We start from the raw sequence: 50,487 nt of genomic DNA on the forward strand, positions 1-50,487 counted from the left end.
AGATGTGTATAAGAGACAGCCACTAACCCACCCAGAGGAAGCCCCACCACCCATCGGTTCGTTATGCTGGAACTCGGTGTCAACTATCCCGAGGAAGCAAGCCCTTGAGCGTTTTCAGTACCCTACAACCAGAACCCAAACGGCATTTAATGGTGTTATTTGGGGTGGGTCTGTTGTTCTGGTCCAGTATGGCAACCCTACTGCCCACCCTCTCCCTATATTTAGAAACGATTGGTGCGACCAAACACCAGATTGGCATCGTCATGGGCGGCTTTGCGATCGGACTGTTGATCTTCCGACCCCAACTCGGACGCATGGCGGATCACCGGGGACGCAAGCTGGTTTTAGTGATTGGGGTATTAGCTGCCACGATCGCCCCGCTTGGTTATTTAATGACAGACTCCATTCCTTTGCTGTTTGGGGTACGGATTTTTCATGGCATTAGTATTGCGGCATTTGCCACCGCCTATAGTGCGCTGGTGGTAGACCTGACTCCCCCGCAACATCGCGGCGAAATTATTGGCATCATGACATTGGTGAATCCGATCGGGGTGGCGATCGGTCCGGCTTTGGGCGGCTTTCTACAGGAATATGCGGGTAATGTGCCCCTGTTTCTAGCCGCTAGTGGGTTAGGAGTGACAGCGCTGATGGGGACATCTCAGATCCAAGCACCGCCACTGAGCGAGTTGCCATCCGATCCCAACGAGGTCGAACCAGCGATCGCAGCGTTACCATTTTGGCGGCTACTGAGCAGTCCTCCCTTCCGCATCCCGACCCTGCTCTTGCTGCTGGTTGGATTAGCCTTTGGCACTCTCAGCACCTTTGTGCCCCTATTTATTAAAGAGAGCCAGGTTCCCCTAAATGTGGGGCTATTCTATACGGCGGCAGCACTCTCTAGCTTTATTGTTCGGATGCCCACGGGCAAAGCCTCCGATCGCTATGGACGGGGACGGTTTATTACTGTAGGTCTGGGATTCTATGCCTTAGCGATGTTACTGTTGTGGTTCGCTAATAGTGCCCCTGCCTTTTTGATTGCTGGATTCGCCGAAGGAGCCGGAGCCGGAATCTTTCTCCCAACGATGATCACCTTAATTGCCGATCGCTCTCCTAGCCATGATCGGGGGCGGATCTTCGGGCTTTGTATGGCAGGCTTTGATTTGGGAATGGCGATCGCGGGTCCGAGTCTTGGCTTTGTCGCCGATGCGATCGGCTATCGGAGCTTGTTTGGGATTGCCAGTGGTCTGGTGTTCGTTGCGATCGGTGTCTTCCTGACGCTTTCTAGCAAAACCCTATCGCATTCTCTGCGATTCGCGCTCACCAATGGTCATGATGTTTATGCATCCAGTGGACTTTGTACTCCATGCCCCCCTCGATTCAAGACATGAGTGTAAATCATTGTTGTCTTAACATCTTTATGCCCAAGCAGTTCCTGAATCGTGCGGATGTCATATCCACGCTCTAACAAATGGGTTGCAAAGCTGTGCCGGAAAGTGTGACAACCAACCCGCTTGGTGAGCCTGACAGCCCTCACGGCTTGTTTAACTGCTTTTTGGACTCCACTTTCATGTAAGTGATGTCGGCACATGAGTCCACTGCGGGGATCTTTGGTAATTGAACCGGATGGAAACACATACTGCCAAATCCATTCCCGATTGGCATTTGGATATTTACGCTCAAGTGCGAAGGGCAAATTCACCATGCCAAACCCCCGGCTCAAGTCCCGTTGGTGTTGCCGTTGTACTCCGACTAAATGATCTTGCAATTCTGCTGCAACACTGGATGGCAACATGGTCACACGGCTCTTGCTTCCTTTACCATCTCTGACCACGATTTGCTGGTGAGCAAAGTCAACATCCTTCACTCGCAATCGCAACCCTTCAATCAAGCGAAGCCCACTCCCATAAAGTAGTTTCACAACCAGTTGATAAATACCATCACACTGTTGAATAACCGCAATTGCTTCCTGTTTGGTCAACACCGTTGGCACATACTGAGGTCGTTTCGCTCGAACGGCATCAATGCCCAACATTTCCAGCTTGAGCACGTCCCGATAAAGAAACAGCAGGGCGCTAAGAGCTTGATTTTGAGTTGAAGCGGAAACCTGCCCCTCGACGGCTAGATGGGTGAGGAATGCTTCAATTTCAGCGTTACCCATCTCCCTGGGATGGCGCTTATTGTGAAACAGGATATAGCGGCGAATCCATTGCACATAGGTTTCTTCAGTGCGGTAAGCATAGTGCTTGAGACGAATGGTATCACGCACCTGATCCAGCAATTTCTTAGGAGGTGGCTGCATAAAAGTAAGCAGATGTACTGTGTATTCAATAGTACATCCGTTCACATCCGTAAGTAATCTGAAATTATGCGGAAAAATTCTTGCTATGCAGCTGGAGCAGCGTATTATACGGAAATAATCGGCATAAGTAGTAGATTTCGGATGTTATGCTGAATTATTCTGCCTATCCACCCCAAATTGGGATCTTAGGCAGAAAAATTCCGTCTATTAATAGTTAGGTGTCCGTAGCTTACTACCCATCTGTCCAAGCCCTCTTCCTGTAAACTTGTACTACAACCTGTGGAGTAGTCGAGAGAACTTCAATGGCTCAAGTGACATGCTTAGAAATCTGTGCTGGTGCTGGTGGTCAAGCTTTAGGCCTGGAGCAGAGCGGGTTTGAGCCTCAAGCACTAGTTGAGATTGACAGCGCTTGTTGTAATACTCTCAGGTTTAATCGACCTCAATGGAATGTTATAGAAGGTGACCTGAGAGGTTTTCAGGGTAAATCTTTTGTAGATATTGATTTGCTAGCAGGTGGCGTACCTTGTCCACCATTTTCAAAAGCAGGTAAGCAGTTAGGCCAAGAGGATGATCGAGATCTTTTTCCCGAAGCACTCCGGTTAGTGGATGAATGCAGACCTCGTGCTGTCATGCTGGAAAATGTTCGAGGATTTTTGGATGCTGTTTTTGAAGACTATCGAGGTAACTTAAAGCGGCAGCTTGAGAAGTTGGGATATATAACTGATTGGAGGTTGTTGAATGCCTCCGATTTTGGTGTGTCGCAACTAAGACCTCGTGTTGTGATAGTAGCTATACAACAAGATTTAGCGGGAAGTTTCTCATGGCCTAAATCTTATAGCCAAAATCCACCAACAGTTGGGGAGCTTTTATACGAGCAAATGGCATCAAGAGGATGGAAAGGCGTTGATAGGTGGAAACAGCAAGCTGATGATATTGCTCCTACCATCGTTGGAGGCTCTAAGAAGCACGGTGGGCCTGATTTAGGTCCTACTCGTGCTAAGCGGGCTTGGGCAAGTTTAGGTGTGGATGGCATGGGAATAGCCAACGAACCGCCTAGCAAAGATTTCGTAGGGATGCCCAAATTGACGGTTGAAATGGTTGCTAAAATTCAGGGTTTTCCCGCTGATTGGCATTTCACTGGTAAAAAGACTCCAGCATATCGCCAAGTAGGGAATGCTTTTCCACCGCCTGTAGCCCAGGCTGTCGCACAAGAAATCTTTAATTGTTTGACCACCAAAAAGATATTTGCAATTGCTAGTTAAAAAAATGACTTATGCCAACAAAGAAAGGTGCAAGGGCAAAGCTGAGAGAACACTTCCTTAACAACATCGGAAGAGTTATGGATTCTGATGAACTTAGAGAGGTAGCCAGAGACATTACAGAATGGGCAAGACGAGTGAGAGAACTACGGTCTGAGGAAGGGTATCAAATTCAAACCCATAACGACAGGGGCGATCTCAGACCTGGACAGTATATCCTTGAGGATCCTAAACCAATACCTGCTTTTGAAAGAGCAATCTCCAAGGAGACTCGTGCCTATGTTCTTGATAGGAATGGATTTACGTGCCAGATGTGTGGGGCTGTAGCTGGAGAACCACATCCCTACGATCTCACAAGAAAAACTCGGTTACATATCGGACATATAGTGGACAAGTCCCAAGGAGGAACTGACGATCCATCCAATCTCCGTGCAATTTGCTCTGTGTGTAATGAAGGCGCTTCAAATTTAACGTTGGAAAGACCATCAAACCTGAAACTTTTAGCACAGGTTAGACGAGCTAAAGGCAGTGACCAAATTGAGCTTTTAAAGTGGCTTGCTCGGAAGTATCCAAAGCAAACCAAGGAGTTCCTGGGTGAAGATGACACCTAATCGGGTAACAGGGAGGTTTTCCCTCCCCGTCCCCACAACACCCCTCATGCGGGTCCGCAAGGGGCGTTTCCTCAAAGAGGTTTAGACAGTTCAATCCGAAGAATTCATGTCCAGGGCTGGCTATGCAGTTAAGCGCCGACTGATGGCTCCCCCATCCGGGTTCATCGCCTCGCCGAGCTTTGCGGCTCCTCCCCGCTCTTTGAAGTTCAACCCTTCGCCTTGTCTCACCCATTACGGTAAGCGTTTGACTACTATGGCCACGGCACGACTTCTGCCCAATCACGTCTAGCATTTCTACCGGACGCGCTGCCTGGATGACCGTAGGGTTCTGTGGGTTGTCCATCCCTTTCGAGATGGCCCTCAATCAGACTCCCATAGCCCTTAGACCGCCATTTGGGCAGATCTCCCCAGATAAGACCATGAACCTTCACTGCACAACTGCGCCATCAACCCTTGCCCCGTGAACCAAAGGATTTCGTTGTGTTGTGCCAACTTATCCTGGGGGTCTCGGCCTTCTATGACGTTTTTGTCCGTCAGCTTGCAGCTTTGCCGCTGGCTTCCTCCAGACATTCCCTCGCAGGTTTGCCCTTGCCTTAAGCTAGTAGTTGTCGTCGCTCGGATCGTCGAGTTGATCATTTGGACGTTGGTTCTCCTACAGGGGACTTTCACCCCATTGATTCATGCCCATGCTGTCCCTATGCTGGATTGCAGTACGCTAAACAAGAACTGGATAGGGTTGACAGTTCTAATTCTAAAAAGGAGTTTCCAAATGAAGAAAGTGATCCCTGCGATCTCCTACGTTGGAAAAGAAGTCTTTATTGGAATTGACGTACACAAGAAAACTTATGCCGTTGTAGCGCGGATGGACGGAGAAGTGGTCAAGAAATGGACAACGGCTGCTGCTCCTCAAGGACTTGCTGAGCAACTGCTGAAGTTCTTTGTTGGGGCAAACATTCATACGGCTTATGAAGCTGGGTTTTCAGGGTTTGTTCTACATCGCGTGTTGACCAGCCACGGAATTCATAACCTTGTGATTCATGCTGCTGGAATCGAAGTTGCTGTCAATGACCGGGTGAAAACCGATAAACGCGATGCCCAAAAGCTCTCGACACTTTTGGAAGCTAGGCGATTAAGAGGAATTCGAATTCCCAGTGAAGCACAAGAACAACAGCGAATGCTGACTCGAACTCGACAACAACTGGTTGAAGATCGCACCGCTGTGAAAAATAAGATTCGCATGAAATTTCACCAACTCGGTCTCATTGACAATGATGAGAACCGTCCGATGACTCACCGATTGGTTGAAAAACTACTTCCCAATGTCTCAGCCCAAGAGTTCATCCTGGCAATTGAAGCTTACTGGAGCATTTGGAAAAAGCTGGATGAGGAGATTAGCAAGCTAGTTGCGGAGTTGAAGCAGCAAGCAAAATCCGACCCAAATGAAAACACCTATCGGTCCGCTCCTGGCGTTGGTCCTCTTTCGGCTCGGATTTTGTCAAACGAATTGGGCAATATGTCTCAATTCAGGAATGAACGGCAGTTGTTTTCCTACACAGGGTTGACTCCAAGTGAGCATTCCAGTGGTGAAAACATCCGCAAAGGAGGGATTAGTCGGCAAGGGAACAGCCGATTGAGAGGCATCCTGGTTGAAATTGCTTGGCGAGCAATCGACAAAGACACGGCATTACGAGCGTGCTTTGACCGCCTCCACCCACGAATTGGGAAAAAGCGGGCGATTGTGGCAATTGCCCGAAAACTCATTGGACGAATTCGAGCCGCTTTTCAAGCAGAAGTTGAATACAAAGTAGGATATTTTGGTCTTGAAGGTGAAGCAGCTTAAAGAACATAGTCTTGATGAGCAATGACAATCTTGAAATGATTAAAAACAACATTAGGAATGGAATCAACGAAATTCCCTGCTGTGACCACGTTGAATGCCCGGTGAGCAGTCCCCTGATCACGTCATGCTGTTTGCGGCGCAGCACCTTTGATAACGGATGAGGAACGTGTAGCATCATTACGATGATGACTACGAATGACTGGTTGTTGAGAAGGTCCTAATGTTGAGTGAGTGGTTTGTTGAGGAGGTGGTGGCGGACATTAGATTTTTGACTGCTAAACAACTCAAACAAAATTACCGGAATTAGGCTCCGATTGCGAATGCCACACCTCCAAGGGCGGCTCAGTTTTATTTGCGATAGATTAATTGTTTTTACTTTCAGCTTGACAATCCACATGACTGGGCGTACACACTGCGTTGGTGCGGACGGTACAGAAGCTATTGGTGGGTGTTCAAGGTTATCTGCCGCCGCACAACTTCACCGTTAGGCTGCAATTTCTACTGAGTAAGTTCTGTTTGCAACAAGTTTTGGATGAAGTAAGATTGCGTATTTATAGCTATCTAAACTGTCATACTTGCAAGCGAACGCTCTGGTTAGGCAAAGCTGTGTGGAACATGAGTGGTCAACTATCCCATTTCCATATTGGGGATGCTAATCGTCCCCCACATTGGAAGAGGGAACAGCTTAACCAAGTGTTATGGAAATTCCTCGCAGACCATACCTCTTACCATATAGATGTTCGACTTGAGCATGAGATGGGTGAGGAGATGTGGGATTATCAAAAAGTTGGAGGCGATCGCGACGATGACATTAGTTTTGAACAGTATCTAAACGGATGGCAGGGACTGAAATAGGCATTGATAAGGGTTTAGCTATAATCTGAATATGGAGTTTGAGTGGGATCAGTCAAAAGCCGCTAGTAATCTGAAGAAACACGGTGTCAGCTTTGAAGAAGCCAAATCCGTATTCGATAATCCTTTGGCGGCAATCTTTGATGATAAGGCTCATTCCGTAAATGAACAGAGAGAAATCATCATTGGTCACTCTCGACAGAATCGTTTGCTGTTAATTGCTTTTACTGAGCGATCTGGTAACGTCCGTATCATTAGTGCACGTCTAGCTACTCGCCAGGAGCGTGAGGATTATGAGCAAAATGCCCTCTGATCACACACAAAGTTCTGAAGACGAGCTTTCACCAGAGTATCGTTTTGATTACGAGAAGGCGAAGCCCAATCGATTTGCCGTTAATGATAAGACGCAAAAGTTAACGGTTGTAGTTTTAGATGAGGATGTGGCTCAGGTTTTTACAACGCCTGAATCAGTTAACAAAGTGCTAAGAGCATTGATCGAAGCAATGCCACAATCAGCAGGCGGCGAGACAGCCTAATCGGGTCGAGGAGAGCATTTAACTCTCCCCTCCCACACCACCTGCCATGCGGATCCGCAACAGGCGGTTCATGAAGACGCGCAAACAGCGCTGATGACTTAAACGTATCCTTGAATTTTCATCCAAAGTTGTTTAATCGATCGCAATCCCTGTTGTTCTAACCACTCATTCGTCATTCCCGTAGGCGTTGCTAACGTCTTTGACAAGCGCCAATAGCCTTTACGACTAACGAACAACCGCTTGAATCGTTCTGCCATGATAAGGGCAACTCTTGCGGTGTCCCCCAATCCGTTGCTTCAATCGTGCCCTCGACCAACACTCCTGCTCTCAAGTAACGATCGATGAGGCGATGAAAACGTCCTGAGCGCCGAACCACTCTAGGGTCTGATCTTCTTCCCCGCTTCCAGCTTTTTGGTGGTGATGCGATCGTGATCGATTCTATGATGACCGTTGTCGGCGTTGAGCGCTGAGTGCATCATGCCTTAATTGTTGATATCCAATTTATGATTCTATCAACCCGTCATATAGTTGCCATGTCTCAAAAATGGAGCTGGCATTTGACAGCTTCTTGAACTTTTAGTGAGGTTTTGATGCTGCCACAAAGTTTTCACAATTGCAGGCTACATTAGCACTCATAGCCAGACATGTCAGTAGTTACAAGCCAGCATGACCTCTCTCGACGTAGCTCAAACGAATACCCTTGTCGGTAGCCATCTCGCTCCTCCATCTTTACTTTCAACCGCAAATTCTGCATCTGTGATCGCGCTGATGGAGGGACAGAATCATGTCCTAGAGCTAATTGCTCAAGGAAAACCATTACCCACAATTTTGGATACTCTGGCTCGTTTAATTGAGTCTCAAACCTTAGAACCGACCTACTGTTCATTTTTGCTCGTCGATCAAGATGGACAACGGTTACGACATGGGGCAGCTCCTAGTTTGCCGATCGAGTATAACCATTTAATTGATGGAGTTGAAATTGGTCCAGAGGTTGGTTCTTGCGGTACGGCGGCTTATCATGTGGCATCGGTAATCGTCGAAGACATCAGCCTTGATCCCTTATGGGCAGCATTTCGAGAGTTGGCTTTGAGTTACGGGTTACGTGCCTGCTGGTCAACGCCGATTCTCTCTTGCGATGGGCAAGTCCTGGCTACCTTTGCGATGTATCATCCTTTCCCCTACAAGCCTGTCCCCCACGATCGCGAATTGTTGATCAAGGCGACTTATTTGGCGCGGATTGCCATTGAACGGCATCTGAATGAAGCCGCGTTGAAACAAGCCAAGAATTCTCTAGAAATTCAAGTTGAGCAGCGCACCCAGGAATTACAAGTAGCGATCGCGCAATTGAAGGAGCAAATTCAGGAGCGGCAAGGTGTAGAAGCCCAATTGCGCCACAAAGCCCAAGAACTGGAAGATACCCTGAGAGAACTAAATCAAACGCAATCCTGGATGATTCAGAGCGAAAAAATGTCATCCCTGGGGCAGCTTGTAGCCGGTGTTGCCCATGAAATTAACAACCCAATCAGTTTTATCTATGGCAATCTCACCCCCGCCCGACAGTACATTCAGGACTTATTAGAACTGATTCACCAGTACGAAATTCATACTCCGCAGCCTATCCCGGCTGTACAAGCCACGTTGGAGGCGATCGAGTTTGATTTTTTGAAGCGAGATTTACCCAAACTGCTGAATTCAATGCAATTGGGAGCAGAGCGGATCAAGCAAATTGTGCTCTCGTTACGCACGTTTGCCCGCAAGGATGAGGCAGAACACAAGGAGGTTGATCTGCACGAGGGGCTTGAGAGTACGTTGACAATTTTGGAACATCGACTGAGATCCCAGCCTGATCGAGCTGAAATTGTCATATCCAAAGACTATGGTCAGTTGCCCCTGGTGCAATGCTATGCAGGGCAATTGAACCAGGTTTTCATGAATCTTTTGGTGAATGCCATTGATGCGATCGAGGAGCGTCTGGGGCGTGGCACTCTGTCTGCTCAGCCTGAGATTCAGATTTCCACCCGCTTCAGTCACAACCCCAAACACGTCAGCATTTCCATCACCGATAATGGCATCGGCATCTCACCCGAAGTGCGATCGCAGTTATTTGATCCATTTTTTACAACCAAAACCATTGGCAAAGGCACTGGGATGGGTTTGGCGATTAGCTACCAGATCGTAACAGAGCGCCATCATGGAACCTTGCAGTGCATTTCCCAGCCCCACCAGGGAGCAACCTTCATCATCACTATTCCCATTCGTTGAGGACAGAGCAAAACATACAGTACCGAGTGAGCTTCTTTACTGATTAACAACTTTTCAAACGCCCTCTAACATCAGTAGCAATCACTCATTTGCAATTTTTAGGATTGGGAACCTCGATTAATTGAGGTTTTACAAATTTCAAGTCTCATTCCAGTCTCAAAGTCGATTATCAGTCCTCTATGCCGTCAAATCTGCTGTGGATTCTCCGCTCCACTTGCTGCCATGCCGGATGTTGGATAGATCTATCCGTCAGCTTCAACCGGGCGTGTTTGCCAGAAGACCAAACGCAGGAAGTTGTAAGTCAAATTCTTCAACCCTAACTGCACCTTAGCCCGCTCCAGTCCAATCGAGCGTACCAGTTTGCCACCCATTTGCATCACCCAAGCCCCAAAGACATGCTCGACCTTGGCCCGGGTTTGAGAGCGCTCTCGGTTGGCGGCTTTTTGTTCCTCGCTTAAGGGGCGATTGCGATAGGCGCGTTCATGGATGTGACTGATGAAGGTTAAGACCACGAGCAACCCTTCGAGGGCGACGGAACGATAGGCACTGTCCGCCCACACCTCATCGCCTTCATTGTCAGCATCGAGCACTGCCGTGAAGGCTTGACTATCGTGCACGGCGGCATCGGTCACGGCATAGCGACGAATAAAGCCATGGTTGGCATCAATACTCAGGTGATCCTTATAGCCGAAGTAACTCTTGCCGTTTTTCTTCGTCCAGGTCGCATCGCCATCTTTTTGTGCCCCCTGATGCGGATTCTCTTGCCATTGGGGTGGCCTTTTTCCAGCCTCCAGATGGGCTTTTTCATCCTGGTCAAAGTGCTGTTTTGGCACCGGGATCAAGGTCGCATCAATAATTTGCCCCCCTTGGGCTTGATAGCCTTGCGCGCTTAAGTATTCTCCAAAGGACTCAAACAACGGCTCTACTAATTGATGCGCTTGCAACTGCTGACGAAATAACCACACTGTGGTCGCATCCGGCACCGAATCTTCAATTCCTAACCCCAAAAATCGCATGAACGAGAGTCGGTCTTTGACTTGATATTCCAACGCTTCGTCACTGATGTTGTACAACTGCTGTAACACTAACAGCTTAAACATCAAAATCACATCCATAGGCTTGCGTCCAGCGTTGCTTTTGCGCGGTTTGTCATGGATCACGGCAAGTTGTGCCCGAAACGATTCCCACGGAATTAACCGGTCTAAATCTTCTAAAGTGCTTTTCTTGGCGGCTAATTCTTGCTGGCGCTGTTCTAAATCCCAGAACCCTTGTTGTCCCATTGCTGTCCTTGGATGGCCTGACTGCTGCTATCTTATCTCTCTGATCTCAGAATGAGACATCCTTTTTTCGATTTTTCGAGGTGCCCGATTGTGTCATACAACCGATTACTAACGCGAAAATCAGCTTGTTCAATCAATTGATCTATCAGTAGTTTAACAGATTGGATTAAATTGTGCTGTTTAGCTTGTATAAGCACACCTAATAATCCAGTCACTTACAAACCATAACTTGTTGCTACGATACGCCCTCGACGTTCATCCATTAACAGTAGATCAGCTTTGAGTTCTAGTGCTAAGGAGATCGCTTCAGCTTCGCCAAAGTCAATGTTTTCCTGGCTTTTCTGAATTGTGAATACTTGTTGTTGATCTGTAACTGTTTGAGTTTCAATCCAGGGTAAAGTTTGCACCTCCATAGCCCCAGGAACAGGTTTGCCGACATTGACCATTTCATCGTAAACGGCTGCTGGAATCACGATGCAGGTGTACAATCCTTGTAGCAGATCTAACTCTCCAATAGCTGCCAGATTCGTAATCGGTGATGTATCACTAACAACGATCACAAGAGTTTCATCGACTGCAAAGTCTTAACATCTGCTTGAAAATCCTCCACATCATAGTTGATGCAAAGCCCTCGCTTAGCAAGTTCGTGCTGAAACTCAATTACCGTCAGTCCAATCCAAGCACGAGCTTTGCCACTACTGATCTTTTCTTGCTTGTAGAGCATAATAGCGATTTCTAGTTTTAGTTCATCTTCCGTCATTCTTATGGCGCGGAGAATGTCGTCAGGAATTAAAACAGTCATAGGAATTATGCTTAGGAACGTTTATTCTACAATTTTAAGATACTGGGAGCAGAAGCATGGCATAGTCGCGGTTTAACAACCCGGCTAGAGCGGACTGAGACCGGCTAGATAGCCAAAGTGTAAAGGTATGCCACTCTTTCCGGTAAAGCAATCATTTTCTTGATGGCAAGATGTCCAACAGGCTGTGTCGAGCCTTGAGCAAATTCAATGGCATCGATCGAGGGGTTGGGGATCTCAGCCTGGGGTCAGGAATTAAACTCAGGGGTGAGAATGGGATTGTTCCTATTCCGGTTCTTCTCCCAATCGATCGCTGACTTCTTCAATTTGCCACGTTTCGATCGCATCCCTATCTCCGGTATCTGTCAAAGGTTCCAGGCGGCGGAGTTGGATTTGATGTAAGCGGGGTCCTTCCATTGAAATGATCGTAAATTCATAATCCTGGAAGCAGAGGACTTCCCCCGGTTGCGGAATCCGTTGAAATTGGTATAGCAAAAATCCTGCCAATGTCTGGTAATCGTCCGTCAGGGGCAGATCCAGATTCAAAGTATCGTTCAGTTCATCTAGATTCATCTGTGCCTGCACCCGAAAGGTTTGATCCCCCAAAATCACAATCTCTGGTTCTTCTTCACTGGCTGGTTCCAGAGTATCACCCAAAATTTCGGCGACCAAATCTTCGATCGTCACCAGACCAGCCGTACCACCAAATTCATCCACCACCATCACCATCGGTTGCCGCGATCGCTGCATTAATGGCAATAGTTCACTCAGAGGCATATATTCTGGGACAAACCGCGCCGGACGAATCCAGGCGGCGATCGTCTGCTCTAGTGATACTCCCACCTGGGCTAAGGGTTCTGCCACTTCCTTAAAGTGAATAATGCCGCGCACATCATCCAGGGATTCCCCAATCACGGGATAGCGAGAATGTCCAGAACTCGCCACTTCCTCTAGCAAATCTCGCAGCGTCGCATTATTCGGTACGGCTGCAATATTCGTCCGAGGCACCATGACTTCCTCGGTGCTAACATCGCCAAATTCAAACACGTTCCGTAGCAGTTCTCGCTTGTCCGCCTCCAAACCACTCGATTCGGTCGAAGTCGAAATAATTAATTGCAGTTCTTCCGATGTCACCTGGTTATACCAACCCTGCCCAGTATATTGAATCCCCACCAGCCGCAGCAGCAACCGAGTAGATTGATTCAGAATCCAGATAAAGGGGTTGAAAATTCGGGCGATCGCTAAACTAGAGGCACCTAAAAACCGAGCTAATTGTTCGGAATACAACAATGCCACGGACTTGGGACAGAGTTCTCCCAAAACAATTTGCAGGTAGGCGATCGTAAAAAAGGTCATCGGCAATGCCAGGGAATGCGCCACCGCCTGACGATAGGACAATGGTAGCGGTAGATGAATTAACCAATTGGCCACTAAAACCGCCATCGCACTTTCACCAATCCAGCCTAATGCCAGACTGGAAAGGGTAATGCCTAATTGAGTTGTGGATAACAAGCGGTCAATGCTGCTTTGGAGATCTTGCACCGTTTTCGCTTGCACATCTCCTGCCCCTACCAACTGATTAATCCGCGATCGCCGGACGGATACGATCGAAAATTCGGCTGCCACAAAGAAGGCATTAATGGCAATCAACAGAAACACCGATAATAACCGGAGGGCGATGTCTGACCCAGTGAAAGACGTAGCAGCTTGGATCACCTGTGCCTCACTTAGCCCCAGAACGAGTCATGCCGTGACCATCGACTCCAGTCTTAGCGAACCATCGGTTGAACTGGCACACCACCACACATCCTTTATTTGACGATAGGAACATCGGGTGCTTTGAGTTTTAACTGTTGATCAGGATAGTCGGTCAGTGCCAAGGAAATTTTTTCCACTTTTTCCAGCAATTCGGAGGGAACTCGAATCGTACCAGAAAATGTCTGGCTCTTGGAGGGTAATTCTCCCGGCAATCCTTCCGTCTTCGCATTTAAGATTTGTCCCCGATCATCCGTCACTTCCAAATCGCTATAAAGAAACTGGACGGCTTGATTGCCGTTGTTGCGCAGCGTCACATTTAAGACCAAAAAGCTATCTTCCTGCTGGGTTGATTTAATTTCTAACGTCACTCCTTGATCCTGAGCCACGATTGGGAAGCGCGATCGTACCGCCGCATTATCCGCCTTGTTAGCCGCCGTTGGTGTAGAGTCTGCTGCCTTGGCTGCCCCGCCATCCACATGAGCCTTAACACTCTTGAGAATATCTTCCTCCCGCAGGATCACTAGATCACTTTGGCGGGCGGGTTTCCCTTTGCGGTTTGCCAAATTATTCGTCGGTCGGGTATCAGGTTGGGTAATGCCCTTCAAGGCCTCTCGCCCCAGGGTTAGCCCAAAGGCAGCGCTCACCAAGCCAGCAGCCAGCATTGCGGTTAAAAGCACTAACGTGAGAGCAACAGTCGAGTTCAGTTTCATAGGTCTTTTAAGTGCCAGCGATCGATCAGTGGGTTCCGATTGGTAACTACACTAGCTTGTTCCACCCAGTTTCGATCCGGATCTTGAGCAATCCGTACAGAAAAGAATTGTAAATGTGATCGGCGCAACTGGATCACCAATAGAACAGGGACATACATTACAGTATGTCCCCAGACCAGGTTAATGCATGTTCTAGAACCGATTCGATCCCCTTTAGCCGACTTGACAAATCAGGCTACAATTGGTTCAGACCAGGGTTGGCCGAGCGGTTGAGGCAGCGAACTCATAATTCGCCCCAGGCAGGTTCAACTCCTGCACCCTGGATTTTGAATTACCACAATGCCGGTACAGGGGTTTGAGGTTGGGGTCGAACAACCGGCGGTGCGACGATCGGTGGCGACACGAAGGGAGGTTGCTCCACTAACAACGGTGGGTTATTCACCAGTCTGGGTAACGTCAGCACACTTTCATTAAAGGGATTGGGTAAGTCGGGAGTCCGCACAATCGGGAAATTATTCAGTTGGCGGCTCATCGTTTCATAGTACAAATTGGAAATCCCTTGAGCATCACTGGCAATTTCGGTTTCCGGAAAGGGACCGGTCAAAAATATCAGTTGTCGGATCAGACTGCGATTGGCAAAATAATCTGGATCCCGCCGGAAATAGACTTCATCAAATCGCTCCGGAATCGTTTGCAGCCGCGTCACGGGCGAAAACCGAATGGTATCTTGAGCGTTTGCCGATGGCGTGATCGCACTGGAAACAGTCATAACGGTCAGACCAGCGATCGCGCTCCGACTGACAATCCGGCAGAAATCAGACTTGAATGACATGAACATACTCCTCAATTTTTGAGCGGTATCTGTCCGTTTTTAAGACTAAGATCAGGAGGAGAGAAGCGGTTGGCTCCTGTAAAATCAACCTCTATAAGTCTGCCCCAACGTAATACTTAGTCTGACTCAATTCTACTGAGATTCTTCCAAATCTATGACGAATATTTGTCAATCATTAACGGAGTCCTTACCCGCAATTCCGACTATGGACTTAGCAGCACTTCGTCAACAACTTTTAGATTTATTTTGCCAGGTTGCCTATCAAGAAGGTGATTTTGTCCTGTCTTCTGGTCAGAAGGCTACCTATTACATCAATGGCAAACAAGTAACATTACATCCCTGGGGCGGATTAGCCGTTGGACGGATTTTATTACCCTACATCCCACCCGAAACCCAGGCTGTGGCTGGACTGACGTTAGGAGCCGACCCGATCGTCACGGCGGTGAGTATCGCTGGGGCATTGGAAAACCGCCCTTTAACCGCCCTGATTGTCCGCAAGGAAACCAAAGGTCACGGGACTCGCGCCTATATTGAAGGTCCGAGTTTACCGGAAGGCAGTGCCGTCACGGTATTAGAAGATGTCGTCACCACCGGACAATCTGCGATGAAAGCCGTCGATCGTCTGCGAGAGGCGGGCTATCAAGTCAATGGGGTGGTTGCCCTGGTCGATCGCCAGCAAGGCGGAGCGGAATTTTATCAACAGGCTGGGGTGCCATTTCAATCCGTGTTTACTATTCCCGACCTCCAGAAACGCTGGGCAGAACTGCAACAGGGGTAAGCAAACCACACGACCCACCTCATGACCCAACCATCCCAGCTACCAGACCCCATTCGCAAACCGCTCCTCGCCCTAATCATGGTTAGCTTCGCGGGTACAGGTGGGCTAATGGCATTGATCACTCTCTTCGTTGTGGTGATCAGCCTGTGGACTTCAGTTAGTCAGCTATCTTACTGGGATTGGATCTCTGCTCCCGCCGTAGTTGTGCGCCATACCACCTCTGAGCAGCCCAGAAGCCATCGCAGCCCCAGATCGAGGATGTATTGTGCTGTCATTCGCTTTAGCGATCGCACTGGCAAGCCCTATGAGGTGAACAGCACCTGCGTTACCGTTTATGGCTCACCGCGTAGACGGGGTGGTGGGTCAAGTTTCCGCTCTCCCTACTGGAAGGGGCAAGCCGTTACGGTTTGGTACGATCCAGACCATCCTGCTCAGACTCTGATTGCGGAACAGAAGCCCTATTTTAACCCCTTAGAGGCGATTAATTGGCTATCCATATTCTTTGGCACTCTTACGATCGGGTTGTTTCTGGGAGCAAAGATGGCACGGGATGAGTTACAAGCTCCCAAGAACTAGGTCGCGGAATAGCTGGCGATTAGCCAATTTCCGGAGTAGCGATCGGTTTTAAGCGGATGCCTGTCGCGGAGGTCGGTTGTGGTTTGCCTACCCCATCTGTATACGCATAACTTTGAGCCAGGAGCCAGAACCACAGCGCTGGAAAGCGGGGTTCCAGCCAGGGGCGAATTTGCCGTACCCATCCCGGAAACCAACTGCCAATTAAGGCACTAATAAATGCCTGGAAGGTAAACGAGGCATAACTGCCCAACCACCGAACGAAGTCACCCACACCTGCCAATTCCCAGATCCAGACTAGCAACATCGGATTTTTCCAGGCGGCGACTAACGCCATACGATTGAAGGTTACCCAATCGATCCGATCTTTGATGAAGGTTTCAGCTACCTGATTCGACTCGGCGGCTAACACGCCAAAAAAGGTGTTGAGCATGGAGTTCACCCGTTCAGGAGCCAGCGATCGTCCCGTTGGCACCATCATGCCCTTCGAGAATAGCCAGGTAACCGCAATATTACTTTGATAGGCACGAATTTGATTTAAATGCTGAACCGTCAGCAGATCATGCTTCAGTGCCACATCTAATAAATGTACTAAGCGGGGCAAATTCCGCACTAAGGAACCAAAGCCAGTAAAGATCAAGGGGGATTGTAAAGAAGCGGCATCCCCGATCGCCATTAATCGATCGAACGCCACCTGACGATCGCGACCACTCGCCGTGAAGTGTCCCGGAATGTAACCGAAGGTGGCTTTTTTCCACACCAACTGATCCATGTCACAGCGCCGATATTCCGGCAGGATGGTGAAAAAGTCCTCGTACATTTCCAGCAAGGAACCGGGATTATCGGGATGCACTTGATGGTAGTGGAACAGGTAAATCGTCAGTTCATCATGTTCGGCGGGAAACAGTTCCCAAATCAGCTGGCGACCCCGCGAAATATCTCCGTGACTGTTCAACACATCCCCATACTGGGAATCCCACACCCCCGGCTCAAATCCCCTGGAAATCACTGCTCCTACCGTGGGACACACACTATCAAATGCCCGTCCCCCGTTTAACTGCCACGCGATCGGAGAAGCCGTACCCATCGCATCAACTAACAGTCGCCCAGTGGCGCTGCGATCGTCCTGGGTCGGCAAATGTTGTGCTTGCACAACCACCTGATTGGGGCTGACATCAACCCGGATAAACTCAGTTTCATCCCAAATTTCACCCCCTGCCCGCCGTAACTTTTCCCCACAGACGCGGAGCAATTTCTCGGCATCTAAGGCAATGTTTAAAACCGTTGGGGTATGCAGAACTGGTGCTTGGGCTTGGGGGGGATTGTTGGCATCAAAAAACTTGTTAAAGCCATCAATATATTCCCGAGCAATCACCTGTTCAAATTCCGCCGGAGTAAATAACCCCAGGTCAATCAAACTCTGGAACTCCATGCGGGAGATATTCCATTCCCGATTCATTCTGCCAAACGGTAAGCGTTCTAGCAGCAATACCCGATACCCTAGCTGAGCCATCGCCGCCGCATGAATCACGCCCAGTGCCCCACCCACATAGATCAAGTCATATTGCGGCGCTTCAGTTGCCGCATCTACCGCTGGTTGCTTAAACACCACCTGTTTCGGTTGTTGTGGTCGCTGCACACTTTCCCGCCAGCGTTGCTCCCACCAATACACACGGGTCAGGTCATATTCCCCGTTGGGGATATTTTGAAAGTATTTGACCGTTAAGGGATAGTGATCTGCTAGGGCGGCAAAAATGCCTTGTTGTGAGAGATCGATCGCCGGGGGTGCAGGATACCGATTGGGAAACCGTTCGCGAATCTGCCGAGTCAGGGCTTGCAAAATCGCCTGTTCTCCCGGCAAAGGCTTGTCCGCCCACCGAAACACTTTCAGGTAGGTGGTGCGCTGGAGTGACCAGACGGCGATCGCCAATTCCCCCGATCGGGGCTCAGATTCAGAAATGGTGGGAGTGAGATCGGTAGTAGCAGGGAAGCGCAACCAAATTCCAGTCGGAGCCGGAATCTTTTCTACCAAATTCAATGTCAATTCTTGCTGAAGCCAGGTTATAACAGAAGGCGTTTCTGGCGTGGGAACTTCAATATAGAGAATTTCTTTCATTGGAGTTTGTAAAATTCAATGTACCAATACTCACGATAGAGGTTAAGAAACCCTAAAAGTACGCTAGACTTCATTACACACTTTTGCCAACAAACTTTACATCGTTCTCATTATTTAACTGGGCATCGTCCCGCTATGTCATATCGCCATGAATTATCCTATTCCAGTCAGTCCCCAAGAAGTTGTTGCCCTCCGCCAAAAATCCGTGGATGAGGAACTGATCGTCTCCGCGATCGCCGGTGTGGTCTTAGTGGCGCGCTCGCAGGGGCAGTCCTTAGAAGAATTAACCGCCGAAGTGTTAGCGGACGACGCGTTACTTGAACCGCATCAACGCCGTTGGCTGAGTGAAATTGTCGCGGTAGCCTGGGAGAGGCTACCTTAACAACTCGCAACGCCATGGACAATCCGTTAATGTTAATGGTTCCAGGGCCCACACCAGTTCCGGAACCTGTTTTATTGGCAATGGCAAAACACCCGATCGCCCATCGCAGCGACGAATTTTTTCAACTCATGGCGGAGGTGACACAGAACCTGAACTGGCTACACCAAACCCAACATGATGTGTTGATTCTGGCCAGCAGTGGCACAGGCGCGATGGAAGCGGGCATGATCAACTTCCTCAGTCCCGGCGATCGCGTGTTAGTGGGGTGTAATGGCAAGTTTGGCGATCGCTGGGCGGAGTTAGCCAGCAAGTTTGGCTTACAGGTAGACACCATCACGGCAGAGTGGGGAACCCCCCTGGATCCAGAACAATTCCGCGATCGGTTAGCGGCTGATACTGACAAAACCATCAAAGCCGTGATCCTGACCCACAGCGAAACCTCCACGGGGGTGATTAATGATCTGGAAACGATTAATCACTATGTCAAAGCGCATGGTGAAGCCTTAATCATGGTTGATGCCGTGACCAGTTTGGGATCGGTGCAGATTCCGATCGATGACTGGGGATTGGATGTCGTGGTTTCCGCCTCCCAAAAAGGCTACATGATGCCACCGGGTTTGGGATTTGTTGCCGTCAGTCCTAGAGCCTGGCGGGCGTATCCCACCGCGAAATTTCCCCGCTTCTATCTGGATTTAGGCAAATATCAACAGGATGCCTTGAAGCACAGCAATCCCTTTACTCCACCCGTTAACCTATTTTTTGCGCTGCAAGCCGCTTTACAAATGATGCAGACAGAAGGGTTAGAGGGGATTTTCGATCGTCATCAACGCCTCAGCCAAGCACTCCGCAGTGGCTTACAAGCCCTGGGATTTCGCTTGTTTGCTCCCGATCATGCGGCTAGTCCCACCGTAACCGCTCTATTTCCCCCGGATGGCATCGATGCAGAAGCCATTCGATCTGTGATGAAACATCGCTTCAAAATTATGCTGGCAGGGGGACAGGATCATCTGAAGGGTAAGATCCTGCGGATTGGGCATCTTGGCTATGTCCGCGATCGGGACATTCTGACCGCTTTAAGTGCGCTGGAAGCTACTCTCCTGGAACTGGGTCACAATACCTTCACCTCTGGAGCAGGCGTGACTGCCGCTGCCAAAATCATCACCGCTCACTAACCCTTTAAAGCAGAAAGCGGACTAACTTGAGCCCGCTTTCGCTTCTGTGGAAACTGATTGAATTGAGTTGATCGATCCAAATATGACCAGGGAACACAATGATTCATAGAACTAGTACCGGAGCATAATCCCTTCATGAACTTCCTCCTGAACAAGCCATCGTCGCCAGTTAAGCCTGTTCGAGCCAATCATAAATCCGGTCAAGTTGTTCAAGAGTAACTAAACCGTATTGCCACAAAATCATGGGCAACGGTCCTGGATCTTGCTCCAAATGGCGCAGGGCGATCGAAATAGAGGAAGCCGATAGAGCTAAATCCTCCTGGAGAAATCGAATCAAGCGAGCGTAGGTTGCAGGTCCCATGTCTGTATCACCTCCTGTGATAGGACACTATTGTGAATTCCAGTTAACTATCTAGAACGTTACAGTGGTCAGTCTCGCATCTGGCTATCAGCCCATCTGATGCAGGATGAGTCAACATCCGATCGACTTATGTAGTTGAAAGAGATTAATGCCTACTTAAGCAGTGCTGCTCCACCATTGCATCTGTGGATCTACAGAGTGCAAATGGGTGAATACGGATCACTTCAGCTTTTTTACCGAAACTGTGTAAAACCAAGCCGGAAAAAGCTTTGGCAATTAAGCCTACCGCAGCTATCACAAGGTCATAGCTCACGAACAGGCAAGCACTAATGCCTATCCAACGTTCATCTAACTGGATCTACCTCACACCACTCTGAGAGATTCTTTTACGTCAGGTTTAGTAATCCTGAAGTCCAAGTCCCTGACTACTCAGAGGTTTGGCAAAGAATCTAGACACTCAGCTTAGATGAACTGGTCAACTCTCAACTCCATCTCACGACAGATTACCGTAAATTGACCGTAGATGCTTAAAAAAAACTAAGAAATTATGTGAATTTTCGGACAAGCCGTTATGGAGATAGCGGCTGTACCTCTAGTCGATCGCCGGGTTTAATTCCTAATTCGGCGGCTCGTCCCCCTCGCAGCTCAATCACCTGATCAATTTCAATGGGGGTACCGTAGGTAGGACAGGGATCCGCCTTACAGGGAGCGGCATTCCGGGCAATATGCGCCACCTGACCATTCCGCAAAAATATCATGTCTAGCGGAATCAGCGTATTCTTCATCCAGAAGGCAATGGGGCGGGGTGGATCAAACGGAAACAACATGCCGCGATCGTCCGGTAATTGAGTGCGATTCATCAAGCCAATCTGCTGTTGCTGCGGGGTTTGAGCAACTTCCAACTGGATCACCCGCTCCCCCACTTTTACCTGCGCCGAAATGGGTAACTCTTGCGTGAGGGGATCAGTCACCGGACTCACAGCAGCAGGATCTTGAGCCACAGGAACCTCGCGATCGGAGGAGACAGCCGTTCCTGGCAGGGATGAACATCCAACCAAAGCCATGACTAAGATCAGGCAACTCAATGACTGTCCAGAGACGTTAAATGGCCAACGGGCGCGATCGTGGCTTCCATTCGCAAGCAGCGGATATTGCTTCATTCTCACTCTTAAGTTTGACTGTGCGACCATCTGACTTGATCCACTAGCGTAGAACTGTCAGAACCAGGACTATGAATCAGTCAATTCAGTTCCCCAGTCCATGGCTACTATTACGCTTCACGGAGAACATAACCGACCCCACGGACGGTCTGAATTAACCGCTTCTCGCCTTCGTCCTCAATCTTAAGCCGCAAATACCGAATGTACACTTCAATCACATTCGACTCGCCCATAAAGTCATAGCCCCAGACATTCTCCAGAATTTGTTCCCGGGTCAACACTTCTCGAGGATGTTCCATCAAGTATTTCAGCAGTTCAAATTCCTTCATCGTCAGGTCGATCGTTCGCCCATTTCTGCCCGCTTGCCGAGTTGCCAAATCCAGCACCAGATCGCCAAACCGCAATTTTTCATTGCCCTGACCGTGGGGCTGTAAATACATCCGGACAAGCTGCAAAAACTCATCGGTGCGATAGGGCTTGAGAAAATAATCATCGGCTCCCGCTTCCAGACAGGCAATCCGATCTTCCAACGTATCCCGTGCCATCATCATCAGCACCGGCACTCGCATCCCCATCGATCGCAGGCGACTGCACAACCATAAGCCTGACTCCCCTGCCAACATGCGATCGACCACGACTAACGAGGGCTGCATGTCGGGAACCTGCCGTAACGCGCTAATCGCATCCTGCGCCACGATCGCGTCGTAGCCAGATTCCTTCAAATCCAGACTTACGTGCTGAGCCAGAGTATCATCGGTTTCCACAAGTAAAATGCAGGAACTAGTTTCAGGAAGAGCAGTATTCATGTGGAATCGTGAGTGAGTATTTATGCCTGGTAATGCTTCTTCCTTGTTTTAGCACGTTTATGAAAAAATAGTTGACTTCAGGCATAGACTAGCTAGGTTGCCTGCCTGATCAAGCGGAATCGTGATTGAAAATCCTTCCGATCCATTGGCTGACAAAATCCGCCCCTGCCTAAGCTTGAACGGATTTTATTCCCCTTCCTAAGGCAATTCGACCGAAGTGGGCTTAGCGATATGGGGTAGCCCCCAACCCAGCTTTTCGCGCAACACATGGAAAAATTCCGGCGGTTTGACCCGAATAAACCGAGCCGTATGGGGCGATCGCTGAATCCGGACGCGATCTTCGGGCAATACATAACAGCCACCATTGCCATCCACCACCATCACCAAACGACTGAGATTCGCCGGGAAAATCGTCACGGGTTCCTGATTAGAAAACACCAGGGCGCGGGAAGCTAACGAATGGGGACAAATCGGCACCAGTTGCAGCACAGGCACCCCCGGCGTAATCACCGGTCCCCCCGCCGCCAGCGAGTAGGCAGTAGACCCGGTGGGAGTGGAAATAATAATGCCATCAGCCGCAATATCGACGGGAGCATGTTGTCCAATTTCCACCTCAAAGTGACACATACTGGTCAAGGGTTCGCGGTGGATCGCCATTTCGTTCAGGCAGAGGGCTTCCCAGAGTAAGAAGTCGTCGCGGAACAATTGCACCGACAACATACTGCGTTCTTCGATCTGATACTGATTGGCAAGAACGGCTTCTAGAGATTGCGGCAATTGGTTCAAGTAGGTTTCTGTCAGAAACCCCATGTGCCCGGTGTTGACGGTCAGCAGCGGAATGCCGTAGGGCGCAACTTGACGAAACGCCGATAGCACCGTCCCATCACCGCCCAGGACGATCGCAAAGGACATATCCGCATCGAATCCGGGGGGATTCAAATGATCGATCGCGCTGTGACAAACAGGTCTTTCTGGACTGGAGTAGCCCAGTAATCCCCCGATGCCGGTTGCCAGGTAAACTTCCCAACCACAGGCAATCAGCTTGTCTTGGATGTCTTGGGCGGTTTGACAAGCGATCGGTTTGATATCGTTATAAATGATGCCAGCTTTGGGCACGTTAACCGTTATGACTGAGGGGCAGATGGACAAGTATTAGGGACTATAACATCCCTGGTGGCGACTCTGAACGATCAAATGATCTCTGGATTTCGCGATCGTGGTAGCAACAACTTTTGCAGCAATTGCCAGACCATTCAAAATCTGGGGTAGGTTTTTTTCTTGCTATCGACTTTTTTCTGTTTTGCCTTTGCCTGCTCGTAATCCAGTTCGCGCAGTTTCTTGAGAATTCGATCGAAATACTCCTGCATATAGGCTTCTAGCGTTGTGGTGTCCTTTGGATCCAATCCAAACGCCGTGTAGGTATCCGTCATCGTTGCCGTGAGGGGTTTGCCGGTTGCCACCACTTCAGTAAATGCCAGACGATCGGACACATTCCAGGTCCACTGAAATACCCGAGTGACGCGACGTACCGTTTGCAGCAGATTCATGGGCACCCGGGTTACCTTCGCTTCCCGATTCGATAACCGCTCACACAGCCGAATAATTTCATCCCCACTCCAGGCGCGGGAACCCACGACAGGAAACGATCGCTGTTCGGTTTCCGGCACACTCAACGCCCGCACCGCAAATTTCGCAATATCCTGAGTATCCATATAGGCGATCGGGGAAGCATTGCCCATCACCCAAACCGCTTGCCCCTCCAGAATCGGAATGGCGTACTGACCGATTAACCCTTGCAGAAAGCCACAGGGACGCAGAATCGTATAGTTCAAACCGGATTCTGCCAAAAACTGCTCCACACAGTGCTTGATTTCCATCAACGGCACTTGGGGATACTTTTCGGCATCCAGAATTGAGAAAAAGATAAAGCGATCGACGTTAGCCGCTTTAGCCGCCTGGATTAAATTGACATTGCCCTGCCAATCGACATCTTTCACCCCCAGCGCATCCGTCGCCCGCGCTGTTGCCGCATCGATGACCGCCGTGATGCCCTCTAAGGCAGGGATCAGTGTTTCTGGCTCACACAAGTCTCCCCGTACCAGTTCCGCGCCCCATTCCTTCAAGAACGCTGCCTTTTTCATACTACGAACCAAGCAGCGTACCTGATATCCCTCATCCAACGCCCGCCGGGTTACTTGTCTACCTAATGTGCCAGTTGCACCAACCACCAATACATTCATGAGGGATTAAAGGGTAATTGTTAACTTTTCATAAGATTCTATCAGAAATCTGAGCTGGCGGAAGGCAGGTTTCGATCGAAAATCTGGGATCGATCGCCGGGTTCGGGCGAAAAAACCAGTGATCCGACCGGAGTAAATCCACCCCTGCTCAGGTCTAGAAACACTACTGGCTGGGCAATTAGAACAGATCAGTTCGCTGCTGATACCCATCCTGATCAGGCGTGTAAATTTCTTGTAACCTGGCTCCCACATTTTTCGGGTTCTACCGCTGATCGCAGAATTTCCACCGTAATCTTGCCACCAAAGTCAGGAATCGGAGCCGCTAGCTTAGTCAGCCGCACCTGCACTTGCTGCACCAATTGGGCATTTATTGAGGGTTCTGGGTATAAAACAGCATCGGCGATCGCGCTTGCCAACCGTTCCAATAAAGCAAACCGAGCCGTACTGATTAACTGCTGCACCGCCGCGATCGCCGATCGGTAGTCAAAAGTGTCCTGAAGCTGATCACTCTGTCCGGCTACAGACAAATCCAGCCACACAATCAGGTCAACCTCAAACCATTGCCCGAGGACTTGTTCCTCGGGTAATGCCCCTGTGTAGCCATAGCTGCGAATTCCAGTGAGATGAATACAATCCATTTTTGTCGAACCCCTTGACAGACTCGTTCTATTTTGACAAACTGATAATCGTCTGAAATTTGCGGGTATAGCTCAGTGGTAGAGCGCAACCTTGCCAAGGTTGATGTCGCGCGTTCGAATCGCGTTACCCGCTTCTGAATAGACTCGTTCTATTTTGACAGACGGATGCTCGTCTGAAATTTGCGGGTATAGCTCAGTGGTAGAGCGCAACCTTGCCAAGGTTGATGTCGCGCGTTCGAATCGCGTTACCCGCTTTGAAAGTCGTCTCTCATCGCTGACTCAGGTTAAATCGGCTCAGATGCCTTCGTCTGAGATGAGATTTAGGATGGGAATGGTAAGATTGCCATAAAACATTGGCAACTTGAATCAGGATAGTTACCTCTCTAAGTTGGGGAGAGGCAGTTTGGTAGGCAAATAACAGAAAAATTTGATCAACCAACTCTATGGTTACAAAGACAATAGGTTTTACTAAAACAGAGATCCAAACCAATTTTTGAATCTGTGCCGCCTGTGCAACCTCAAAAAGCTCAAAAGATTGATTTAAGCCAGGATTATCCCTGTCCCTGCCGTCGTCGAGGTCATCTGACTCCGATCGCCTTGACGGAAGCCTTTGGTTGTAATCGCTGTCAAAAAATTTTTGTGGTCGAGGAGGCAGGCTATGTCCTGGAAGAACTATCCAGCAGTTATCCCTATAAACGGGCATGGCGTTGGACGGGGCATCAGTGGGGAGTCGCGAACCCAGGACTAGGAGAAAGCTATCTGCCGATCGCCCTTTGTATTACGCTAGTGCTGTTGATTATCTGGTTACCACTGGCACTCACTTCTTCCCCCAAAGCTAGTGTGCTGTTGTGGGCGATTGTGGCGCTTTTAGTCGCCGTCCTGCCTGCTCTGATGGTTTTGCTCGCGTATAGGCGTTAACCCATGACGCTGGATTCTTTTCCCCTGGCTTCTGACCCAATCATGGCTGCCCATGCGGCCTACCAGGCCTCGATTCGTTTAGCGACCACCAAGGGTGGGGTGCGTAGTCGCGCTGTGCAATTGATGGCAGAAGCCCTGAAACAAAACCAAAACGAGATTTTGGAGGCAAATACTTTAGATCTGGAAGCCAGCCGCGAGATGGCTGTGCCTGACCTGGTATTGGATTGGTTAAAGCTAACCCCAGAACGCCTCCAGACCACGGTGCAACTATTGCAGCGACTGAGTGAACTCCCAGACCCGATCGGGCGAGTCATGACGGCAATTCATCAGGTGAATCATTGCCAAACCTACTCCCAACTGATGCCGTTAGGGGTGATTGCCTTAATTTACGAGGCATTTCCTGAATTAGCGGCGATCGCGGCGGGGCTGTGTATTAAGACGGGCAATACATTGATTCTCAAAGGTGGCAGTGAAGCCAGCAATTCCAATGCTGCGATCGCCCATGCTCTCTGGGCTGCCCTGGAGGATGCCGGACTGCCCGACGGTTGTCTGCAAGCCCTCCCGTCCGATCAGGGAGCATCGGTACGAGATTTAATTGTGCAGGATCAGTACGTGAACCTGATCATCCCCTACGGTCGTCCTAGCTTAGTGCAGCAGATTACCCGACAGGCGACGGCTCCGGTACTGCGATCGGCGATGGGCAATTGTTATCTCTACTGGTCGCCCTCCGGTAGCCTGGAAACGGTGCGCTGGATCATCTTGGACAGCCATCAGAGCGAACCGGATCCCGTCAATGCGATCGAAAAAGTGCTGATTCACCGCAATCAAAATCCGTCCTCGTTAACCATGTTATGGAACAGTTTGCGGGAGAAAGGCTTTGAACTCCGAGGTGATGTCAGTTTAGTCACCGAATTCCCTGACCTACGTCTGGCAGAGGATATTGAATGGAATCAAGCCTACCTGGCAAAAACCATTGCCTTTCGGGTGGTCGATAGTCTGGATGATGCGATTACCTGGATTAATTTGCATAGTAGCGGGCACGCTGATTGTCTGGTAACGGAGTCCTACCAGGAAAGTCGGCAGTTTGCCCTGGGGATTAACAGCGCCTCGACCTACATTAATGCCTCACCCCGCTTTTCTCGGAGTCCGAAATGGGGAGATTCGGTCTTCCTGGGGATGTCCAATCAAAAGGGTCAGCGTCGGGGGCTAATTAGCCTGGAAACGCTGACCACGATGAAATATATTGTTCAGGGTACAGAGCAGTCTTAATATGCGTCCTGCAACTCGTAAAAATCGGGGGAAATGTAATCCTTTCGCAAGGGCCAGCCAACCCAGTCTTCGGGCATCAGCAGTCGCTTCAGATTGGGATGACCTTCATAAACAATGCCATACATATCGTAGGATTCCCGTTCTTGCCAGTCGGCTCCTTTCCAGATCCAGTACACCGAGGCAACCGAGGGATTCTCCCGGGGCAGGAACACCTTCAGACGCACTTCCGGAGGACGCTCGGCATTATCCGACAGTTTCGTCAGGTGATAAAAGCTGACCAGATCCTGACCGGAACCAGCATCATACGCACCCTGACATTGCAAATAATTAAAGCCATAGGCATACAAAGCCGTCGCGATCGGAATCAAAAAGTCGCGATCGATTTTGAGCAATTCCACGCCCGAGGCATCTAAGCCCAGGAATTCATGGTCAAACCCATTGTCCGCTAACCACTTAGAGGTATTCCCCCGTTCGACGATCGCCGCGTCCGAGGCGGTAATTTCAGCCGATTCAGGCGTATTTGATGGTTGATCAGCCACGACGAGTACCCTCCTTTTCAGCCGTTAACAATGCTGGGGGAACTGGCATACCCATCGCTTCCATCAATTCCTTCGGTGGCGTTTCGCGCGTCCCCGTTTGCAGGTATTCACCCGTGAGCAAGGGGGCAGTTACCTGCATCGTATGGGTAGTGCTGTAGTAGCGGTGTTCCTGCAAGAGGTAGCCCCGCTCCTGAATCGACTCGTTGGAGATCTTCTTCCGCAGTTTGATAATGGCATCAATGATTGCCTCTGGGCGAGGAGGGCATCCCGGCAGGTAGACATCCACCGGAATCAGCTTATCGACACCACGAACGGCGGTCGGAGAATCAACACTGAACATGCCACCCGTAATTGTGCAAGCGCCCATGGCAATCACATACTTCGGTTCCGGCATTTGCTCGTAGAGGCGCACCAGCGCCGGAGCCATTTTCATCGTAATCGTGCCAGCCGTGATAATCAGGTCTGCCTGTCGGGGCGTGGAGCGCGGCACTAACCCAAAGCGATCGAAGTCAAATCGCGAGCCGATCAGGGCAGCAAATTCAATAAAACAGCAGGCTGTACCATACAGCATCGGCCACAGACTAGATAGCCGCGCCCAGTTATACAGATCATCCACGGTCGTGAGGATGACATTTTCCGACAGATCTTGAGTGACTTGTGGTCGCTCAACCGGATTCATCATCCGTTCTGAATTCATGACCATTCCAAGGCTCCTTTCCGCCACGCGTAAACCAACCCAACAACTAGGATGCCAACAAAGATCAGTGCTTCAATAAATGCCAGCAGCCCCAACCGATTAAACGCGACTGCCCAGGGATATAGAAACACTGTTTCCACATCAAAAATTACGAATATGAGCGCAAACATGTAGTAGCGGATATTGAACTGAATCCAGGCACCGCCGATCGGCTCCATACCAGATTCATAGGTAGTTCTCCGCTCGGGCCCCCGACGGCTGGGCCGCAGTAGTTTAGCGGCCGTCAGCGCTAGGGCGGGCACCAAACTACAGATCAGCAGGAAGCCTAAAAGATACTCGTAGCCACTGAGGACAAACACGGTCAATGATTACCCTTTCTCGAAGTTGCTTAACGAAGTCGTGTTACCGCTTCTTCATATTATAGAAGGCGGATCTTAACGAAATGATAGAAGTTATTGAGCTTGCGGGTGGCAAGTGGTCAATCCTTGCCTCGATCGCTGCATCATTCTACCGTTGTCTCTACTACAAACGACAGACCTAGCAAAATCTGTCCGACTGTGCATGATTGTTTATATAATTTAATAGAGTTTTCAGAATTACTCATCCTTTCCCTTACCAACCGATCACTGGACTGAAAGCAATGAGTTCTCCAACTGCTGATCCTGTGGATCCAAAAGCACTCGATCGTCATGAATGCGAAGCCTGCGGCTATATTTATGAACCCGCTAAAGGAGATAGTAAACGGCAGGTTACGGCTGGAACCCCCTTTGAGGAGCTACCACCCAACTGGCGCTGTCCAGTCTGTAGTGCGCCGAAATCCCGCTTCCGTAACATTGGTGTAACGGGTAAGGCCTCTGGGTTTGAGGAAAATCTGGGCTATGGTCTGGGAGTGAACTCCTTAACCCCAACCCAGAAGAACCTGTTAATCTTCGGGGGGCTAGCCCTGGCCTTCCTGTTCTTTCTCAGCCTGTATGGGCTGCAATAGCGGACACTGCCTCGCCGCTACCGTTACAAAACTACATTGAGACTTATTCGAGACTAACCAGTAATGCGCACTGCCACCCAATTTTTGCAACGATTTGTTTCGCTTTTAGCCGTGGCGCTGCTCTGTGTGGGCTGTGGCGGTGGGGCATATCTCCCCTCCACCGATACCAACCCCTGGCAGGTGATCACGGTGCCCACCGAGGCAAACTTACTTGACATCAGTTTTACCAGCAATCCCAAGCATGGTTGGTTAGTGGGGACAAATTCTACCCTGCTAGAAACCAACGATGGCGGGAATAGCTGGGAACCACGCACCCTGGGGCTGGATCAGTCCTACCGCCTCACTTCAGTTAGCTTTTCTGGCAATGAGGGGTGGGTAGCGGGTCAGCCGTCGATCCTGCTACATACAACGGATGCTGGTAAGTCCTGGTTACGAGTCCCCCTGAGTGAGAAATTACCCGGTTCACCGAATACCGTATTAGCGCTGGGTGACAAGTCAGCCGAAATGACCACCGACATCGGAGCAATCTACCGCACAGCCGATGGGGGTAAAACCTGGAAAGCGATGGTCGAGGAAGCCGTTGGGGTGATTCGGAATATTTCCCGATCGCCCGATGGTAAATATGTCGCTGTTTCGTCCCGTGGTAACTTCTACTCCACCTGGAAGCCCGGTCAAACCGCCTGGGAACCCCATAACCGCAATAGTTCTCGCCGGGTTCAGAATATGGGCTTTACGGCGGATGGTCGGTTGTGGATGTTGGCTCGCGGTGGACAAATTCAATTTAGTAATTTAGAGGCTGCCGAAGGCTGGGATGATCCAGTCAACCCAGAAGCCTCCACCAGTTGGGGACTACTCGATTTGGCTTACCGAACGCCGAATGAAGTTTGGGTATCTGGGGGGAGCGGCAATTTGCTCCGGAGTATTGATGGTGGGCAAACCTGGGAGAAAGACCGGGACGTGGAAAATGTGCCCTCTAACCTCTATCGGATCGTCTTCCTCAATCCCGAGAATGGTTTCATTATTGGACAGCGAGGGGTGCTGTTGAAATATCAACCCACCTCAAGCGCCGCTTAGACGATTTATGAGAATGGTTTGCCTTCTGTAAAGACATCTACCGCATAGGTTTACAGGGGATTCAGGCGGTCTCGGGGATCGATTTTCGGGCAATCCTGGTATGCAGTGCCTGAAATTGGTATTGCGATCGATCCCCAAGAATCCAATCAGCGTAAGGGGTTGAGCTAAGGCAATGGGAGGACGATCGCCGGTTGGTTGAGGCACTTGACGATCGGGGCTCAAACCCTTTGACAAACCCGTTTAACAAGCAAAGCTCCCCAGATGTCAACTTGCTTGTGAGTGGTTCAGCGCTCCCGTATGATAGAGATTAACCTTTTGTATCGTTTTGTCAGTGGAGGAATCTGCATGGCTGGTTCAACCGGAGAGCGTCCGTTTTCGGACATTATTACCAGCATTCGTTATTGGGTGATTCACAGCATCACTATCCCCGCTTTATTTATTGCGGGATGGCTGTTTGTTAGCACTGGTTTAGCCTACGATGTGTTTGGTACGCCTCGCCCGAACGAGTATTATCCCACCGGACGGCAGGTAGCTCCGATTGTGGATAATCGGTTTGAGGCGAAACAACAAATTGAGCAATTCCTGTCAAAGTAGTTTTAATTGCATTCCAACCTTATGACCAGCAATACTCCAAACCAACCCGTTTCGTACCCAATTTTTACGGTTAGATGGCTGTCAGTCCATGCTTTGGCTGTCCCCACCGTCTTCTTCTTGGGCGCGATCGCAGCAATGCAGTTTATTCAGAGGTAATCAAAGCCGTGACAGGTAAAACCCCCAATCCCAACAAGCAACCCGTTGAGTTAAACCGGACTTCACTGTATCTGGGCTTGTTGCTAATTTTCGTTCTTGGTATTCTCTTTTCCAGCTACTTCTTTAACTAAAGCTGCGTCAACTTCAGCTTGACGGATAGAAAGCAATTCGTTAAAGATTGTTTGGATCTTTCATCTTTGAAAGAATTTTGCAAGATTATTAGTTTGTGGTTTTCCGTGAGTCATGCTCACTCTATTCTTGTGCTGAGTTAGGAGGCATACATCGTGTTTAGTTCTGGGAGGATTCCGCTCTGGATCGTAGCAACCGTTGCCGGTCTGGGCGTTTTAACCATATTAGGTCTGTTCTTTTATGGCGCTTATGCTGGACTGGGTTCCTCAGTCTAGAAACGATGGCTTGCCTTCCAGGAATTGAGTGTTTGGAAGGCAGATATTCTACAAAGTTTTCCACGAAAAAACCGCTTATCTAGTAGGCAGATAGGCGGTTTTTTCATGGGTATATATTTAAGGAAATTGATTGCGATCAATCTCCTCAGTTCTGGATCAATTAAGCATCCTGTTCGATGTACAGGAATAATAGACCCATCGTTACAGCGGGCAGCAGCCAGCAAACAACGGGAATCAGGATCCAGGGTAGGAAAGAAGCTGCGTATGTACCAGTCATAATGACGTTTCCTATCTTTAGATACTTTCAAGACGGACTGTACAGAATTTACTGTGAAGTGTGTACTCCTGGCGGATTTCTAAGAATTCTTAACGATCGTAGGGGAATGTAACAACCGTTGCCTTCAGGCATCGAACTCATCCAGAGACACCAGGGGAAAGTCATCTAAGATCACCGCCTGGTCAAGGACCACCTTCCGGCTTTCCCGTTGGGTTTGAATTTCCACCGCGATCGCCTCGATCCGCACCTCTACGCTGCCCTGAGGGACGGTGAGTGGAATAATCGCTTCTAAGGCATCAAAGCCATTCGGGAAGAAGTCCATCAGCCACTGAGGCCCCGCTAAGAGCGATCGAGTTTGGCGATCGTTGACCCACAGCTTGACATAGATTCGGGGCAGTAAATTGGGCAACGTCACCCGGATATTCACGGTTTCTCCGGCGATCAACTCATCTGCCAGGATTTCTAAGATCGGCACTGGGACAGGTTCGTCCGGCAGCAAGATTAATGGATTAGGTTGTTCCGGCATTTCAGCGATCGCTTGACGAGTCAACCCACGGGAACGCCGTTGGCGACGATCGTCCACCCCTGGCTCATCATCCACAACAAACTCTGAAGCCGCGAAGTCTGTACTGATCATCGTTGCTGCTACGCTCGGCTGAGTGTTAAATGATTCTGACTTACCCACAGTTGTTTGTAAGCTCACCTTCAAATCGGTATCCGAGGCCAGGGCATTCAAGCGATTGAAAAACCGCTCCTGAAGATTCAGAGCTTGAAATGCCACCTGAACTGGAGATCGGGGTGCATCCACCCCCTCTGGAACCATATCTACATCTAATTCCCGGACAGAGAACAGTTCGGCGGTTTGCACGATCGTGGTTGGCTGTGACTGATCGATCTCAGGGTCAGTAAACGCCTCTGGCTCAGTCGCAGCGGTATCCAGATCGACTGGCGTTAAAGGATCAACTTCAGGTTCTAACTCTGCTTCTAAGGGCGATTCCAAGGTGTTCACTTCCGCCGTTAACTCATCCTCTTCCACCGACGCTACAGCCCTAAAGGTCGGTAACTCCAAGGGTTTCTTACCCACCTGCTCCGGATCAGGACGGTAGAGTTGGGGGGGCAGAATGTGACCACTCACCGAACTCAAGGTAGGAGCAACGGGTTCCGGCTCTGGCTCCGGTTCGGGCAGGGGTGGTTTTGCCAGCTTCAGAAAGGACAAATCGAGCAGCGATCGCTGTTGAGCCTCTGCTAATTCCACACTTAACTGGACGGGTAAATCCAGCATGTCTTCAGCATCCGTGTGGTTTGCCAGGGTTTGATTCACCTTTGCCCATTCCGCCATTAATTGGTCAGGATCCACCGTGACCGAGAACGGCTGACTCTTCAAGACAACCAGTTCTGCATCGGAAGCATCGGGTAACGAGCCATACAGCGCGACTTCCCCCACCAGCAAATGAGTAGTTAAGTCTCCTGGCAACCTCAAGCTAAAGCTAAACGGGAGCGCGGTGGTAAGGCAGGCAATTGATTGTCGATCGCTGCACAACAGTTCCGAGGTTTGGGGATCGCGTAAATTGATCCGTAATTCCTGCACCTTGGCTTCGGCAAATGGGATGGTTTCGGGATCTCCTTCGAGGGCAGTCAGAGAATTCAGCCAATCCGGAAATGGCTGGGCAGGCTGACTCGGCTCGGCATCAGGATTGAGTTCGATCCAACCCGATAGGGTCAACGTATCACCACAGCAAGCCGTTAAGCTTTCACAATTCAAGCGTAATTGCAGGGTAGCCACAGAGATCCATTCTGAGCTAACCGCCGGGATAGCTGGCTCAACCGCGATCGCCGGTTCAGGCTCAGAAGGCGTAACAGGCATCTCTGGGGCGACAGCTTCTGATACCAACCTGTCGGCAGATGTCATCTCGGTAGATTGTCGCCAGGACTCGGCTAATTCAGTTAAGTTGAGCCCTCGCAAGGCTTCTTCTACCACCTGATGGGAAAGCTGCTCGGTTATCTCCAGCAACCGATCCATCGAGAGTCCTAAGACCTGAGCAATTTCTAAATTCAGGCTAGCCAGATCATCGATCGACGGCATCGCTCCAGCACCCGGAGTCGTACTAGCCGCGATCGGTTCCACTGTCGCCGTATTCGGAGTTGGCAAGGCTGGGAGTTCTGGCAATCCCTCTATATCGCTCTCCAGCGACTCTTCTGGCTCAATTTCCTGGCTGGTGAGAGGGGAGGGAGGAGCAGCGATTACGGCTTCAGCGTCGGGTGCTGCCATCCCATGCAACAGAGCCGAGGCGACAGCCGGAGGAACCTGATCGACTGGGGGAACGATCGGATGCGGATCCTCTTCAATCCCAATGTTAGCTAGCACCTGCAAACGCACCGATCGTCGCCAATCTGCGCCCAGCAAATCAGCCATGACATCGGTTGAAGTACAAGTGATTTGCCAAATGCCAGATTTCAAGTGGGTATAGGGCAGAATCACCATTAACCCGTTCGGATTGGTGCGACCTGTACGCCGCTTAGACCGACGTTTAGGCGTGTCTTCATCTACCGTTAGATAGCTAATACTGATATTTACCTCAGTATTCACATAACCCGAGCGAGCCACAATGCGATAGCGTCCCTCTAAAATCTCCACATCGGGCGAATCCAGGGGCAGCCACGAGCGATCGCCTTCCTTTTGCAATAAGAAATCCCACTGTTCCATCTCAAACCTCTGCGGATGCTTCCCGCTGGATTCAGGGTCATAACACCATATTTAGTGTTGAAAAAATCAATAATGCCGCTTAAAGCCCTGGATGATACCTAAATATAGGGGATAAGTGGAATTTTTTTACATAATGTTTAACTTTGCGCTTCAGTCTACCTCAGAGACTAGAATTGAGCACTCCCCTTCATATTTCTTTACAAAAAAACGGGCTCCCGCAGGAACCCGCTCGTCACTCTAATCGTTGCTCTGGCTCTTTAAAGCATCTAGTTGGGAGTTACATCAAGCCCAGGAAGTGTAAAACCCCCTGGTTGGTAATTAACTCAGTTAACAGAGCCGCCAGGAAACCAATCATGGCGAACCGACCATTCCATAGTTCGGCTTGGGGAGTAAACCCAAACTTCCAGGAATTGCGATCTTCAGTTACGACGGGCAGTTTCTGAGTATCTTGCATAACAAACATTCCAAACATTCCTACCTACACCCGTATTGTAAACACCTGTTAAGGAAAGTGTCAAAGTATAAAGGTCAGGGAATCGAGACAGTGACTCCGATTCAGGCGTTGGAGATTGGTAACGTAGGAAACAATTACTATTTATCTGAGAAATTTTAACCGGAGCAAATAAAAATTTCCTACCGCAAACTGACCAGCAATCAATTCATGATGCCGATGACGTAAAGAGTGGAGCAATCAACGCGATCGCCCAGCCAACCCAAACAATGATTTCGACAATTCTGAGAGGAGTATTACGCTTCTTCATAATTACTTACGGCTCCCGCGAGGACTGCGATCGCTGCTGCCACCAATTCTGCGCTTGCTTGATCCAGGTTTTCGGACGATCGTCAGGACGCGATCGCACACTCAACATGGCTTGGAATAAAGCCACTCCACCGACTCTAGCCACCATAAGTAAGTGCAGCGCTACAGCAATCACCATCACCACCCAGGCAATCAGATGCACTACATACCAGGGTTGGTTGAGGTCGCCATTGGGCAACCAACGTTCCTGCATCATCCTGCCAGAAATCGCCGCAAACACCGCCGCTAGTAGCAGAGCCGTGTTAACAATCTGATGTTGGCTATAGCGACTACTAGAATGCTGAATTTGGGCAGATTGACTGAGGGAATTAGCTTGAATTAACCGGTGCTGACCAGCATGAAAACTATAGAGGGCAAACACAGGCAGGAGAAAGAAAAACCCGACTGCGATCGTGCCATGTAAATCGATCGCGCCATTGCCAGGGGGGAGAGGCAGTTTGCCAAAGCGACCATCGTAGGTGTTGTACACCCAAAATCCGGTGACGATCGCCCCTAAGATCAGCAACCCATGTAAGTTATGTAGAATCCGCAAGAGTAACGGGAGATACAATCCAGAACGTGCCATACCAACCCTATTTGTGAGGAGGATGTTTTTCTTGTTATATCAGTCTCCCGCCAGATGCACGACTAACTCGCGGGTCGAACCCTGTTGCCGATGTTCCCAGATATAAATACCCTGCCAGGTGCCCAAAACTAAGCGACCATTCGCGATCGGAATTTGCTCAGATGTACTCGTTAACGCGGTACGAATATGAGCAGGCATATCATCTGGACCTTCAGTGCTGTGAATATAGTTCTCCCACTCTGGCACTAATTTGGCAAAAAAGTTTTCCAAATCCTTCAGCACATCGGGATCCGCATTTTCCTGAATCACCAAACTGGCAGAGGTATGCCGCAAAAATAGCGAACATAGCCCAGTCCGAATCCCCGACTCCGCCACGATCGCCTGTACTTTTGCTGTCACCTTACATAAGGATTTTCCAGTCGTCGGAATTCTCAGAAATTGCTGATAGTGACTCATAGCATGATGGAATAGTTTCATACCATGCTAGTGCAAAGCCCCCTAAGGAATTCGGTGAGATTAGCAACTAAATGCCATTGACCAAAGCTAAAACCATCTGCTCCAGTCACGGTTAAATTGAGCCTGAAATAGAGAGCCAGTTTACAAGAGTCAGTGAATTAATTTTGACGCGATACGCTAGGCGGCTTTACTTCGATCGGGGCATCGCGTAATTCTGGATTGAGTGACGCGATCGGTGAACTATTTGCCATTGAAACTGCCATGTAGAGCATATTCTGGCGTTCTGGACTGGCAAAACTAACGTGGTATAGCATCTGATCCTGCTGCCACATCACCGATGAGAATAGGGATGAGGGCAAACGTTTAGCCCCTTCTAATAAATAACCGTGAACCTTATTCGTTAATGTAATGGGGCTGGCTGCCGCCTGATGCAACCTAAATTCCTGTCGCGCGATCGCAGAACTGCTATGAGCCACGGAAAATGTACCAACCAAACAGAATTGCGCCATATCCTCACAGGTATATAGCCCCACCGTTAGCCCTGGTGCTACTCCGGAGGCGAATACCCGGACTTTAAATTGTTCGATTACCTCTGAGTCGGCAGGTTCCCCGAGGCGAATTTGAGCCGGGAGGCGCATGACAAAATTGGGCGGCAGGGTTTGCCGAATTCGATCGAGATAAGGAGAGAAAACAGTGGCAGGTTTAACCGCGATCGCTGGCTCACCTAAAGCAGGTAACGGACTAGCCATAGGCAGAAGTGGCAATAATGCCACCAAACAACCAAACAGAGACGGGTAGTGCATAGGGGGCAAACAGTTTACCTCAACGGTTAACGGGGTTTCAGGTCAGATGGCACTCCGATCGCCGACAGACCAGCTAATGCCCGCAGATTTTGGCAACGCAGCAGTTCGACAAAACTTAAGCTCGGTCGTCCTTCAATGGCGGCGACTGTTTCGATCGCGGATAACAGATGACGGGCGGCTTCCGTTTCGTCATAGCCGCGTCGGAGGGCAACTTGAATGGCCGCCGCATCCGCATCGAATTCAGTCTGGGTACTGCGATAGTTACGCCAAATTTGGGTCGCCGCGATCGCACTCAGTCCACCTGCCGCAATGATACCCACCGCATCGGCTTGTACCGCTTCCACGATCGCACCGAGTAAGCCAGCCAAGACTACGCCCTGGTAGAGGTTAGGGCGAAACCAGCGAATGCCAATCAGCCAACTGACGGTTCTCAATAGCAGTAGATCCCGTTCGGGTCTGGATAGACGACTCCAGAGATCGAAATTGATCCAGATCGGACGTTCCAACATCCAGGGGAGGGGGAACGGGCTATTAATCACAACGGACTGTTCTGGTTTACTCACTAACTTGGTCATCATGCGTCCTGATGCAGGCATGATATCCAATAGACGGCGAATTTCAGGCTCCGGATTCATATAAGTTAATTCGCTTCACTCACCTGGGAGCATTGTCGCATGGGGATCAGAGGATTAACCGATATTTCAAGTTGATGCTGTCGATCGCCAAACATCATCCCAACCTTTTCCACCTGTTTCCAGTCCTGCTAAATCACTGGATGCCGCCAGGATGGGTTTACCAGTTGCACGTTCCCATAGTTCCACCGTTACCTTGCCATTGGTGGTGTCTCGGCAGGCAAACTCTAATCCTGTTGCCGTAGGGACTCGCACTAGGGTACTGGCACGATCGGTCTGCCCCACGACCCGAACTCGATAGTTGGCGTTTTCTGCCCATAGCAACCAATAGCCCCAGGGATGAATTTCCCAATGCACCTGAGCATTCCAGGGCACGAACTCATAGAACTGCCCCCGATAATGCAGCCCAATCATCGCCACCGATTCCATCCAGTGCAGCACTTTTCGTCTGCCACCACCCGCCGTTAATGCTAGATCCGGTTCCTGATCAAAGGCATTGCAATTGAGCCAGAACCATTTCTGTGGAAAGGCACCACCCCAATTTTTTTCCGCATAGGCTGGGGCACGATCGAACTGGTAGCGATCGCCATTCCATTCAATCCACCCGCTGGCTAACCCATGCGCCATCAAAATTTGCCAACCCGGTTCAAAGATCGGCAGAAAGGATAACGCGCCAGCCGTTGATTGTTGCTGCCTGGCATTGCCCCAGCCGTAGATCGGTTCTACCGCATATTGCCAACGCGCCGATTTCCCCGCCGGATCGTGTAACTTGCCTTGATGCCAGGTCGCCGTCACCTGATAACCTTCTTGAATCTGCCGATCGAATTCATCCGGTGATAAATAACCGGGGGCTTGCTGGCAAACGGTTTTGCCCCAATGTCCTAACCCCAGTTTGTCTTGCCAAGTCCAAAACGATCGCACATCGGGAAACGTGCGGCAGAGATATTGCTCATTGGCACCGAGAATTTGTGCGGCACCACCACTGTAGGGAGTACCTCCGGCTGGATCATCGATCGAATACATAAAGGCAAAGGTCTGCCCACAATCAGGCAACGTCACCCGGAAGTACCAGCCTTCAAAAAATCGCTGGGTCTGCCCCTGCCAGTGATAGCCACTGTGGGGAGTTTGCCAAGAATCAGATTGCCGTTGTAGCGATCGCATCCAGTCCATTCTCGCCGTACCACTGAACAAAACACTACAGCATGATAAAAACCAGCGGCGTGAGCTGCCCTCTGGCTAGATACTGAATATTTTCAAACATAAAAAAGTGGGTAGTGGCGGATGTAACCTTAACGGTTTTACGATCGCTGCCCTACCCGAACTCTGAGATTGGAGGAATCGATACCAGGCTGGGGATGCAATCTAGGAGGTTAACTAGAAACCCAACCACACCGTGTCTAGTACACACTTCCAGGGCGATCGCTCTGCTCTTTAAGCTTGACCTTGGCGAATGTAAACTCTTGTAAGTTAATGTAACGAAATTTTTACAGAATTGCAACCTGCGGCAGCGAGATCGAGTCGGATTAACAGAGTTAGCTACCATCTTCTATGAGCGGATCTGCCATCAACCGCTTTCTCTCAAGGGCTAGTGATCATGATTGACCATCGCTATTGCCAATTAATGACCCACTACAACCAGTGGATGAATCATAAGTTGTATGCCCTTTGTGCCGAATTATCCGATGCCGATCGCAAACACGATCGAGGTGCTTTCTTTAAATCCATTCATGGCACGTTGAATCATTTACTCTATGGTGATCGCGCCTGGATGGGTCGGTTTACCGGAGTCCCATTTCCGGGAACTGGAGTCGCACAGGAACTATATGCGGATTTTGCCGAACTCTGGCATGAACGGGATTTAACCGATCTCGCCCTGATCAAATGGGCAGATAATTTATCCGATCAGTGGCTGGCTCAACCGTTGGAATACACCAGTAGTGTTGATCGTAAAACTCGGGTGTTACCCACCTGGGTCTTAGTCACCCATTTGTTTAACCATCAAACCCATCACCGGGGACAACTGACTACATTATTAAGCCAATTAGGGTATGATCCGGGCGTAACGGATATTCCCTGGCTACCCAATTTGTACGATGATTAGCCACTGGAAATTCCCGATCGATAGTTTGACCATTCGCAACCGTGCAATCAGGCGATCGCAGGAGCACAACCATGCCCGATCTTGCTGGCAACTCCCTGGATACGGCAACGTTATTAGCACTCACCACCAATCCCCAAAGTTGGTTCGATCAAGTTACCCCCCTGGCAAGCGATTACTACCGTTTCGATCTCGCGAGTCGCAGTCATCTCACCCTGTCGTTATCCGATCTGACGGCCGATGCCGATCTATTACTGTTAGACAGCAGTGGGACTCCCGTCACGATCGCAGACGTGGTACAAAGTTCCACCAATCCTGGTACTACCACCGAATTACTTACTGCCCTTCTCGACCCTGGAACCTATTACCTCCAGATCAGTGCTGCCCCAACCGTAACTACGGCTAATTACAGCTTTAATGCCATCAGCCGACCTGTTCCCGACCCGATCGCAGATGTGGGAATGATTCAAGGTTCGATCTGGAATGACCTGAATGGAGATGGCATCTGGGAGCAATTTGAACCGGGGTTAGCCGGATGGACAGTTTACCTGGATCAAAATCAGAATCAGATCTTGGATACGGACGAACTAGCTGTACTGACTGACGCTACAGGCAACTATCTGTTTACTGACCTCATCCCCGGAACTTATACCGTCGCCCAAGTCTTACAACCGGGATGGCAAGCGATCGCGCCTAATGCCACCGGCAATTCCTACACCATTGAGTTAAGTGCGGAAGGGATTGCCGCCGGAATTGACTTTGGCAACCGGGCTGACTTCGCACCGATTAGCTTAACTCCGATCGTCAGTGGTGTTCGGAGTCCCACCTTCATCACCCATGCCGGAGATGGCAGCGATCGTGTGTTTGTCGTGGAGCAAGGCGGACGGATCCAGATTCTCCAGAATGGTAGCTTCCTACCGACTCCATTTCTCGATATTTCCAGTCGGGTGCAGACTGGCGGCGAACAGGGATTACTGAGTGTGGCGTTCTCGCCCAACTATGCCACGAATGGGCAGTTCTATGTCTACTACACCAATCGATCGGGCAATAATGTTGTGGCGCGGTATCAGATCAGCAGCAATGGGAATGTCGCGGATCCTGCCAGTGAACAGATCGTGATTACCATCAATCACCCGACCTACACCAACCATAACGGCGGACAACTCGCCTTTGGACAGGATGGTTATCTTTATATTGGTACGGGGGATGGTGGCGGCGGCGGCGACCCGAATAATAATGCCCAAAATCCCAATTCCCTGTTAGGCAAGATCCTGCGGATTGATGTGGAATCTCCGGGCACAACCACCTACACAATTCCCACCACCAATCCCTTCCTGACAGCCACTGATCCCAATAATCTCTATCGCGATGAAATTTGGGCATTGGGATTACGGAATCCCTGGCGATTTTCCTTCGATCGGGTAACGGGTGACTTATATATTGCCGATGTCGGACAAAGTGCTTACGAAGAAGTGAATTTCCAACCTGCCAGTAGTGCCGGTGGCGAAAATTATGGTTGGCGGCAAATGGAAGGCTCGCAACCCTATATCCTCACAGGCGACCCTAGCAACTTTGTGCCGCCCGTGACCGAGTACAACCGCACTCAAGGGGTTTCGATTACTGGCGGCTATGTCTATCGTGGCAGTGCCGAATCTCGCCTCCAGGGCATCTATTTCTATGGCGACTTTGGCAACGGTAGAATCTGGGCACTGCGGCGGAATGCGATCGGCTGGGAAAGCCAACTGGTCTTAGATTCGCCCTATAGCCTGTCTAGTTTTGGGGAAGACGAGCAAGGCAATCTCTATGTTGCGGATTACTCTAGAGGAGGAATTTACCAAATTACCCTGTAAAAGTTAGTACACCCTTGACCGTCACTACCCGATCGCCTCAGGCTGATCTTTGGCGGGATAAATTGCCACTTGTTAAAATGGGGGTAATCGGTAGGCTGCGATCGCAGTAGCCTGACTGTTAATACGAACCTGTTAAGCTTCTCTGTAAACATCTTCTTATACACTTCATGACTCTGGATATTACTGGTCTTGCCGCTTTACAACCTGCTTTGCTGATTGGGGCATTGCCCGGTATCGATAGCCTGTTTTCCACGCAGGGCATTATGGTGATGCTGCTGGCAGCCTATGCCGCCGCCATGTGGATGTTTCTCACCAGTGCGCCCAAAGTGTTCACAATTATGGTGTCAGATCTAGAGTTAGCCCGCCAGCTTTACGAGGGCATGTTGGGCTTACCCGTCGCCGAAGTGCCGTTACACTACTACTACAACTACGAGCAAACTCTGGGGACTGCCGCGATCGATCCCCTCTATATGTCACCAGCGTTGGGTCGATCGACGATCGACACTGCCAGTAATCCAGGTGGGCAATGGTATCAATTGAAGAAAAATACCCAGTTGCATGTAATTGCTGGAGCCAGCCTGGGAGACAAGAATCGGCAGCGGCATGTGTGTTTCGATCGGGATTGTTTGGAGCAGGTACTCCTCCGCATCCAAATGCGGAATATGAAGTACAAAATCCGCCGCGAGAAGCCCCTCAACTTTCTGGTCAAAGACTACGAAGGCAATGTGATCGAGATGGCTGAAGTCTCCAATTAATCAACTTCTCTAGACCTCGAATACAAGAAAAAAGCCAGGGTGAATCATCAGTTCCTCTGGCTTTTTCGATGGTCACAATTCAAGCTACTTACACTCTGGCTAGCGTCACCTGTTCCGGTTGGTCTTGATATTTACCTCGCCGAGTTTCATAACTCACAGCACAGGGCGCACCTTCTAAGAACAGGAGTTGCACAACCCCCTCATTGGCATAAATCCGGCAATCAGCACTGGAGGAATTAGAAAACTCTAACGTCAAATACCCTCGCCAGCCCGCTTCTGCTGGAGTCAGATTGGCAATAATCCCACATCGGGCATAGGTGCTTTTACCAATACAAACGACTGTGACATTTTCCGGCACTTCCAGCCGCTCTAAGGCTACTCCTAACCCGTAGGAATGGGCAGGTAACACGAAATAGCTGCCATCGTGGTCTGTATGCAGTGCGGCAGGTTCTAAATTGGCAGGATTAAAGTTTTTCGGATCAACGACTGTACCGGGAATATGGCGGAAAATCCGGAATTCGGCAGGAGACAGTCTCAAATCATAACCATAACTACTTAAGCCATAGGAAATTACGGGGAGTCCATTGGTTTGCCGAACCAGGCTCGGTTGAAAGGGAGTAATCATCCCTTCTTTGGCTCGTTCAATAATCCAGGTATCGTTCTTAATCATAGTAACTATGGCTGATGGCTGCGGCGGAGTTCGGTAATTTGGTCGGCAACATCGAGGAGCGATCGCGGCATATCGGGGCCGGTTAAAATCACATCGACATGGCGGGGACGGTTGGCTAATAGATCTAAAACTTCGGCTTCTGCCAGCAGGTCAAATTTAATCGCCAGACTAAGTTCATCCAGCACGACCAGATCATATCTTCCCTGCATCACCGCATCTTGGGTAAACCGCCACAGATCCAGCAGCGATCGTAATTCCAGATCATCTAACTGAGGGGTATCGACACACCGGGGGAGATTGCAGCGCATCCAATCCAGGTTTTGCCCTAACTGCACTGGATGTTCATGCCCCTGGGCAATACCACCTTTGAGAAATTGCACCACTAACACAGGCGCACCCTGTCCGGCAATCCGCAGAGCTTGCGCCATTACATTCGTGAAGAAACTGCGATGGGCACAGGTAAACACCTGGACTAACCCTTCCACGGTATGCGTGGGGTAGCGGTTTGCCTCCAACCGGGGGGTTTCGACTTGTGAAACCATAATTCTTTCCTGAAGTCTTGAAGGGACGGGACGCGGCAATACAGCCCGAGGAATTTTAGGCTAGACAGAATATAGCGTACTTTTTCGGTTTACTCGCATCTAAAACACTAAATGTTGAATTTACTTCGAATTGCTATGTGACATTAAGAGTAGGCAATCGGTAAGCAGCAATAGACAATAGGACAGAGCAAGTACAGTCGCCGTAAGTCAAGGAGAACCGATTGTGAGACTGGTAGTGTTAGGTGGGCCGGGAGCTGGCAGGGGTACGCAGTGTGAACTTTTACGCCGTCAATTCGACATGATCTGGATCTCAACTGGCGATATCTTACGGCGAGCGATCGCGGCAAAGGATTCCGATGGCGACTGTCAGACCGAGTTGGGGCGGCAAACGCATCAATATGTCGAGCAAGGGGAACTCGTCCCGGATGAGTTAATGATTCAGTTTATGCGCCAACGGCTACTACAACCGGATGTCGCTAAAGGCTGGTTGCTAGATGGCTATCCCCGCACAGCCTTTCAAGCTGAGGAACTGGATTTTCTGTTAGATGAAGTTAACCAACAGTTAGATCAGGCGATTTACCTGGAAGTACCTGATGATGTCTTAATGCAGCGATCGATGGCGAGAGGACGGATCGACGACCAGCCCGAATCAGTGCAACGGCGGATTGACCTATTTCGTGAATGCACCCAACCGATGCTGGAGTATTACGAACTGCGAGATCGCCTACTACGAATTAACGGCAACCAGTTGATCGAGCAAGTCCAGCAGGAGATTCTAAAAAAATTAGGGGTAATTGTTTGAGCCAGTTGGGCGATCGCAGCACTTCTTAAGCTTTCCTATACTTCATTCGTGCAGGCTCACCAGTCTTTCTTGCACAAGGTATCCTGAGTCAAGAGTCTTGTGGGAGAAAGGCTATGATCAGCAGTCTGGAGAAAACAACAACCTGGCAGCGTCCTGACGGTCGGAGAGCCGACCAGATCCGTCCTGTCAGCTTTATTCGCAACTTCACACAATTTGCGGCAGCATCAGTCCTGGCACGGTGCGGCAATACCCAGGTGTTATGTAATGTATCGATCCAGCCGAAAGTGCCCAGATTTTTGGAAGGCAAGGGGCAGGGATGGCTAACCGCTGAATACCGCATGTTACCCGGAGCCACCCTGGAACGGCAGGAACGAGAGTTTATGAAGCTCTCTGGGCGGACTCAGGAAATTCAACGGTTGATTGGGCGCAGTCTGCGATCGACCTTAGATATGGAGGCGTTGGGAGAACGCACGATCATTGTCGATGCCGATGTGTTGCAAGCCGATGCCGGGACGCGCACCACTGCCATTACAGGTGGATTTGTTGCCCTCAAGGATGCCTTGGATCAATTAGTCGCACAAGGCGAATTAGAGCGATCGCCGTTACGCCATCAGGTTGCCGCGATTTCCGTTGGCTTAATCCACGACATGCCCTTCCTTGATCTAAATTACCCCGAGGATTTAGCCGCAGAGATTGACTTTAATGTGGTGATGAATGAGAACTTTGATCTGATCGAAGTACAGGGAACCGCAGAAGCGGGTAGTTTTAGCCGCACCCAACTCAATCAAATGTTAGATTTTGCCGAAGTGGGGATTAAAGATCTGTTTGAAGCCCAACGGCAGGCGTTTGTTTAAACTGAATTTTTCGGTTGGTTGCTCATTCCGGGAACGCGATCCAGTACCATCAAACTAATGCGCCTTCATCAAGGCGTGCGGAGTTCGGTGGGAGTTTACACCGACGGGGTTGGATCATTGTCAACATTCCGTTATAAACTGTAAACAATGAACAAATAGGTATAGTTACTTACTCTAATACCTGATCGCCCTGCATTGGATCGCCAACCGCGATCGCTCCATCCCCCTGTACACCCAAGCGCTAGCCGTTGTTGATTAGAGGAAGTCATGGCTGTTGCAACCACCCAATCTCTTGAAGAACTTTGTGTCAATTCGATTCGCTTTTTGGCGATCGATGCTGTTGAAAAAGCTAAATCGGGGCACCCCGGACTGCCCATGGGGGCAGCGCCAATGGCGTTTGTGCTGTGGGATCGATTCCTGCGGGTCAACCCCAAAAATCCCCAGTGGTTTAACCGCGATCGCTTCGTGCTATCAGCGGGTCACGGTTGCATGTTGCAATATGCTTTGATGTACCTCGCTGGGTATGATAGCGTTACCCTGGACGACATCAAGCAGTTCCGCCAATGGGGATCGAAAACCCCTGGACACCCGGAAAACTTTGAAACCCCTGGGGTAGAAGTTACGACTGGTCCTCTGGGGCAAGGGATTGCCAATGGGGTCGGTCTGGCAATGGCAGAAGCTCACCTCGCCGCTAAGTTCAATAAGCCTGACCTGACGCTGGTTGACCACTATACCTATGTCATCCTGGGCGATGGCTGCAACATGGAAGGGGTGTCTGGCGAAGCCTGTTCCCTGGCGGGACACCTGAAACTCGGCAAGCTGATTGCCCTGTACGACGATAACCACATTTCGATCGACGGCAACACCGAGATTTCCTTCACCGAAGATGTGGGTAAGCGGTTTGAAGCCTATGGCTGGCATGTGCTGCATGTGCCCAATGGCAACACGGATCTGGATGGCATTGCTAACGCGATCGCCGAAGCCAAATCCGTCACCGATAAGCCAACGCTGATCAAAGTCACAACGACGATCGGCTACGGTTCACCGAACAAAGCCAATACCGCCGGGGTTCACGGCGCAGCGCTGGGTGGTGATGAAATTAAACTGACCCGCGACAATCTCGGTTGGTCCTATGACCCCTTTGTAATCCCCGATGATGCTCTGGCTCACATGCGTAAAGCCGTCGATCGCGGGGCTAGCCTGGAAGCCGAGTGGAATGAACTCTGGGCGCAATACAAAACCAAGTATGCGGCGGAAGCGGCGGAGTTTGAGCGGCTCCTGAGCGGCAAGTTACCGGAAGGTTGGGATAAAGTCCTGCCGACCTACAAGCCGGAAGACAAGGAAGTGGCAACCCGGAAGCACTCGGAAATCTGCTTGAATGCCCTGGCTCCCGTCCTGCCGGAATTATTTGGCGGTTCGGCTGACCTGACCCACTCCAACCTCACCGAACTGAAAGGCTTTGGCGACTACCAAGCCGGACAATACCAGAACCGCAATATCCGGTTTGGGGTGCGGGAACATGGCATGGGCGCAATCTGTAACGGGATTGCTCTACATAACTCTGGCTTAATTCCCTACGGTGCCACCTTCCTGGTATTCACAGACTACATGCGGGCGGCGATTCGGCTGTCGGCTCTGGCGAATGTGGGCGTGATCTGGGTGATGACCCACGACTCGATCGCCCTGGGTGAAGATGGTCCCACTCACCAACCCGTCGAAACGATCGCCTCTCTGCGTGCCATTCCACAGTTGACTGTCATGCGTCCGGCGGATGGCACCGAAACCTCTGGCGCTTACAAAGTCGCCGTTGAGAACGCCAGTCAAAATCGTCCGACTCTGATTGCCCTGTCGCGGCAAAATGTCCCCAACCTGGCTGGTAGCTCGATCGAGGGTGTATCGAAAGGGGCATACACGGTCGTTGACTGTGATGGCACTCCCGACTTGATCCTGATTGGGACTGGCACTGAAGTCGGCCTGTGCGTAAAAGCGGCTGAACAACTCGCCAGCGAAGGCAAGAAAGTTCGCGTCGTCTCTATGCCTTCCTGGGAACTGTTTGAAGCGCAAGATGCCGCTTACAAAGAATCCGTACTACCTAAGGCAGTGACCAAGCGGTTAGCCGTGGAAGCTGGAATCAGCATGGGCTGGTGCAAGTACGTTGGGGCTGAAGGGGCAAGCATCAGCGTCGATCGCTTCGGGGCATCGGCTCCCGGCGGCGTTTGCATGGAGAAGTTCGGCTTCACCGTGGATAACGTCGTGGCTAAAGCCAAAGCCCTATAAGGCTAATCTCTGAATTGGCCATAACCCAATTCACCTGAAACAAAGCGGCTCTCTGAAGGAATTCAGGGAGCTTTTTTGTAGGCTTTTGGAATTTAGAGCTTAACAGAATTAATTTTTAGACAATTTATTTAGTACACTTGGACTTGCAAACTCAAGAAACTAGGCATCAAGATTTGTCAGATATTATTGTGGTAGTTCGCAATGAACGTGGAGTCAGTCTGGCATCCATAGAAGGAGAGTTGATTACAGTATTAATTGCAGCTGAAGGACAGGTTATTGATCAGCAGCCGGTTCGGTTTAGAGTTGCAGATGCTGTTTTCCTTGATCTCCCAGCCAGAAACTACACGGTCATCGTTCGTCACCCGTCTTTAAAGCCTACAGAGGCTCGATTAGATGTGACCTTACCTGAGAAAGCCATGCTTGGCGTAAAATACTTCTACAATGAAGCCAAACGGCAACTACTCAGAACTGAACTTGATATGCGTGATTTAAGAATTTGAGGAAGTTAAATGTCTGAACTTAAGCGCCATACTGCTGATCTTGAGTCAGTCCGAGCCTATCGGTTGCGAGTCTGGTCATATTGCGAAGATTTACTTCGAGAAACCGACCCAATCATTCGAGCTAATACAGCCCTTTACCTCGCAGAAGCGGCGACGACCTTAGCCCGATTAGAGTTTGAGGCAGCCCAAATACTAACAACCATCTCTTCTCATTCACCGTCGTAATAAGCTAATTTTTCTCTCAATACAGCTTCTTCCAACAACATAGCTCAAAGCGTCGTTGCAAAAACTGTTTGTTAGGTTGTAAAGCCTCTTCTTCAGGAATACGTAATTGTTTACCTTGTAAACTTCGATATTCAGTAGTTTGAAGGCTGGGAGCTAGACTAATTCGTAGACTGTCTGGGTTAATAGCAATAAGATTCAAGTCGAAAAGAGTATGCAAATCGGCTCGTAGAAGTAGCCCATTTGATGGAGCATTGTTTTGGGTTTCAACATAAGGAATTATATGAGCTGCTTCAAGCGCGACATCGGCATCAAACCCTGTAATTGCACATTTGTACTTATACGCTTGTAAAAGAAGCTGGCGAAACTGATATTGCCCTTGTCTTGAGGCAATTGAGATAAGTGTCTTTTGTTGAGCATCACTACTATCTTTTGGAGTAAAATTAAGAGTTTTACTTACTTCAACTAAAGTTTCTATTATAGTAGTTGAAAGAGGTTCTTCCTTAGCTAAAAGAGCTCTACAAATTTTTATTTGTGATAACGCTTTATGATAATTTGGATCAATCTTTAATGCTAATTCATAGGTATCAATAGCAGATTGATACTCTTTATTCTCCTTAAAGCTATTACCTCTTTCAAGAAAGACATCAATCAACCTGCGACCTCGCTCCTGCCGCTGTTGAATTAGAGAATGCTTATCCCATTCAGAATCGAGAAAAGGTGCAACTCTATAATCAAACCTAGCTCCTCCACGACCAAAATTAAAGTTTACACCTTTGAATTTTGATAATTTTGCAAGGTTTTTTTGCTCTAGTGGAACATCAAAATCAACAACTGAATCTAATTGGATACAAACAAAGAAACGTCCATCATAATCATCTACATATGCAGCACTTAGGCTTGAATAATCACCTCCTAAACGTCTCAACTGTCGATTTTCTGGTGCTGCTATCACATGACCTGCGGCAATAAAACCACTAGGATTGTTTCCCGTGTTGCCACTTCTTGTAAGGTAAGCTCTATCTCCAACTTGTATAAACTTTGAATTCCAAGCACTCCACTCTGTTTTGTAATAGCTTCCCGATGCGATCACATTTTTAATCAAAGCTGGAAGTTGTTTATTCTGAATTTGACCTATATGACTATCGTAGTATTCCTCCCCATTACAAAGAAAAACAAGCGTTTCCATTGTGAACACCTCAATTGAATTCTTCATTAAGAACAGGCAGCAACAACCATTATTTTTTGTTGTGCAAAGAGTAATGGTTTCTATTTTTAGAGTTCCCACGTAACCTGATTCTTAAACCAAGAATTCATCTTTTTTGCTCAGTTAGTAATCCTCAAAATACTGTGCCATCGCTCTGAATTTGAATTGGGGGCAGACCGTGAGGTGGACGGAGTTCGGCAGCGATTTGTCGTCCGGCAGTCCAGGTGCCGCCTTGGAGAACTTTGACGAGGGGGAGTTCAGTGGCAGTCATCCCCAGGGTTTGGCGGAGGGTATCGGCAATGCGATCGAGCAAAATGACTGTTAATGCCCGCCATTCCACAATCAGTTCTGAGTCAGGGAGGTGAGCATGTTGGAGGAGGCTGCGATCGCGGAGTTGCAACAAGCCTAAGTCCAGGCAAAGACCACCATTGCGATATTCTGGAAGTCCGGTTAGGTCATCTAACTCAGTAATGGTCAGACCGAGTTCCTGAAGTGGTTCCAGGAGGGAGTAGGTGAGCCATTGGGAAAGTTTGTGGACTGTCTCTTATACACATCT

Annotated in this window: 58 protein-coding genes, 3 tRNA genes and 1 pseudogene; 31 read left to right on the top strand and 31 right to left on the bottom strand. The window is 49.6% G+C overall.

Annotated features, from left to right (window positions below; translation table 11 throughout):
- The first annotated feature begins 104 nt into the window (after nucleotides 1-104).
- Nucleotides 105-1,385, top strand: coding sequence for an MFS transporter (locus ACN4EK_RS23545; protein ID WP_431660754.1), 1,281 nt, complete (start codon nucleotides 105-107; stop codon nucleotides 1,383-1,385).
- Here ACN4EK_RS23545 and ACN4EK_RS23550 read toward each other — a convergent pair.
- Nucleotides 1,334-2,296, bottom strand: coding sequence for an integron integrase (locus ACN4EK_RS23550; RefSeq protein ID WP_431660755.1), 963 nt, complete (start codon nucleotides 2,294-2,296; stop codon nucleotides 1,334-1,336). The two genes, ACN4EK_RS23545 and ACN4EK_RS23550, sit on opposite strands and share 52 nt — an antisense overlap.
- 302 nt (nucleotides 2,297-2,598) lie before the next feature.
- Between ACN4EK_RS23550 and ACN4EK_RS23555 the strand changes: the two genes are divergently transcribed.
- From ACN4EK_RS23555 to ACN4EK_RS23580, 6 genes are all read left to right on the top strand, one after another.
- Nucleotides 2,599-3,558, top strand: coding sequence for a DNA cytosine methyltransferase (locus tag ACN4EK_RS23555; RefSeq protein ID WP_431660756.1), 960 nt, complete (start codon nucleotides 2,599-2,601; stop codon nucleotides 3,556-3,558).
- 11 nt (nucleotides 3,559-3,569) lie between these two features.
- On the top strand, nucleotides 3,570-4,166 hold the full coding sequence (locus ACN4EK_RS23560; protein ID WP_431660757.1) for an HNH endonuclease: 597 nt from the start codon (nucleotides 3,570-3,572) through the stop codon (nucleotides 4,164-4,166).
- Nucleotides 4,167-4,935: 769 nt separating this feature from the next.
- Nucleotides 4,936-6,006, top strand: coding sequence for an IS110 family RNA-guided transposase (locus ACN4EK_RS23565; protein WP_431656353.1), 1,071 nt, complete (start codon nucleotides 4,936-4,938; stop codon nucleotides 6,004-6,006).
- A gap of 615 nt (nucleotides 6,007-6,621) precedes the next feature.
- The gene (locus ACN4EK_RS23570) at nucleotides 6,622-6,861 is read left to right on the top strand and encodes a hypothetical protein (protein ID WP_431660758.1); all 240 of its coding nucleotides are present in this window, start codon (nucleotides 6,622-6,624) and stop codon (nucleotides 6,859-6,861) included.
- 31 nt (nucleotides 6,862-6,892) lie between these two features.
- Nucleotides 6,893-7,171, top strand: coding sequence for a BrnT family toxin (locus ACN4EK_RS23575; protein ID WP_431660759.1), 279 nt, complete (start codon nucleotides 6,893-6,895; stop codon nucleotides 7,169-7,171).
- A complete protein-coding gene (locus ACN4EK_RS23580; protein WP_431660760.1) occupies nucleotides 7,152-7,394 on the top strand; it encodes a hypothetical protein in 243 nt (80 codons plus the stop codon). The genes ACN4EK_RS23575 and ACN4EK_RS23580 overlap by 20 nt, the downstream gene beginning before the upstream one ends.
- A 98-nt stretch (nucleotides 7,395-7,492) precedes the next feature.
- On the opposite strand, the gene ACN4EK_RS23585 is transcribed toward ACN4EK_RS23580, so the two are convergent.
- The gene (locus ACN4EK_RS23585) at nucleotides 7,493-7,651 is read right to left on the bottom strand and encodes a hypothetical protein (protein WP_431660761.1); all 159 of its coding nucleotides are present in this window, start codon (nucleotides 7,649-7,651) and stop codon (nucleotides 7,493-7,495) included.
- A gap of 409 nt (nucleotides 7,652-8,060) precedes the next feature.
- On the opposite strand from ACN4EK_RS23585, the gene ACN4EK_RS23590 reads away from it, so the two are divergent.
- Nucleotides 8,061-9,656, top strand: coding sequence for an ATP-binding protein (locus tag ACN4EK_RS23590; RefSeq protein WP_431660762.1), 1,596 nt, complete (start codon nucleotides 8,061-8,063; stop codon nucleotides 9,654-9,656).
- Between the two features lie 242 nt (nucleotides 9,657-9,898).
- Here ACN4EK_RS23590 and ACN4EK_RS23595 read toward each other — a convergent pair whose 3' ends face one another.
- The 6 genes from ACN4EK_RS23595 to ACN4EK_RS23620 all read right to left on the bottom strand — a co-directional run bounded on the left by ACN4EK_RS23595 (nucleotide 9,899) and on the right by ACN4EK_RS23620 (nucleotide 14,203).
- Nucleotides 9,899-10,936 carry an IS5 family transposase gene (locus ACN4EK_RS23595; RefSeq protein ID WP_431655305.1) on the bottom strand — a complete coding sequence of 346 codons (1,038 nt, stop codon included), beginning with the start codon at nucleotides 10,934-10,936 and terminating at the stop codon, nucleotides 9,899-9,901.
- Between the two features lie 32 nt (nucleotides 10,937-10,968).
- Entirely contained in the window at nucleotides 10,969-11,151 is a 183-nt protein-coding gene (locus ACN4EK_RS23600) for a DUF3368 domain-containing protein (protein ID WP_431660763.1), read from the bottom strand.
- Nucleotides 11,152-11,496 (bottom strand): DUF3368 domain-containing protein, encoded by a 345-nt coding sequence (locus ACN4EK_RS23605; RefSeq protein WP_431660764.1) that lies wholly within the window; start codon nucleotides 11,494-11,496, stop codon nucleotides 11,152-11,154. It lies immediately after the preceding gene.
- Nucleotides 11,493-11,738: a UPF0175 family protein gene (locus ACN4EK_RS23610; protein WP_431660765.1), complete on the bottom strand. Its 246-nt coding sequence runs from the start codon at nucleotides 11,736-11,738 to the stop codon at nucleotides 11,493-11,495. Before ACN4EK_RS23610 ends, ACN4EK_RS23605 begins: the two co-directional genes overlap by 4 nt.
- Before the next feature lie 282 nt (nucleotides 11,739-12,020).
- Nucleotides 12,021-13,451, bottom strand: coding sequence for a hemolysin family protein (locus ACN4EK_RS23615; protein ID WP_431660766.1), 1,431 nt, complete (start codon nucleotides 13,449-13,451; stop codon nucleotides 12,021-12,023).
- A 95-nt stretch (nucleotides 13,452-13,546) separates the two neighbouring features.
- Nucleotides 13,547-14,203, bottom strand: a complete 657-nt coding sequence (locus tag ACN4EK_RS23620; RefSeq protein WP_431660767.1) for a hypothetical protein — start codon at nucleotides 14,201-14,203, stop codon at nucleotides 13,547-13,549.
- Between the two features lie 251 nt (nucleotides 14,204-14,454).
- Here ACN4EK_RS23620 and ACN4EK_RS23625 point away from each other — a divergent pair.
- Nucleotides 14,455-14,527: transfer RNA gene (locus ACN4EK_RS23625), tRNA-Ile, on the top strand.
- 7 nt (nucleotides 14,528-14,534) lie between these two features.
- On the opposite strand, the gene ACN4EK_RS23630 is transcribed toward ACN4EK_RS23625, so the two are convergent.
- Nucleotides 14,535-15,035, bottom strand: a complete 501-nt coding sequence (locus tag ACN4EK_RS23630; protein WP_431660768.1) for a hypothetical protein — start codon at nucleotides 15,033-15,035, stop codon at nucleotides 14,535-14,537.
- A gap of 154 nt (nucleotides 15,036-15,189) precedes the next feature.
- Here ACN4EK_RS23630 and pyrE point away from each other — a divergent pair, with 154 nt between their 5' ends.
- Together pyrE and ACN4EK_RS23640 are read left to right on the top strand one after the other, a co-directional pair.
- Nucleotides 15,190-15,813: an orotate phosphoribosyltransferase gene (pyrE, locus tag ACN4EK_RS23635; RefSeq protein ID WP_431660769.1), complete on the top strand. Its 624-nt coding sequence runs from the start codon at nucleotides 15,190-15,192 to the stop codon at nucleotides 15,811-15,813.
- Between the two features lie 21 nt (nucleotides 15,814-15,834).
- On the top strand, nucleotides 15,835-16,389 hold the full coding sequence (locus ACN4EK_RS23640) for a DUF3592 domain-containing protein (RefSeq protein ID WP_431660770.1): 555 nt from the start codon (nucleotides 15,835-15,837) through the stop codon (nucleotides 16,387-16,389).
- A 19-nt stretch (nucleotides 16,390-16,408) separates the two neighbouring features.
- Here the strand turns inward: ACN4EK_RS23640 and ACN4EK_RS23645 are convergent, their stop codons facing one another.
- Complete coding sequence (locus tag ACN4EK_RS23645; protein WP_431660771.1) at nucleotides 16,409-18,502, bottom strand: NAD(P)/FAD-dependent oxidoreductase; 2,094 nt, start codon at nucleotides 18,500-18,502, stop codon at nucleotides 16,409-16,411.
- Between the two features lie 148 nt (nucleotides 18,503-18,650).
- Here ACN4EK_RS23645 and ACN4EK_RS23650 point away from each other — a divergent pair, with 148 nt between their 5' ends.
- Nucleotides 18,651-18,884, top strand: coding sequence for a hypothetical protein (locus tag ACN4EK_RS23650; RefSeq protein ID WP_431660772.1), 234 nt, complete (start codon nucleotides 18,651-18,653; stop codon nucleotides 18,882-18,884).
- 14 nt (nucleotides 18,885-18,898) lie between these two features.
- Nucleotides 18,899-20,056, top strand: coding sequence for a pyridoxal-phosphate-dependent aminotransferase family protein (locus tag ACN4EK_RS23655; RefSeq protein WP_431660773.1), 1,158 nt, complete (start codon nucleotides 18,899-18,901; stop codon nucleotides 20,054-20,056).
- A 169-nt stretch (nucleotides 20,057-20,225) separates the two neighbouring features.
- On the opposite strand, the gene ACN4EK_RS23660 is transcribed toward ACN4EK_RS23655, so the two are convergent.
- From ACN4EK_RS23660 to folB, 6 genes are all read right to left on the bottom strand, one after another.
- Nucleotides 20,226-20,417 carry a DUF2949 domain-containing protein gene (locus tag ACN4EK_RS23660; protein ID WP_431660774.1) on the bottom strand — a complete coding sequence of 64 codons (192 nt, stop codon included), beginning with the start codon at nucleotides 20,415-20,417 and terminating at the stop codon, nucleotides 20,226-20,228.
- Between the two features lie 569 nt (nucleotides 20,418-20,986).
- Complete coding sequence (locus tag ACN4EK_RS23665) at nucleotides 20,987-21,577, bottom strand: DUF192 domain-containing protein (protein ID WP_431660775.1); 591 nt, start codon at nucleotides 21,575-21,577, stop codon at nucleotides 20,987-20,989.
- Between the two features lie 110 nt (nucleotides 21,578-21,687).
- Entirely contained in the window at nucleotides 21,688-22,383 is a 696-nt protein-coding gene (gene nblR, locus ACN4EK_RS23670) for a response regulator transcription factor NblR (protein ID WP_431660776.1), read from the bottom strand.
- Nucleotides 22,384-22,581: 198 nt separating this feature from the next.
- Nucleotides 22,582-23,499, bottom strand: a complete 918-nt coding sequence (locus ACN4EK_RS23675; protein ID WP_431660777.1) for an NAD(+) kinase — start codon at nucleotides 23,497-23,499, stop codon at nucleotides 22,582-22,584.
- 137 nt (nucleotides 23,500-23,636) lie between these two features.
- Nucleotides 23,637-24,623, bottom strand: coding sequence for an SDR family oxidoreductase (locus ACN4EK_RS23680; RefSeq protein WP_431660778.1), 987 nt, complete (start codon nucleotides 24,621-24,623; stop codon nucleotides 23,637-23,639).
- Between the two features lie 215 nt (nucleotides 24,624-24,838).
- Nucleotides 24,839-25,261: a dihydroneopterin aldolase gene (folB, locus tag ACN4EK_RS23685; protein ID WP_431660779.1), complete on the bottom strand. Its 423-nt coding sequence runs from the start codon at nucleotides 25,259-25,261 to the stop codon at nucleotides 24,839-24,841.
- Nucleotides 25,262-25,322: 61 nt separating this feature from the next.
- Here folB and ACN4EK_RS23690 point away from each other — a divergent pair.
- The 4 genes from ACN4EK_RS23690 (at nucleotide 25,323) to ACN4EK_RS23705 (ending at nucleotide 27,448) form a co-directional block, all read left to right on the top strand.
- Nucleotides 25,323-25,394, top strand: a tRNA-Gly gene (locus tag ACN4EK_RS23690).
- A gap of 49 nt (nucleotides 25,395-25,443) precedes the next feature.
- Nucleotides 25,444-25,515 (top strand) — tRNA-Gly (locus ACN4EK_RS23695).
- Nucleotides 25,516-25,771: 256 nt separating this feature from the next.
- Nucleotides 25,772-26,179: a hypothetical protein gene (locus ACN4EK_RS23700; protein ID WP_431660780.1), complete on the top strand. Its 408-nt coding sequence runs from the start codon at nucleotides 25,772-25,774 to the stop codon at nucleotides 26,177-26,179.
- A 3-nt stretch (nucleotides 26,180-26,182) separates the two neighbouring features.
- A complete protein-coding gene (locus ACN4EK_RS23705; RefSeq protein WP_431660781.1) occupies nucleotides 26,183-27,448 on the top strand; it encodes a glutamate-5-semialdehyde dehydrogenase in 1,266 nt (421 codons plus the stop codon).
- On the opposite strand, the gene ACN4EK_RS23710 is transcribed toward ACN4EK_RS23705, so the two are convergent.
- From ACN4EK_RS23710 to ndhC, 3 genes are read right to left on the bottom strand one after another with little or no spacing between them, the layout of a single operon-like run.
- Nucleotides 27,445-27,987 carry an NAD(P)H-quinone oxidoreductase subunit J gene (locus tag ACN4EK_RS23710; RefSeq protein ID WP_431660782.1) on the bottom strand — a complete coding sequence of 181 codons (543 nt, stop codon included), beginning with the start codon at nucleotides 27,985-27,987 and terminating at the stop codon, nucleotides 27,445-27,447. The two genes, ACN4EK_RS23705 and ACN4EK_RS23710, sit on opposite strands and share 4 nt — an antisense overlap.
- Entirely contained in the window at nucleotides 27,980-28,690 is a 711-nt protein-coding gene (gene ndhK, locus ACN4EK_RS23715; protein WP_431660783.1) for a photosynthetic/respiratory NAD(P)H-quinone oxidoreductase subunit K, read from the bottom strand. The genes ACN4EK_RS23710 and ndhK overlap by 8 nt, the downstream gene beginning before the upstream one ends.
- Nucleotides 28,681-29,043, bottom strand: a complete 363-nt coding sequence (gene ndhC / locus ACN4EK_RS23720) for a photosynthetic/respiratory NAD(P)H-quinone oxidoreductase subunit C (RefSeq protein ID WP_431660809.1) — start codon at nucleotides 29,041-29,043, stop codon at nucleotides 28,681-28,683. Before ndhC ends, ndhK begins: the two co-directional genes overlap by 10 nt.
- A gap of 281 nt (nucleotides 29,044-29,324) precedes the next feature.
- On the opposite strand from ndhC, the gene ACN4EK_RS23725 reads away from it, so the two are divergent.
- The 6 genes from ACN4EK_RS23725 (at nucleotide 29,325) to ACN4EK_RS23750 (ending at nucleotide 31,897) form a co-directional block, all read left to right on the top strand.
- Nucleotides 29,325-29,669 carry a rubredoxin gene (locus tag ACN4EK_RS23725; RefSeq protein WP_431660784.1) on the top strand — a complete coding sequence of 115 codons (345 nt, stop codon included), beginning with the start codon at nucleotides 29,325-29,327 and terminating at the stop codon, nucleotides 29,667-29,669.
- 63 nt (nucleotides 29,670-29,732) lie between these two features.
- Complete coding sequence (locus ACN4EK_RS23730; RefSeq protein ID WP_431660785.1) at nucleotides 29,733-30,743, top strand: photosynthesis system II assembly factor Ycf48; 1,011 nt, start codon at nucleotides 29,733-29,735, stop codon at nucleotides 30,741-30,743.
- A 345-nt stretch (nucleotides 30,744-31,088) separates the two neighbouring features.
- On the top strand, nucleotides 31,089-31,337 hold the full coding sequence (gene psbE, locus ACN4EK_RS23735) for a cytochrome b559 subunit alpha (RefSeq protein WP_431660786.1): 249 nt from the start codon (nucleotides 31,089-31,091) through the stop codon (nucleotides 31,335-31,337).
- 21 nt (nucleotides 31,338-31,358) lie between these two features.
- A complete protein-coding gene (gene psbF / locus ACN4EK_RS23740; protein ID WP_431660787.1) occupies nucleotides 31,359-31,493 on the top strand; it encodes a cytochrome b559 subunit beta in 135 nt (44 codons plus the stop codon).
- 8 nt (nucleotides 31,494-31,501) lie between these two features.
- Nucleotides 31,502-31,624, top strand: a complete 123-nt coding sequence (locus ACN4EK_RS23745; protein WP_431660788.1) for a photosystem II reaction center protein L — start codon at nucleotides 31,502-31,504, stop codon at nucleotides 31,622-31,624.
- A 153-nt stretch (nucleotides 31,625-31,777) separates the two neighbouring features.
- On the top strand, nucleotides 31,778-31,897 hold the full coding sequence (locus tag ACN4EK_RS23750) for a photosystem II reaction center protein J (RefSeq protein ID WP_431660789.1): 120 nt from the start codon (nucleotides 31,778-31,780) through the stop codon (nucleotides 31,895-31,897).
- Nucleotides 31,898-32,057: 160 nt separating this feature from the next.
- Here ACN4EK_RS23750 and ACN4EK_RS23755 read toward each other — a convergent pair whose 3' ends face one another.
- The 8 genes from ACN4EK_RS23755 to ACN4EK_RS23790 all read right to left on the bottom strand — a co-directional run bounded on the left by ACN4EK_RS23755 (nucleotide 32,058) and on the right by ACN4EK_RS23790 (nucleotide 39,345).
- Entirely contained in the window at nucleotides 32,058-32,174 is a 117-nt protein-coding gene (locus tag ACN4EK_RS23755; protein WP_431660790.1) for a photosystem I reaction center subunit VIII, read from the bottom strand.
- Nucleotides 32,175-32,298: 124 nt separating this feature from the next.
- Nucleotides 32,299-34,878 carry a hypothetical protein gene (locus tag ACN4EK_RS23760; RefSeq protein WP_431660791.1) on the bottom strand — a complete coding sequence of 860 codons (2,580 nt, stop codon included), beginning with the start codon at nucleotides 34,876-34,878 and terminating at the stop codon, nucleotides 32,299-32,301.
- Between the two features lie 277 nt (nucleotides 34,879-35,155).
- Entirely contained in the window at nucleotides 35,156-35,332 is a 177-nt protein-coding gene (locus ACN4EK_RS23765; RefSeq protein WP_431660792.1) for a chlorophyll a/b-binding protein, read from the bottom strand.
- A gap of 313 nt (nucleotides 35,333-35,645) precedes the next feature.
- Nucleotides 35,646-36,263, bottom strand: coding sequence for a cytochrome b/b6 domain-containing protein (locus ACN4EK_RS23770; protein WP_431660793.1), 618 nt, complete (start codon nucleotides 36,261-36,263; stop codon nucleotides 35,646-35,648).
- A gap of 39 nt (nucleotides 36,264-36,302) precedes the next feature.
- Nucleotides 36,303-36,719: a secondary thiamine-phosphate synthase enzyme YjbQ gene (locus ACN4EK_RS23775; RefSeq protein ID WP_431660794.1), complete on the bottom strand. Its 417-nt coding sequence runs from the start codon at nucleotides 36,717-36,719 to the stop codon at nucleotides 36,303-36,305.
- A 158-nt stretch (nucleotides 36,720-36,877) separates the two neighbouring features.
- Nucleotides 36,878-37,522 carry a hypothetical protein gene (locus ACN4EK_RS23780; protein WP_431660795.1) on the bottom strand — a complete coding sequence of 215 codons (645 nt, stop codon included), beginning with the start codon at nucleotides 37,520-37,522 and terminating at the stop codon, nucleotides 36,878-36,880.
- 26 nt (nucleotides 37,523-37,548) lie between these two features.
- A complete protein-coding gene (locus ACN4EK_RS23785) occupies nucleotides 37,549-38,157 on the bottom strand; it encodes a DUF3318 domain-containing protein (RefSeq protein WP_431660796.1) in 609 nt (202 codons plus the stop codon).
- A 66-nt stretch (nucleotides 38,158-38,223) separates the two neighbouring features.
- Nucleotides 38,224-39,345: a tocopherol cyclase family protein gene (locus ACN4EK_RS23790; protein ID WP_431660797.1), complete on the bottom strand. Its 1,122-nt coding sequence runs from the start codon at nucleotides 39,343-39,345 to the stop codon at nucleotides 38,224-38,226.
- A gap of 403 nt (nucleotides 39,346-39,748) precedes the next feature.
- Between ACN4EK_RS23790 and ACN4EK_RS23795 the strand changes: the two genes are divergently transcribed.
- From ACN4EK_RS23795 to ACN4EK_RS23805, 3 genes are all read left to right on the top strand, one after another.
- Nucleotides 39,749-40,255 carry a DinB family protein gene (locus ACN4EK_RS23795; RefSeq protein WP_431660798.1) on the top strand — a complete coding sequence of 169 codons (507 nt, stop codon included), beginning with the start codon at nucleotides 39,749-39,751 and terminating at the stop codon, nucleotides 40,253-40,255.
- A 71-nt stretch (nucleotides 40,256-40,326) separates the two neighbouring features.
- Nucleotides 40,327-42,102 (top strand): PQQ-dependent sugar dehydrogenase, encoded by a 1,776-nt coding sequence (locus ACN4EK_RS23800; RefSeq protein ID WP_431660799.1) that lies wholly within the window; start codon nucleotides 40,327-40,329, stop codon nucleotides 42,100-42,102.
- A gap of 167 nt (nucleotides 42,103-42,269) precedes the next feature.
- Nucleotides 42,270-42,857, top strand: a complete 588-nt coding sequence (locus ACN4EK_RS23805) for a VOC family protein (RefSeq protein ID WP_431660800.1) — start codon at nucleotides 42,270-42,272, stop codon at nucleotides 42,855-42,857.
- An 88-nt stretch (nucleotides 42,858-42,945) separates the two neighbouring features.
- Here ACN4EK_RS23805 and dcd read toward each other — a convergent pair whose 3' ends face one another.
- Nucleotides 42,946-43,527 carry a dCTP deaminase gene (dcd, locus tag ACN4EK_RS23810; protein WP_431660801.1) on the bottom strand — a complete coding sequence of 194 codons (582 nt, stop codon included), beginning with the start codon at nucleotides 43,525-43,527 and terminating at the stop codon, nucleotides 42,946-42,948.
- A gap of 5 nt (nucleotides 43,528-43,532) precedes the next feature.
- Complete coding sequence (locus ACN4EK_RS23815; RefSeq protein ID WP_431660802.1) at nucleotides 43,533-44,069, bottom strand: P-loop NTPase family protein; 537 nt, start codon at nucleotides 44,067-44,069, stop codon at nucleotides 43,533-43,535.
- Nucleotides 44,070-44,292: 223 nt separating this feature from the next.
- Here ACN4EK_RS23815 and ACN4EK_RS23820 point away from each other — a divergent pair, with 223 nt between their 5' ends.
- The 5 genes from ACN4EK_RS23820 to ACN4EK_RS23840 all read left to right on the top strand — a co-directional run bounded on the left by ACN4EK_RS23820 (nucleotide 44,293) and on the right by ACN4EK_RS23840 (nucleotide 48,727).
- Complete coding sequence (locus tag ACN4EK_RS23820) at nucleotides 44,293-44,871, top strand: adenylate kinase (RefSeq protein WP_431660803.1); 579 nt, start codon at nucleotides 44,293-44,295, stop codon at nucleotides 44,869-44,871.
- A 113-nt stretch (nucleotides 44,872-44,984) separates the two neighbouring features.
- Nucleotides 44,985-45,725 carry a ribonuclease PH gene (gene rph, locus ACN4EK_RS23825; protein WP_431660804.1) on the top strand — a complete coding sequence of 247 codons (741 nt, stop codon included), beginning with the start codon at nucleotides 44,985-44,987 and terminating at the stop codon, nucleotides 45,723-45,725.
- A gap of 267 nt (nucleotides 45,726-45,992) precedes the next feature.
- A complete protein-coding gene (gene tkt, locus ACN4EK_RS23830; RefSeq protein WP_431660805.1) occupies nucleotides 45,993-48,002 on the top strand; it encodes a transketolase in 2,010 nt (669 codons plus the stop codon).
- Between the two features lie 143 nt (nucleotides 48,003-48,145).
- Nucleotides 48,146-48,502, top strand: coding sequence for a hypothetical protein (locus ACN4EK_RS23835; RefSeq protein ID WP_431660806.1), 357 nt, complete (start codon nucleotides 48,146-48,148; stop codon nucleotides 48,500-48,502).
- Nucleotides 48,503-48,511: 9 nt separating this feature from the next.
- Complete coding sequence (locus tag ACN4EK_RS23840) at nucleotides 48,512-48,727, top strand: hypothetical protein (protein WP_431660807.1); 216 nt, start codon at nucleotides 48,512-48,514, stop codon at nucleotides 48,725-48,727.
- 16 nt (nucleotides 48,728-48,743) lie between these two features.
- On the opposite strand, the gene ACN4EK_RS23845 is transcribed toward ACN4EK_RS23840, so the two are convergent.
- Both ACN4EK_RS23845 and ACN4EK_RS23850 read right to left on the bottom strand, forming a co-directional pair.
- Nucleotides 48,744-49,913, bottom strand: coding sequence for an HNH endonuclease (locus tag ACN4EK_RS23845; RefSeq protein WP_431660808.1), 1,170 nt, complete (start codon nucleotides 49,911-49,913; stop codon nucleotides 48,744-48,746).
- A gap of 151 nt (nucleotides 49,914-50,064) precedes the next feature.
- Nucleotides 50,065-50,457, bottom strand: a pseudogene (locus ACN4EK_RS23850) (DUF1688 family protein); the annotation flags it as partial.
- Between the last annotated feature and the right edge of the window lie 30 nt (nucleotides 50,458-50,487).

Origin of the sequence: Pantanalinema rosaneae CENA516 (assembly GCF_050753385.1) — a bacterium.
Taxonomy (GTDB): domain Bacteria; phylum Cyanobacteriota; class Cyanobacteriia; order Leptolyngbyales; family Leptolyngbyaceae; genus Pantanalinema; species Pantanalinema rosaneae.

Coding starts and splice junctions, on each gene's coding strand:
- ACN4EK_RS23840 (WP_431660807.1), top strand. CDS start 48,512: ATGTCTGAACTTAAGCGCCATACTGCTGATCTTGAGTCAGTCCGAGCC.
- ndhK (WP_431660783.1), bottom strand. CDS start 28,690: ATGGTCATGAATTCAGAACGGATGATGAATCCGGTTGAGCGACCACAA.
- ACN4EK_RS23760 (WP_431660791.1), bottom strand. CDS start 34,878: ATGGAACAGTGGGATTTCTTATTGCAAAAGGAAGGCGATCGCTCGTGG.
- ACN4EK_RS23555 (WP_431660756.1), top strand. CDS start 2,599: ATGGCTCAAGTGACATGCTTAGAAATCTGTGCTGGTGCTGGTGGTCAA.
- psbE (WP_431660786.1), top strand. CDS start 31,089: ATGGCTGGTTCAACCGGAGAGCGTCCGTTTTCGGACATTATTACCAGC.
- ACN4EK_RS23765 (WP_431660792.1), bottom strand. CDS start 35,332: ATGCAAGATACTCAGAAACTGCCCGTCGTAACTGAAGATCGCAATTCC.
- ACN4EK_RS23620 (WP_431660767.1), bottom strand. CDS start 14,203: ATGAAACTGAACTCGACTGTTGCTCTCACGTTAGTGCTTTTAACCGCA.
- folB (WP_431660779.1), bottom strand. CDS start 25,261: ATGGATTGTATTCATCTCACTGGAATTCGCAGCTATGGCTACACAGGG.
- ACN4EK_RS23665 (WP_431660775.1), bottom strand. CDS start 21,577: ATGAAGCAATATCCGCTGCTTGCGAATGGAAGCCACGATCGCGCCCGT.
- ACN4EK_RS23730 (WP_431660785.1), top strand. CDS start 29,733: ATGCGCACTGCCACCCAATTTTTGCAACGATTTGTTTCGCTTTTAGCC.
- ACN4EK_RS23805 (WP_431660800.1), top strand. CDS start 42,270: ATGACTCTGGATATTACTGGTCTTGCCGCTTTACAACCTGCTTTGCTG.
- ACN4EK_RS23770 (WP_431660793.1), bottom strand. CDS start 36,263: ATGGCACGTTCTGGATTGTATCTCCCGTTACTCTTGCGGATTCTACAT.
- ACN4EK_RS23755 (WP_431660790.1), bottom strand. CDS start 32,174: ATGACTGGTACATACGCAGCTTCTTTCCTACCCTGGATCCTGATTCCC.
- ACN4EK_RS23630 (WP_431660768.1), bottom strand. CDS start 15,035: ATGTCATTCAAGTCTGATTTCTGCCGGATTGTCAGTCGGAGCGCGATC.
- ACN4EK_RS23800 (WP_431660799.1), top strand. CDS start 40,327: ATGCCCGATCTTGCTGGCAACTCCCTGGATACGGCAACGTTATTAGCA.
- ACN4EK_RS23570 (WP_431660758.1), top strand. CDS start 6,622: ATGAGTGGTCAACTATCCCATTTCCATATTGGGGATGCTAATCGTCCC.
- ACN4EK_RS23845 (WP_431660808.1), bottom strand. CDS start 49,913: ATGGAAACGCTTGTTTTTCTTTGTAATGGGGAGGAATACTACGATAGT.
- ACN4EK_RS23645 (WP_431660771.1), bottom strand. CDS start 18,502: ATGAAAGAAATTCTCTATATTGAAGTTCCCACGCCAGAAACGCCTTCT.
- ACN4EK_RS23565 (WP_431656353.1), top strand. CDS start 4,936: ATGAAGAAAGTGATCCCTGCGATCTCCTACGTTGGAAAAGAAGTCTTT.
- ACN4EK_RS23580 (WP_431660760.1), top strand. CDS start 7,152: ATGAGCAAAATGCCCTCTGATCACACACAAAGTTCTGAAGACGAGCTT.
- ACN4EK_RS23585 (WP_431660761.1), bottom strand. CDS start 7,651: ATGGCAGAACGATTCAAGCGGTTGTTCGTTAGTCGTAAAGGCTATTGG.
- ACN4EK_RS23780 (WP_431660795.1), bottom strand. CDS start 37,522: ATGCACTACCCGTCTCTGTTTGGTTGTTTGGTGGCATTATTGCCACTT.
- ACN4EK_RS23590 (WP_431660762.1), top strand. CDS start 8,061: ATGACCTCTCTCGACGTAGCTCAAACGAATACCCTTGTCGGTAGCCAT.
- ACN4EK_RS23795 (WP_431660798.1), top strand. CDS start 39,749: ATGATTGACCATCGCTATTGCCAATTAATGACCCACTACAACCAGTGG.
- rph (WP_431660804.1), top strand. CDS start 44,985: ATGATCAGCAGTCTGGAGAAAACAACAACCTGGCAGCGTCCTGACGGT.
- ACN4EK_RS23575 (WP_431660759.1), top strand. CDS start 6,893: ATGGAGTTTGAGTGGGATCAGTCAAAAGCCGCTAGTAATCTGAAGAAA.
- ACN4EK_RS23640 (WP_431660770.1), top strand. CDS start 15,835: ATGACCCAACCATCCCAGCTACCAGACCCCATTCGCAAACCGCTCCTC.
- ACN4EK_RS23610 (WP_431660765.1), bottom strand. CDS start 11,738: ATGACTGTTTTAATTCCTGACGACATTCTCCGCGCCATAAGAATGACG.
- ACN4EK_RS23550 (WP_431660755.1), bottom strand. CDS start 2,296: ATGCAGCCACCTCCTAAGAAATTGCTGGATCAGGTGCGTGATACCATT.
- ACN4EK_RS23595 (WP_431655305.1), bottom strand. CDS start 10,936: ATGGGACAACAAGGGTTCTGGGATTTAGAACAGCGCCAGCAAGAATTA.
- psbF (WP_431660787.1), top strand. CDS start 31,359: ATGACCAGCAATACTCCAAACCAACCCGTTTCGTACCCAATTTTTACG.
- dcd (WP_431660801.1), bottom strand. CDS start 43,527: ATGATTAAGAACGATACCTGGATTATTGAACGAGCCAAAGAAGGGATG.
- ACN4EK_RS23785 (WP_431660796.1), bottom strand. CDS start 38,157: ATGAATCCGGAGCCTGAAATTCGCCGTCTATTGGATATCATGCCTGCA.
- ACN4EK_RS23705 (WP_431660781.1), top strand. CDS start 26,183: ATGACGCTGGATTCTTTTCCCCTGGCTTCTGACCCAATCATGGCTGCC.
- ACN4EK_RS23655 (WP_431660773.1), top strand. CDS start 18,899: ATGGACAATCCGTTAATGTTAATGGTTCCAGGGCCCACACCAGTTCCG.
- ACN4EK_RS23660 (WP_431660774.1), bottom strand. CDS start 20,417: ATGGGACCTGCAACCTACGCTCGCTTGATTCGATTTCTCCAGGAGGAT.
- ACN4EK_RS23775 (WP_431660794.1), bottom strand. CDS start 36,719: ATGAGTCACTATCAGCAATTTCTGAGAATTCCGACGACTGGAAAATCC.
- ACN4EK_RS23560 (WP_431660757.1), top strand. CDS start 3,570: ATGCCAACAAAGAAAGGTGCAAGGGCAAAGCTGAGAGAACACTTCCTT.
- ACN4EK_RS23815 (WP_431660802.1), bottom strand. CDS start 44,069: ATGGTTTCACAAGTCGAAACCCCCCGGTTGGAGGCAAACCGCTACCCC.
- ACN4EK_RS23725 (WP_431660784.1), top strand. CDS start 29,325: ATGAGTTCTCCAACTGCTGATCCTGTGGATCCAAAAGCACTCGATCGT.
- ACN4EK_RS23680 (WP_431660778.1), bottom strand. CDS start 24,623: ATGAATGTATTGGTGGTTGGTGCAACTGGCACATTAGGTAGACAAGTA.
- tkt (WP_431660805.1), top strand. CDS start 45,993: ATGGCTGTTGCAACCACCCAATCTCTTGAAGAACTTTGTGTCAATTCG.
- nblR (WP_431660776.1), bottom strand. CDS start 22,383: ATGAATACTGCTCTTCCTGAAACTAGTTCCTGCATTTTACTTGTGGAA.
- ACN4EK_RS23650 (WP_431660772.1), top strand. CDS start 18,651: ATGAATTATCCTATTCCAGTCAGTCCCCAAGAAGTTGTTGCCCTCCGC.
- pyrE (WP_431660769.1), top strand. CDS start 15,190: ATGACGAATATTTGTCAATCATTAACGGAGTCCTTACCCGCAATTCCG.